Below are 55,886 nucleotides of genomic sequence, written 5' to 3'. Positions count from 1 at the left end.
AAGGTGGCGCAGGCGATCATCGCCAATGCCCGGCATGTCATCCTCGTTTCCGACCAGACCAAGTTCGAGCGGACGGCGCCGGTTCGCATCGGCCACCTGTCGCAGGTCAACACTTTCATCACCGACCGTTGCGACATCCCGTCGGTGCGCAAGATCTGCCAGGAAGCAGAGGTTCAACTGATCGAAACCTCGCTCTCCTAGATGGGACCGTTGATGGTGCCGTTGCGGCAACTCCCGCTGTCTATATTTCGTTTGACATTCGTTCCTATTTCGAAATAATCCCGACACGGTTTCGTAAAAACCTAAAAATGCTGCAATGCGAAATCCGGGAGGACTTTTTGTGAGCGCATCCCCGATCCATGACATCTTCGTCATCGGTGGCGGTATCAACGGCTGCGGCATTGCCCGCGATGCGGTTGGGCGCGGCTTCTCGGTGTTTCTTGCCGAGATGAACGATCTGGCCAGCGGCACGTCCTCGGGCTCGACCAAACTGATCCATGGCGGCTTGCGCTATCTGGAGTTCTATGAGTTCCGCCTGGTGCGCGAGGCGCTGATGGAGCGCGAGATCCTTTGGAAGAACGCGCCGCACATCATCTGGCCGATGCGCTTCGTGCTGCCCTATGCCAAGGGCCTGCGCCCGGCCTGGCTGATCAGGCTCGGCCTTTTCCTCTACGACCACATTGGCGGGCGCAAATTGCTGCCGGCGACCAAGACGCTGGACATGGCAAACGATCCAGCCGGCAAGCCGCTGAAGCCGTTGTTTCGCAGGGCCTTCGAATATTCCGACGGCTGGGTCAACGATGCGCGGCTGGTGGCGTTGAACGCCCGCGACGCCGCCGATCGCGGCGCAACGATACGAACCCGCACGAAAGTCGTCGACGCACGCCGTGAAGGCGAGTTCTGGACGGTCAGGCTGCAAAACACGCAGACCGGCGATACCGAGGAGGTCAAGGCGCGGCTTTTGGTCAACGCCGCCGGCCCATGGGTCGACCACGTGCTGTCGGCTACGGTCGGGTTGAACGACGTGCACAATGTCCGGCTGGTACAGGGCAGCCATATCGTCATCAGCAAGAAATTCGACGATCCGCGCGCCTATTTCTTTCAGAACAAGGATGGCCGCATCATCTTTGCCATCCCCTACGAGGAAGAGTTCACGCTGATCGGCACCACCGACCAGGACTTTTCCGGCGACCCGTGCGACGTGAAGATCAGCGATGCCGAGATCGATTATCTCTGTGCTGCGGCGAGCGAATATTTCGCGCAACCGGTCAAGCGTTCGGACATCGTCTGGACCTATTCCGCCGTGCGCCCGCTTTATGACGACGGCGCCTCGAAGGCGCAGGAAGCGACCCGCGATTATGTGCTGAAGACCGACGGCGGCGAAGGCACGGCGCCGATCGTCAACACCTTCGGCGGCAAGATCACCACCTATCGCCGGCTGTCGGAATCGATGCTCGAGAAAATCGAGGGTTTTCTCGGCAAGCGCGGCAAGCCGTGGACGGCAAACGCGCCGCTGCCGGGCGGCGATTTCCCGGCGAGCGCCTTCGACGCCGAAGTGGCGAAACTGAAAACGGCCTATCCGTTCCTCGATGCGCGTCTGGCGCGCCGCCTGACCCGGCTTTACGGGACTCGCGCAAGGATGCTGCTGGGCCTCGCCAGGTCGAATGCCGACCTTGGCCGCAACTTTGGCGCCGATCTCTACGAGGCCGAGGTACGCTACCTCGTTCAAAATGAATGGGCGATGACGGCCGAAGATGTATTGTGGCGCAGGACCAAGCGCGGCCTGCAACTGAGCCGCGAGCAGGCGGCAGCGCTCGACGAATTCATGCGCGGGATAAGCCGGCGCCATGTCGCGGCTGCCGAATAGTCATGCAGAAAGCCTGGGAGGAGGCATCATGCTGGAACTGAGAAACGTGTCGAAGACGGTCGGCGCGGCGGAGCACATACGCGACGTGTCGCTGACGCTTCAGCATGGCTCGCTCAACGTCCTGCTCGGGCCGACGCTTTCCGGCAAGACCAGCCTGATGCGGCTGATGGCCGGCCTTGACGTGCCGACATCCGGCTCGGTCTGGTTCGATGGCAAGGATGTCACCGGCATCCCGGTGCAGAAGCGCAACGTCGCCATGGTCTACCAGCAGTTCATCAACTATCCGGCGATGACCGTTTACGAGAATATCGCCTCGCCGCTGAGGGTGGCCGGTGCCGAGCGGGCAAAGATCGACAAGGAGGTGCGCAATGCCGCAGCCCTTCTCAAGCTGACGCCCTTTCTCGACCGCACGCCGCTCAGCCTCTCCGGCGGCCAGCAGCAGCGCACCGCGCTGGCGCGCGCCATCGTCAAGAACGCCAGCCTCGTGCTGCTCGACGAGCCGCTCGCCAACCTCGACTACAAGCTGCGCGAGGAGTTGCGCGCGGAATTGCCGAAGATTTTTGCGGCAACCGGCACCATCTTCGTCTACGCCACGACCGAGCCGCACGAAGCCTTGCTGCTCGGCGGCAACACGGCGACGCTTTCCGAAGGCCGCATCACCCAGTTCGGCCTGACGATCGACGTCTTCCGCAGGCCGAACGACCTCGTCACGGCCAGGACGTTCGCCGATCCGCCGCTCAACACGATCGTGCTGAAGAAGAGCGGTTCGAGCTTCCTTCTTGAAGGTGGGGTGAGCCTCCCGGTGCCGGCTGAACTCGTCGGTATTGCCGATACGAGTTACACGATCGGCTTCCAGCCCCACCATCTCTCTCTTGCCCGGCCGAGCCCGTCGGCGGTGGCGGTGAGAGCCAAGGTGTCGGTCACCGAAATCACTGGTTCTGAAAGTTTTGTGCATCTCGATTTCGCCGATGTCCGCTGGGTCATGCTTGAGCACGGCATTCTGGTGTTCGAGCCGGACCAGATCATCGAGGTGTTCATCGACCCGCGGCACATCATGGTTTTCGACGCGAACGGCCGCTCGGCCGCGCCGCCACAGATGCTGGCGGCTTGAGGGAGGAGGGCACATGGCGCGCATCGACTGCAATCACATCCGCCACGCCTACGGGCCGCATCCGAAGTCGGATAAGGACTATGCGCTGAAGGAGGTGCATCACGCCTTCGAGGACGGCGGCGCCTATGCGCTGCTGGGGCCGTCGGGCTGCGGCAAGACCACGCTGCTCAACATCATTTCCGGCTTGTTGTATCCGTCGCACGGCGAGCTTCTGTTCGACGGCAAGGACGTCACCAATCTGTCGACGCAGGAGCGCAACATAGCTCAGGTGTTCCAGTTCCCGGTCATCTACGACACCATGACCGTCTACGACAATCTGGCCTTCCCGTTGCGCAACCGCGGCGTTCCGGAGCCCGACGTCGATCGGAAGGTGCGCGAGACCCTGGAAATGACTGGGTTGGCCGATATGGCCAAGAGAAAGGCGAGGGGGCTGACCGCCGACCAGAAGCAGAAGATCTCGCTCGGACGTGGGCTGGTGCGCTCCGATGTCAACGCGATCCTGTTCGACGAGCCGCTGACCGTCATCGACCCGCATATGAAATGGGTGCTGCGTTCGCAGTTGAAGCAGTTGCACAGGCGCTTCGGCTTCACCATGGTCTACGTCACGCACGACCAGACCGAGGCGCTCACCTTCGCCGAAAACGTCGTCGTCATGTATGAGGGCGAGATCGTTCAGATCGGCTCGCCAGCCGAACTGTTCGAGCGCCCCAAGCATACATTCGTCGGCTATTTCATCGGCTCGCCGGGCATGAACGTCATGCCGGTCGCGGTCGAAGGCAGGAGCGCGCGGCTCGGCAGCCAGACGATCGAATTGCCGGGCGCGCCCAAGGCCGGGATCACCGGTGCGATCGAGCTCGGCATCCGCCCCGAATATGTCAGGCTTGGCGCCAGCGGCATGCCGGTTTCAATCCGCAAGGTCGAGGATATCGGCCGCCACAAGGTGGTGCGCGCCAGTTTCGAAGGCCGCGACATCGCGGCGATCATCGGCGAGGACGAGGACATTCCCGCCGATCCGAAGATCGCTTTCGACCCGGCCGGCATCAACATCTATGCCGATTCCTGGCGCGTCGAGATGGGAGGCTGAGCATGGAAAGGACCTGGAACAACAAGGCCTGGTTCATGGTGCTGCCGGTGCTGTTGCTGGTGGCCTTCTCGGCGATCATCCCGCTGATGACGGTCGTGAATTATTCGGTGCAGGACACTTTCGGCAACAACGTCTTCTTCTGGGCGGGTTCGGAATGGTTTGAGGAAATCCTGCATTCCGACCGGTTTTGGGAAGCGATGGGCCGCAACCTGGTCTTCTCGGCCATCATCCTGGTCATCGAGATTCCGCTCGGCATCTTCATTGCGCTCAACATGCCGAAGAAGGGCTGGGGCGTTCCGGTCTGCCTGGTGCTGATGGCGCTGCCGCTGCTCATCCCGTGGAACGTAGTCGGCACGATCTGGCAGGTGTTCGGCCGCGTCGATATCGGCCTGCTCGGATATACGCTGCGCGCGCTCGGCTTCGACTACAACTATGTCAACGACCCGTTCGACGCCTGGATCACCGTCATTGTCATGGACGTCTGGCACTGGACGAGCCTCGTCGTCCTGCTCTGCTACGCAGGATTGGTCTCGATCCCCGACGCCTATTACCAGGCGGCCAAGATCGACGGGGCGTCGCGCTGGGCGATCTTCCGCTACATCCAGCTGCCGAAGATGAACCGCGTGCTGCTGATCGCGGTTCTGCTGCGCTTCATGGACAGTTTCATGATCTATACCGAACCGTTCGTCGTGACCGGCGGCGGGCCTGGCAACACCACCACTTTCCTGTCGATCGATCTGGTGAAGCTGGCCATCGGCGAGTTCAACCTCGGTGAGGCGGCGGCCATGTCGATCATCTATTTCCTGATTGTCATGCTCCTGTCCTGGGTGTTCTACACCGTCATGACAGCCTACGATGCGGAGCGGTGAGATGGCGCGCCTCGACGAAACCACGGCCAACGAACGAACGCTGATGCGGCAGACCCCCGCTACAGCGGAAGCGCAGACGGCGAACGCCGCGCTGGCCCGCAAGATGCGGCGACGCGGCGAGGAGTCACGGTTCTGGTGGCTGGTGCCGACGATCTACATCATCTTCCTGATGCTGCCGATCTATTGGCTGGTCAATATGAGCTTCAAGACCAACCAGGAGATCCTCGGCGCCTTCTCGCTTTGGCCGAGAAACCCGACGCTTGCCAATTACGCGGTCATTTTCAATGATCCGTCGTGGTACAGGGGCTACATCAACTCGATCATCTATGTGGTTATGAACACGGTGATTTCCGTCGCCGTGGCGCTTCCGGCAGCCTATGCCTTCTCGCGCTACCGCTTCCTCGGTGACAAGCACCTGTTTTTCTGGCTGCTGACCAACCGCATGGCGCCGCCGGCGGTGTTCGCGCTGCCGTTCTTCCAGCTCTATTCGGCTTTCGGCCTGATCGACACCCATATCGCCGTGGCGCTGGCGCACTGCCTGTTCAACGTGCCGCTGGCGGTCTGGATCCTTGAAGGCTTCATGTCGGGCGTGCCGAAGGAAATCGACGAGACCGCCTATATCGACGGCTATTCCTTCCCGCGCTTCTTCCTGAAGATATTCATGCCGCTGATCGCGAGCGGCGTTGGCGTCGCGGCCTTCTTCTGCTTCATGTTCTCGTGGGTGGAGCTGCTGATCGCGCGGACGCTGACCACGACCGCGGCAAAACCGATAGCCGCGATCATGACGCGGACGGTTTCGGCCTCGGGCCTCGACTGGGGCGTGCTGGCCGCAGCCGGCGTGCTCACCATCATACCGGGTGCGCTCGTCATCTGGTTCGTGCGAAATTATATCGCGAAGGGCTTTGCCCTGGGGAGGGTGTGATCATGAGCTTCTCCTGGATGGCCTGGACCTGGCCGACCGCCGCCTTCTTCGGCACCATCTTCCTGCTGCTCTGCGGCATGGCGGTCTGGGAATACGCCTCGCCTGGCGGCAATCCGCGCATCGGCGTCTTGCGCTTCGAGACGACGCGCGGCGACCGTCTCTTCCTATCGCTGCTTGGCAGCGCCTTTATCCATCTCGCTTGGCTGGGTCTTGTCGGACCCAACCTGTGGTGGGCTCTCGCTCTCTCCGTGGTCTACGCCATCGGCGTGTTCCGCTACGTATAGAGGGGGAAACTGTTGGAGCGTGCCCGGGGCTGCTCCAGATAGCACTTAGAACTGAACAGTGGAGGAAACACATGCGAAGGCAATTTCTGACGTCAACGACTGCTCTGGTCCTGCTCCTCGGAGCCGGCCAGGCCTATGCTGGAATGGACGAAGCCAAGGCGTTTCTCGACGCCGAGATCAAGGACATGTCGACGCTCGACCGCGCCGCCCAGGAAGCCGAGATGCAGTGGTTCATCGATGCTGCAAAACCCTTTGCGGGCATGGACATCAAGGTCGTCTCGGAAACCATCACGACGCACTCTTATGAATCGACGACGCTGGCCAAGGCGTTCGCCGACATCACCGGCATCAAAGTCACCCATGATCTGATCGGCGAAGGCGATGTTGTCGAAAAGCTGCAGACGCAAATGCAGTCGGGCGAAAACATCTACGACGCCTATGTCAACGACTCCGACCTGATCGGCACCCATTGGCGCTACCAGCAGGCACGCAGCCTGACCGACTGGATGGCGAACGAGGGCAAGGACGTCACCAACCCGAACCTCGACCTCGCCGACTTCATCGGCACCAAGTTCACGACGGCTCCGGACGGCGACCTTTACCAACTGCCCGACCAGCAGTTCGCCAACCTCTACTGGTTCCGCTACGACTGGTTCAACGACGAGAAGAACAAGGCGGACTTCAAGGCGAAGTACGGCTACGACCTCGGCGTTCCCGTCAACTGGTCGGCCTATGAGGACATCGCCGCCTTCTTCACCGGCCGCGAGATCGACGGCAAGAAGGTCTACGGCCATATGGACTACGGCAAGAAGGACCCGTCGCTCGGCTGGCGCTTCACCGATGCCTGGCTTTCGATGGCCGGCAATGGTGACAAGGGGCTGCCGAATGGTCTTCCGGTTGACGAATGGGGCATTAAGGTCGACGAGAAGTCGCGGCCCGTCGGCTCCTGCGTGGCTCGCGGCGGCGACACCAACGGTCCGGCGTCGGTCTATGCCATCCAGAAATATCTCGACTGGATGAAGGCTTACGCTCCGGCCGCGGCCCAGGGCATGACCTTCTCGGAATCCGGACCGGTTCCGGCGCAGGGCGAAATTGCCCAGCAGATGTTCATGTACACGGCCTTCACCGCCAACATGGTGGAGGACGGCCTTCCCGTCGTGAACGAGGACGGTACGCCGAAATGGCGCTTCGCTCCGTCGCCGCATGGCGTGTACTGGAAGGACGGCATGAAGCTCGGCTACCAGGACGTGGGTTCCTGGACGCTGCTCAAGTCGACGCCTGACGACCGCGCCAAGGCAGCCTGGCTTTACGCGCAGTTCGTCACCTCGAAGACAGTCGACGTTAAGAAAGCCCATGTCGGCCTGACGCTGATCCGCGAGAGCACGATCCAGCACAAGAGCTTCACGGACCGCGCCCCGAAGCTCGGCGGCCTGATCGAGTTCTACCGCTCGCCGGCCCGCGTCCAGTGGTCGCCGACGGGTACGAACGTCCCTGACTATCCGAAGCTGGCACAGCTTTGGTGGCAGGCGATCGGCGACGCCTCGTCGGGTGCCAAAACTCCGCAGGAGGCGATGGACTCGCTCTGTGCCGAGCAGGAAGAGGTGCTTGAGCGCCTCGAGCGCGCCGGCGTGCAGGGCGACATCGGACCGAAACTCGCCGAGGAAAAGACCCTGGAGGAGTGGAACGCCGATGCCGTCGCCAAGGGCAATCTCGCGCCGCAGCTGAAGATCGAGCCGGAGAAGGACAAGCCGCAGACCATCAACTACGACGAGCTGGTCAAGAGCTGGAGCAACTGAGCATCGGTCCGGGCGTTCGCGCCCGCATCGCACCAATCGGGGGAGGCGGCATCTTGCCGTCTCCCCTGTTTGCGCCGAGGGAGTGAGAATGACTGGCTTTATCCTAGCAATCGACCAGGGGACGACGTCGAGCCGGGCGATCCTGTTCGACGGTGAGATGAAGGTCGTAGGCAGCGGCCAGAAGGAATTTATCCAGCATTATCCGGCCTCCGGCTGGGTAGAGCATGATCCGGAGGAAATCTGGTCGAGTGTCGTGGCGACGGCGAAGGCTGCGCTGAAGAGCGCCGGCCGCGATGCGTCGGATGTCGCGGCCATCGGAATCACCAACCAGCGCGAGACCGTCGTCATCTGGGACAGGGCGACCGGCAGGCCGATCCATAACGCGATTGTCTGGCAGGACCGCCGCACCGCGCCGCTGTGCCAGAAATTGAAGAAGCAGGGGTTGGAGAAGAAGTTCACCAGGAAGACCGGCCTGCTGCTCGATCCCTATTTCTCCGGCACCAAGATCGCCTGGATGCTGGACAAGGTGAAGGGCGCCAGAAAACGTGCCGAGAACGGCGAATTGCTGGCCGGCACCATCGACAGCTTTCTGATCTGGCGGCTGACCGGCGGCAAGGTTCACGCTACCGACGCCACCAACGCCTCGCGCACGCTGGTCTACAACATCGAAAAGAATGGATGGGACGACGAGCTCCTGGCCATTCTCGGTATACCGGCAAGAATGCTGCCGCAGGTGAAGGATTGCGCCGACGACTATGGAATCACAGAGAAAAGCCTGTTCGGCGCAGAGATAAAGATCCTCGGTGTAGCCGGCGACCAGCACGCGGCGACCATCGGCCAGGCCTGTTTCGAGCAGGGCATGATGAAATCGACCTATGGCACCGGCTGCTTCGCGCTGCTCAACACCGGCAGCGATCTGGTGCGCTCGAAGAACCGTCTGCTGACGACCATTGCCTACAGGCTGAACGGCAAGACCACCTATGCGCTGGAAGGGTCGATCTTCATCGCCGGTGCTGCCGTGCAATGGCTGCGCGACGGCATCAAGGTGATCGGCAAGGCCGAGCAGAGCGGCGTGCTGGCGGCGAGCGCCGACCCGACCCAGGAAGTCTATCTGGTGCCGGCTTTCGTCGGGCTTGGCGCGCCGCACTGGGACGCTGAGGCGCGCGGCGCCATCTTCGGGCTGACCCGCAATTCGGGCCCGGCGGAATTTGCCCGTGCCGCACTCGAATCCGTCGCGTTCCAGACGCGCGACCTGCTCGATGCGATGCGCAGGGACTGGAAGAGCGCGTCAGCGAAGACCGTTCTCAGGGTCGATGGCGGCATGGTGGCGTCGGACTGGACGATGCAGCGGCTTGCCGACATCCTCGATGCGCCGGTCGACCGCCCGACCATCCTGGAGACGACGGCGCTCGGCGCGGCATGGCTGGCCGGCTCGAAGGCCGGCGTCTGGCCGAAGACAAGGGAATTCGCCAGGAGCTGGGCGCTGGAGCGACGGTTTCGACCGGACATGGATGCATCGGTCCGTTCCGCAAAGCTGGCGGGTTGGCGCCATGCTGTGCGACGGACACTGAGCACGCTGTAGATTCGCGCTCCGAAAAGAAAAGCCTGCGCCGTTGCCGGCGCAGGCTTTTCAGCAAGCTTATTCAACTCTGCCCCTCGCTTATCAATAGGGCGAGATGCACTGCCGGCGGGGGCCGTAGTAAGGCTTAAACGTGTTGTCGTAGGCCCGGTAAGATCTGTAGCGGCTGTAGCACCACTCCATGTGGGCATCGCCGCGATAGATGCGGCGGCTCTGGTTGTTGATGATCGCGCCGGTGATCAGCGCGCCGGTAGCGAAGGCCGCCAGCGGGAACCAGTAGTCGTTGTAGCGACGATAGCCAGGACGATAATAGCGATAGCCGCGATAGCCGCGATAGTACCTGAAATCGTCGTTACCGGCGAAACGACGAAAATCGCGGCGGGAAAAATCGCGGCGGGAGAAATCGCGACGGAACTCGCGGCGAGAAAAATCGCGACGGAAATCACGGCGAGAGAAATCGCGACGCGAGAAATCCCGGTTCCTCCACCTCCACCGTTCATCCTGAACTGTCTGGACATCCGACGAGACGTTCTGACCCAGCGGCACGTAGATGGGCTGGGCGTTGACGGGCACGATCTGCGCTACAGCGAATGATGCTGACAGCACGGTCGCCAGCAAGCCCGACATGATCCTGTTCATGGCCTTCTCCTTGATAGCGTCGTCCCTTGTAGCGATAAAAACGGGCAGGTTGCGCAATTGTTCCGCGAAGAATAGCAAGCTGCTGATTCGTAATGCGTCTCGGCTTTTGTGCGAGACAGCCACTCCGGTCTTGTCGAGACGGTTTGCGAGGCGTCAGCAGACCGCGAAAAGTCCGGCTCGCGAGGCCTCTTTTTCCGGTTGACCGTTCGAGACACTCTCCCTATGTTCCGCGCAATTTCGAGGGCGGCATCCTGAGCCCGCGGGAGCGCGTAGCTCAGCCGGTAGAGCAACTGACTTTTAATCAGTAGGTCCAGGGTTCGAATCCCTGCGCGCTCACCATTTTTTCCCTGAAAATCAACAGGTTAGCGTTCCTGTTCCCGGTCTAAAGCGAGATGCTTCATGACGCCTTGGGTTTTCCAGCGGTCGAGCCAGGTTCTCTCAAGAATCGTCTCGATCACACCAGCGAGACATTGCCGCCGGCGTGGCGCTCCAGCCGGCCGGCTAAGTCGAGTTCCAGCAGCACCATGAAAACCTGGGCGGGATGCAGGCCGGTGTGGCGGATGATTTCGTCGATCGCCACCGGCGTTGGGCAGAGCGCTTCGATGACGCGGGCGCGGTCGTCTTCGCCGGGTGGCGGTGTTGCCGAAAAGTCGGGCGGCTCTTCGAGCAGCGGCGTTCTTGGCGCCAGTTTGCCGACCAGCGGCGCGATCGCACCGGTAATGTCCGCTGCTTCGGTGACCAGGGTGGCGCCGTCCTTGAGCAAGGCGTTGGCGCCGGCGGCGCGCGGATCGAGCGGCGAGCCGGGGACGGCGAAGACCAGCCGGCCCGTCTCGCCGGCAAGCCTGGCGCTGATCAGCGAGCCGGAGCGCAGCGCCGCCTCGACCACGACCAGCCCCAATGCCGCACCGGCGACAAGGCGGTTGCGGCGTGGAAAATCCTGGGCGCGCGGCTGCCAGCCGAACGGCATCTCTGAAATGATGGCACCGCCGCGCTCGGCAATCTCGTTGCACAATGCGGCATTCTCGGGCGGGTAGGGCAGGTCGAGGCCGCCGGCCAGCACACCGATCGTGCCTGACGCAAGGCTGCCCTGATGGGCTGCCGTGTCGATGCCGCGCGCCAGGCCGGAGACGATGCCGAAGCCGTCGCGGCCGAGTTCGGCGGCGAGCGTCCGCGCCATCTTGATGCCGGCCAGCGAGGCGTTTCGGGCGCCGACTATGGCGACCGCCGGCAGCCGGAACACCGCGCCTTCGCCCTTGACCGCGAGCAGCGGCGGCGGATGGTCCATGCTTTTCATCAGCGGCGGATAGTCGGCCTCGCCAATGCCGACGAAGCGGGCGCCGGCACGCCGTGCGGTCTCCAGTTCCGCCTCGGCCTCGGCCACCGTCGGGATGCGGACGGCCTTTCTGGCGCCGCCCGAAACCATCAGCTCGGGCAGCATCTCGAGCGCCGTCTCGGCCGAGCCGAAGCGGTTGATCAGGTCGCGAAAGGTGGCCGCACCGACATTCGGCGTGCGGATCAAACGAAGCCAGCTCAACCGCTGCCGGTCGCTGAGCCGCGTCCCGGCGGCGCGCTGGCTCACTCCCTGGCTCCGATCTTGTTCTCGGTGCCGGCCAGCAGCCGGGTAATGTTGGCCCGGTGTTTTATGATGACGATCAGGCTCATCAGCGCGAACAGCCCGGCAATCTCGGGCGTGCTGAGGACATAGAGCGCGATCGGCACGACGATTGCTGCCGTCAGCGCCGCCAGCGAGGAATAGCGGAACAGGAAAGCCATGGCCAGCCAGACGACGGCAAAGATCAGCGCCACCTGCCAGCCAAGAGCGATCAGCACGCCGAGATAGGTGGCGACCCCCTTGCCGCCCTTGAAACCGAGCCAGACCGGGAAGAGATGGCCGAAGAAGGCGCCTAAGCCGGCCCAGAGCCCGAGCTCCGGGGCAAAGTAACCGGCGATCAGCACCGCCGCCGTGCCTTTCAGCGCGTCGAGCAGCAGCGTGGCGGCAGCCAGGCCCTTGTTGCCGGTGCGCAGCACATTGGTGGCGCCGATATTGCCGGAGCCGATGTTGCGGACGTCGCCAAGGCCGGCGGCACGGGTGATCAGGAGGCCGAACGGGATCGAGCCGAGCAGATAGCCGAACACCAGCGCCAAGACGATGCCGTAAGCCATTGTTCCCCCGGATATGCCCTAAAGCGCGTCGCGTTTGACCGGCCTGATGCGACGCGCTTTAGGTTGCTGTTTTATGCATGTCGTTATCGCAAAACCGCTGCGCACCCTCGGGTCAGGCCCGAGGGCATGCTTTTGCGCGACATGCATTAGGCCGAAAACACTGTGCGGCCCGCCACCATCGTTTGCAAGACTTTGCCCTGCAGCCGCGCGCCTTCGAAACAGGTGTTTTTCGAGCGCGAACGGATGCCGCTTTCGCTGACGATCCATGGCTCGTCGAGATCGACCAGCGCAAGGTCGGCGACCGCACCCGGCTTCAGCGTGCCGCCGGGCAGGCCGAACAGTCTTGCCGGCGCAGTGGACAACGTCTCAACCAACCTGAGCAGCGTCATATCGCCATTGTGGTAGAGCCGCAGCGCCGCGCCGAGCAGCGTTTCCAGTCCGATGGCACCGGCCGCGGCGTCGGCGAAAGGCAGCCGCTTGGTGTCGACGTCCTGCGGGTCGTGCGAGGATACGATGATGTCGATCGTGCCGTCCTTGACCGCCTCGATCATCGCCAGCCGGTCCTCCTCGGCGCGCAGCGGCGGCGTCAGCCGGAAGAAGGTGCGGTATTCGCCGACATCGTTCTCGTTGAGCGACAGATTGTGGATCGAGACGCCTGCTGTGACTTTGGCGCCGTCGGCCTTGGCCCTCGTTACCGCGTTTGCCGCCATCGCAGTCGAAATCTTGGCCGCGTGATAGGCGCCGCCAGTCAGCCGCGCCAGCGCAAGATCGCGCTCCAGCGGAATGGACTCGGCCTCGCGCGGAATGCCGGCAAGGCCGAGCCAGCTGGCATAGAGGCCTTCGTTCATGACGCCTGACGAAGCGAGGTCGGCGTCCTGGGTTTCATGCGCGATCACGCCGCCGAAATCGCGCGCATAGGTCAGCGCACGGCGCATCACCAGTGCGCTTGATATGGTGTGCCGGCCGTCAGTGAAGGCGATCGCGCCGGCCTCGCGCAGCAGGCCGAATTCGGTCATCTCGCGGCCTTCGAGCCCCTTGGTGATCGCCGCCGCCGGAAAGATATTGACGACGGCAGTGTCCTTGGCGGTGCGCAGCACGAATTCGACCAGCGCGACATTGTCGATCACCGGGTCGGTGTCGGGCATCATGACGATGGAAGTCACGCCGCCGGCCGCCGCCGCCAGGCTGGCCGAAGCGATGGTCTCGCGGTGCTCGCCGCCCGGTTCGCCGATGAAGACGCGCGCATCGATCAGGCCGGGAATGATTGCCTTGCCGTCGCAGTCGATGACATTAGCATCTTGCGGAGCGCCCTGGTTCAAGGCCGCCTTGCCGGCGGCGACGATCTTGCGGCCCTCGACAATGACGGTGCCGACCTCATCGATGCCGCGCGACGGATCGACGATGCGGACCCGGCTGAACACCGTTGTGCTCATGCGCCGCGGCCTTCATAATTGCGGCGGGGATCGAGCAGCGCTTCCATCACCGCCATGCGAACGGCAACACCCATCTCCACCTGTTCCTGGATGACGCTCTGCGGACCGTCGGCGATTTCCGAGGCGATCTCGACGCCGCGGTTCATCGGGCCGGGGTGCATGACCAGAGCGCCGTCCTTGGCCGCCTTCAGCTTCTCGGCGTCGAGGCCGAAATAGTGGAAATACTCACGCACCGAAGGCACGAAGGCCCCTTCCATGCGCTCGCGCTGCAGCCGCAGCATCATCACCACATCCGCGTCCTTGAGCCCTTCGGCCATCGAACGGGTGACGATCACGCCCATTTTCTCGATGCCGGCGGGCAAAAGCGTCGATGGCGCCACGACGCGCACCTGCGCGCCGAGCGCATTGAGCAGCATGATGTTGGAACGCGCCACGCGCGAATGCAGGATGTCGCCGCAGATCGCCACGATCAGCTTCGACAGCGGGCCCCTGGCGCGGCGGATGGTCAGCGCGTCGAGAAGCGCCTGCGTCGGGTGCTCATGGGCGCCGTCGCCGGCATTGATCACCGAGCAGCCGACCTTTTGCGCCAGCAGCGCGGCGGCACCCGCCGACTGGTGGCGGATGATCAGGATGTCGGGGTGCATGGCGTTCAGCGTCATCGCCGTGTCGATCAGCGTCTCGCCCTTCTTCACCGAGGAACTGGCCACCGACATGTTCATGACGTCGGCGCCGAGCCGTTTTCCGGCCAGTTCGAACGACGATTGCGTCCGTGTCGAAGCTTCGTAGAACAGATTGATCTGGGTGCGGCCACGCAGCGTCGAGGCCTTCTTCTCCGACTGCCGCGAGATCGCGACCGACCGGTCCGCCCTGTCCAGCAAAAGCTCGATGTCGGCGGGGGAAAGATCGCGGATGCCCAGAAGATGGCGATGAGGGTAGAGTGGCAGGGACGAAGCGTCGGTCATCTCAAGGCGCTGCTATAGGGTGGAGCACCTTTGGCTGCAAGCACCAGCTTTGGATTGCGGCCTTTCTCCCCGGTATTTTCGTCGCGCTCGTTGCGCGGCTTGGGCTATATCTAGCTGATGGCTTCGGATTCGTGGCCTTGTGATGATAAGGACAGTGTGTGACCGACGACGTGACGAACCAGCCGCCGCCGTTGGCAGGTGGCAACGCCTGGCGAGGCGATCCGTTGCTGATCCAGCTTGCCGAGCGTTTTTCCGATCCGGTGCGCAAGGATATCGATGGGCTTGGCCGTTTCGTGCTGACGCAGGAGGCGCAGGAACTGGCTCGCCTTGCCAATGTCGAGACGCCGAAGCTCAGGACCCATGACCGCCAGGGCCGGCGCATCGATCTGGTCGAGTTCCATCCAGCCTATCATGCGCTGATGCGCCGGTCGGTCGCGAACGGGCTGCATTCGTCGGTCTGGGAAAATGGCGATGCCGAGATCGGCCGCCGCCATCAGGTGCGCGCCGCCCGTTTCTACCTGACGGCGCAGCTCGAAACCGGGCATCTCTGTCCCATCACCATGACCAGCGCCTCGCTGGCAGCGCTGATGGCAAGCCCAAAACTGTTTCGCGAATGGGCGCCGCGGGTGACGACACGCAAATACGACCAGAGCCAGAAGCCGCCGGTCGAAAAAGCCGGGCTGACGCTCGGCATGGGCATGACCGAGAAGCAGGGCGGCACCGACGTCCGCGCCAACGTCACCAGGGCCGAGCGCGCCGGCAGCAGTTTCTATCGGCTGACCGGCCACAAATGGTTCATGTCGGCGCCGATGTCGGATGCGTTCCTGGTGCTTGGACAGGCGCCGGAAGGACTTTCGTGCTTTCTCGTTCCGCGCATTCTCGGCGATGGCTCGGGCAACGGCTTCCGCTTCCAGCGGCTGAAGGACAAGCTTGGCAACCGCTCCAACGCCTCGTCCGAAGTCGAGTTCGTCAATGCTATCGGCGAGATGGTCGGCGAGCCCGGGGCAGGCGTCAAGACGATCATGGATATGGTGACGCTGACCCGGCTCGACTGCGCGATCGCCTCGTCGGCGATCATGCGAGCCGGGCTGGCCGAAGCCGTCCACCACACCCGTCACCGCCAGGTGTTTGGAACCAATCTGATCGAGCAGCCGCTGATGCAGCGCGTGCTGGCCGACATGGCGCTCGACGTCGCCGCCGCCACCGCGCTGTCATTCCGACTGGCGCGCTCTTTCGACGAGGCGGCCGGCGACCGCGGCGAGGCGGCTTTTGCGCGCGCCATGACGCCGGTCGTCAAATACTGGGTCTGCAAGATCGCACCGCCGCTGCTCTATGAGGCGATGGAGTGCCTCGGCGGCAATGGCTATGTCGAAGAGGCGCCGCTCGCCCGCTACTATCGCGAAGCTCCGGTCAACGCGATCTGGGAGGGATCCGGCAACGTCATGGCGCTCGACGTGCTGCGCGTGCTGGGGCGTGCACCCGGCCTGTTCGAGGAGGTGCTGGCCGGCATCGATCGCGATCTCGGCGCCGGCGGGCGCGGCACCGTCGGTGTGCTCAAGGCAGCAATGCAGGTCGCGGCAACCGATGAGGGCTCGGCGCGTCTGCTCACCGAGCAACTGGCGCTGTCGGCGGCGGCGGCGGAGCTTCGCAGGCTGGGGGCAGGGCGGATCGCCGACGCCTTCGTCGAGACGCGCCTCGCCGGCCAGTGGCGCAACACCTATGGCATGCTCGATTCACGCCATGACGCGCGTATGATCATCGACACGCTGTACCCACCGGTCACCTGAAGCGACTTCGGCAAGGTTTCTCGTCGTTTGTCGCGCCGCTAGATGATTGCGAGAGCACAGGGGCGCCGTTGATCGATGGTACGACTTCGAGCAAAAAGCCACGGAAGAAGCGTTGAAGACCTGGTGCGCGGATAACGACATCAAGGTCAGCAGCTGAAGTTGAGGTATCAAGCGTCTGGTGGTGTCAGATCGTTCCGATGACTGGCCCAGGGCCTATTGGGGAGCGGGCGAAATCCACGTCCAAGCCACGGTATCAGGCGAGATAACGCTCACCGCCGCTGTGGATGACCGTTAACCTTAACAAATGGTTTCCATTGCAGCGGCAGGCCGCAAAGCCCACTGTCCTGTCTACGGAAGCAGGAACGCTATGCGGCATATATTGAGCTCCTCGATGGCGAAGGCGGCGGCGCACAACTCGGCGCTCTCGCGCATTTCAGGCAGCCTGGACGCGACCTTGTGGCCGGACACGAACTTGAGGGACCGCTGATGCGCACCTTGTTCGCGCTATGGGCGACGCCGCTCGCCCTGTTCTGGGGCTGGTTCTTCCTGTCGCTCAACGACATCAATTTCGGCTACGTCATGCTGAGCCGCCAATTGCATGACCTCGTCTTCCAGCTCTATGGCGAGATGCTTGGCATCGATCCGGCGCTCATTCCGGGCATGGTGGCAAAGGCCTGCATCCTCGACAGCCTGCTGCTCATGGCGTTTTGGGCGTTTCGCCGACGCCGGGTGATCGGTGGCTGGATCAGGATAATGCGCGACCGCTATTTCGACCAGGCGTCGACGCCGAGCGTCTGAAGCCGGTCGAGCGCGCCCTGCAGAATGAAGGCCGCCGCGGCCGAATCGATCTTGCCGGCGCGTTTGCGGCGCGAAAAATCCATCTCGATCAGCGTCCGCTCGGCCGCCACCGTCGACAGCCGCTCGTCCCACAAGACGAAGGGCAGGTCGGTCACACCAGCCATGTTACGGGCGAAGGCGCGGGATTTCTGGGCGCGCGGGCCCTCCGACCCGTCCATGTTGACCGGCAGGCCGAGCACCACGGCCCCGACATTCTCTTTCTGCAGCAAGGCGAGCAGCACTGCGGCATCCAGCGAGAATTTCCTGCGCATGATGACGGGACGCGGGTGGGCGAAGGCAAAGCCCCGGTCGGAAACCGCCACGCCAATCGTCTTGTCGCCAAGGTCGAGCCCGGCCAGCGTCTTGCCGCCGCCGAGCCGCGCCGGCAACTCCTCGATGGTGATGATGCTCAACGGCTTTCCTCGAACCATACGCCGCAATGGACGCTGTGGGACTTTAATTTCACTGCCGGCGTTCTATCCTTTGGCGAAGCAAAAATCGAGGAAGGCATTCATGAAACTGACCTGGTACGGACATTCCGCATTTCGCGTCGAAACCGCCGAGGCGAAAATCCTCATCGATCCCTACCTGATCGGCAATCCGTCATGGACGGGCGGCTGGGAAGAGCCGGCGGAAGGGGTCACGCATGTGCTGTTGACCCACGGCCACAGCGACCACATCAGCGGTGCGCTCGAAGTGCTCGGGAAAAGCGGCGCCATGCTGGTCGCCAATTTCGAGGTCTGCATGTACCTGGTCGGCAAGGGTGTCAGCGACAAGAAGATCAATCCGGGTAATATCGGCGGCACGATCGATTGCGGCGGCTTCACCACCACCTTCGTCCAGGCGCTGCATTCCTCGTCGTCCCCGGGCGACAAGGGCCAGAACACCTATCTCGGCAATCCCGGCGGGCTGGTGCTGCATTTCCAGGAAGACAAGACGCTCTACCATATGGGCGACACCGACATCTTTTCCGACATGGCGCTGATCAATGAACTGCATGAGCCGAAGATCGGCATCGTGCCGATCGGCGACCGCTTCACCATGGGCGGCGCGGTGGCAGCCCTTGCCTGCCGGCGCTTCTTTCAGTTCGAGACGGTCATTCCCAGTCACTTCGGCACGTTTCCGATCATCGACCAGACCGCCGACAAGTTTGTCGCGGGGCTGGAGGGTTCCGGCGTGAAGGTGGCGTTGCCGGAGATCGGCGGGACGATTAGCTTGTAGAAGACGCTAGGTATAAGGCGCCAAAATGGAGTGAAAACATGGTTTTGAGGGGCTTTCTTTTCATTTCTGTTCTTTCTGTGGCCTCCCCGGCTCCCGCCGCGGAGGACTTCATCAAAGGCGTCTATCTCCAGTCCGAGGAGCTTTGTACGCAGGCCAAGAAGTACACACTGGAGGCGCTGATCGACGCCGGCAACATCGTGCTCTCGGCGCGTGGCCTGCAAAGCGTCGAATACGATTGCGAGTTCCTTCAGATCAGCAAGGCGACGCTATCGCCGAGTTGGGCGGTGACAGCCATATGTCAGGAGCCGGGACATGTCTTTCCGGACGTTCTCTCCGTAACGCAATTGAGCCCGAAGCAGATCGATCTGGTTTCGGTCCGACCTGCGGAAGACGAAAGCGAGGCGAGCGGCAACAGCGGCAGCTTTTTCCTCTGCGACGGTGTGGCCCTGCCATAGACCTTCTGGCTGAGTTCTCGGCACGATGCATGTTGCGCGGCACGCGCCGCGCCGCTATAGCGCGGACTGGTTTTCCCGAGGCACAAGCAAATATGCCCGTTGATCTGCAGACAGTGAAGCGCGTCGCGCGTCTCGCCCGCATTGCGGTGAGCGAGGCGGATGCCGAGCGCATGACCGGCGAGTTGAACGCCATTCTCGGCTTTGTCGAGCAGTTGAACGAGGTCGACGTCGCCGGCGTCGAGCCGATGACGTCGGTCATTCCGATGGAGATGAAGAAGCGCCCGGACGTCGTCACCGACGGCAGCAAGGCGGCCGACATCGTCGCCAACGCACCGGCGACCGAAGAGAATTTCTTCCTCGTTCCGAAGGTCGTGGAGTAGCGGGCCGATGGCAATCGAGATCGCCATCGAAACGCCGCTGCAGGACGACGTGCGCGGGCTGGTCAAGGAGCTCAACGACACGCTGCTGGAACTGACGCCGCCGGAGCACTGCTCCCACATGACCGTCGAGCAGATGGCCGACAACGACACGACTGTCTTCATCGCTCGTGACAACGGCCTCGCCATCGGCTGCGGCGCGCTGAAACGCCATGACGGCGCCGTCGGCGAGGTCAAGCGCATGTACACGCGGCCTTCGCATCGCGGGCAGAAGATCGGCGCCGGGATCGTCGAGCGAATCGAGGCGCTGGCGCGCAATGAAGGACTGAAGCGTCTGGTGCTGGAAACCGGCGACCGCCATCCGGCTGCGTGGACCGTCTATGAACGCGCCGGATTTTCGCGCTGCGGCCCGGTGCTGGACTATCCCGATTCCGGGTGGTCGGTGTTTTACGAAAAGAGCCTTGCCTGATGAGCGACCTGACCCACCTGACGATTTCGCAGGCCCGCGCCAAGCTGCGCGCCCGGGAAATCACCGCAACCGAGATCACCGAAGCCTATCTCCAGGCAATCGAGCGGGCCAATCCGGCGCTCAATGCCTATGTCGTCGTAACCGATGACAAGGCGCGCGACATGGCCAGGGCCTCGGACGCAAAGCTTGCGAAGGGCGAGGGCGGGTCGCTCGAAGGCATTCCGCTCGGCGTCAAGGACCTGTTCGGCACCGAAGGCATCCACACCCAAGCCTGCAGCCATGTGCTGGACGGCTTCAAGCCGCACTACGAATCGACCGTCACTGCCAATCTGTGGGCCGACGGCGCCGTCATGCTCGGCAAGCTCAACATGGACGAGTTCGCCATGGGCTCGTCCAATGAGAGCTCCTACTACGGCCCGGTCGTCAATCCATGGCGGCGTTCGCGCGTCGACACGATGGTGATGCCGACCACGCATCAGGGCGATGGCGGTTTTGTCTCGGCCGGCGGCACCAGGACCGCGCGTACGCTGGATAACGCCCAGCTCGTGCCGGGCGGCTCGTCGGGTGGCTCGGCCTCCGCCGTTTCGGCGTTCCTGTGTGCCGGCGCCGCCGCCACCGACACCGGCGGCTCGATCCGCCAGCCCGCCGCCTTCACCGGCACGGTCGGCATCAAGCCGACCTACGGCCGCTGCTCGCGCTGGGGCATCGTCGCCTTCGCTTCGTCGCTCGACCAGGCCGGTCCGATCGCCCGCGACGTGCGTGACGCCGCGATTCTCTTGAAATCCATGGCCTCGGTCGATCCGAAGGACACCACCTCGGTCGACCGCCCGGTGCCGGATTACGAGGCGGCGATCGGCAAGCCGATCAAGGGCATGAAGGTCGGCATCCCGAGGGAATACCGCGTCGACGGCATGCCCGACGAGATCGAGGCGCTGTGGCAGAAGGGCATTGCCTGGCTGAAAGATGCCGGCGCCGAGATCGTCGACATTTCGCTTCCGCATACCAAATATGCGCTGCCGGCCTATTATATCGTCGCGCCCGCCGAAGCCTCGTCGAACCTAGCCCGCTATGACGGCGTCCGCTACGGGTTGCGCGTGCCGGGCAAGGACATCGTCGACATGTACGAGAAGACCCGCGCCGCCGGCTTCGGCCGCGAGGTCAAGCGCCGCATCATGATCGGCACCTATGTGCTCTCCGCCGGCTACTACGACGCCTACTATCTGCAGGCGCAGAAGGTGCGCAACCTCATCAAGCGGGATTTCGAAAATGCATTCACTGCCGGCGTCGACGTCATCCTGACGCCGGCGACGCCGTCGGCGGCCTTCGGCATCGCCGACGAGGACATGGCCGCCGACCCGGTCAAGATGTACCTCAACGACATCTTCACGGTGACCGTGAACATGGCCGGACTGCCGGGCATCGCCGTGCCCGCAGGGCTCGACGCCAAGGGCCTGCCGCTCGGCCTGCAGCTCATCGGCCGGCCGTTTGACGAGGAAACCTTGTGCCAGACCGCCCATGTCATCGAACAGGCTGCGGGTACGTTCCAGCCGGAAAAGTGGTGGTAGTGTCGTCTCCCACCTGAAGGGGTGAGGGATGTTCTAACATCTTTCCAAGGTCTTCTGGCTCCTCGTCCAGCCGTTGAATCTGGCGATCCGCACCTCCGGCAAGGAAGGCATCGGCCTGTCTCGCGACGATCCCTTCGTTTCGCTGCAGCTACCAGCACGGCGGTCCGCGAATGGACCGGGCTCGTCGCCTACCGGCTGTCGGGCCGCATCGATCGGCTTTTTCCCGGACCGGGTGTCGGCTCGGGCGGCTGACCAATCACGGCTTGCCGCGCCGCCGAGAAGAACTGGCGACGCACCAGAACCGCCAGCAACAGCAGCGTCGACAGCACGAATACTTTTGGGTCGACGAACCAGCCGAGATAGCCGATCGAGAAGAACACGCCGCGCATGCCGGAATTGAAATGTTTTCCGGCCAGCATGTTCATGCGCGCCGCCCGCCATACCGCCGTCTCGCTGACCGGGTTGCGTGAAGCCTCGCCGTGCGGGATCGGCACCGCACCGATCAGAATCGAGCAATAGTTGAACAGCCGGTAGGCCCAGCCGAACTTGAAAAAGGAATAGGCAAGGATCAGCACCAATCCGAACACCTTCATCTGAAAGGCGGAGCGGGACGACGTCGCGCCGAGCGGCAGGTCGCTCAGCACCGAAACAACCTGATCGGAGGCGCCGAGCAGGGCAAAACAGCCGCCGATCGCAATCAGCGAACTGGAGGCGAAGAAGGCGGTTCCCTGTTGAAGGCCGGCCATGATGGCGGTGTCGACAATGCGGACCTCGCGTTCGGCCATGTTCCGCATCCAGGCTTGACGCTGGACGTTCATCGCCGTCGTCAGCGACATGCGCCTGACCAGCTTTCCGTCGGAGGCGAGCGTATGCAGCACCCACACGAAAACGAAGAAGGCAAGCGCAACGAGGTCTGCCGTCGACAAATGGAAGGAATCGCCCATGCAACCCTCTTACCACAAGCGGTGGCGGCGCTTCGATGGCGGAACGCAACGATGTCGCTGCCGGAGCAAACAAGGTCGGCAGGTGCAGCGCCGCAATCTTCGAAAGAGCGGAAACATCACAGGAATTCCTATATATAGATTCCAACAGGAGAGAGCGGCGCGTGTTCCTTTCGGTTTTCGACCTGTTCAAGATCGGCATTGGACCATCGAGTTCGCACACGATGGGACCGATGACGGCTGCGCGGCGTTTTCTCGACGAGGTCGCGGGAGATGACTGGCCACGCCCGGTCGGCGCCAAGGTCGACCGCATCGCCGCCAGCCTGCACGGCTCGCTTGCCTATACCGGCATCGGCCATGGTTCAGATCGCGCCGTCGTGCTCGGGCTTGCCGGCCAGACGCCGCAGACGGTAGACCCCGATCAGGCGGACGGCATCGTCGACCGCATCGCCGCCGAGAAGCGGATTTCGCCGCCCGGCCATCCGTCCTATCGCTTCGACCCGGCGACGGATCTGGTGCTGGATCGCAAGACGCCGCTTTCCGGCCACGCCAACGGCATGGCTTTCTCTGCCTATGATGCCGACGACCGCCTGCTGCTCAAGCGCATCTACTATTCGATCGGCGGCGGCTTCGTGGTTTCCGAAGAAGAGCTGCAGCGGATGAAGGCGAAGGGCTCGGTGACGACGGAAGGCAAAAACGTTCCATACCCCTTCAAGAACGCTGTCGAGATGCTGTCGATGGCCGCGAAAAGCGGTCTTTCCATCGCCGACATGAAGCGCGTCAACGAAGAGACGCAGATGTCGCGCGAAGAGCTCGACGCCGGCCTCGACGGCATCTGGAGCGCGATGAAGAGCTGCATCGAGCGCGGCCTGTCGCAGGACGGCATCATGCCGGGCGGCCTGAAGGTGCGCCGACGCGCGCGACAATTGCATGACAAGCTGCAGGAGCAGTGGCGGCAGAACCGGCCCAATCCGCTGCTCGCCAACGACTGGCTGTCGATCTATGCCATGGCGGTGAACGAGGAGAATGCCGCCGGCGGGCGCGTCGTCACCGCGCCGACCAATGGTGCTGCAGGCACGCTGCCGGCGGTGCTGCGCTACTGGCTGCATTTCCATCCCGAGGCCGACCAGCCGAGCATCCGCGATTTCCTGCTGACCGCAGCAGCGGTCGGCGGCATCATCAAGACCAACGCTTCGATCTCGGGCGCCGAGGTCGGCTGCCAGGGCGAGGTCGGTTCGGCCTCGGCGATGGCGGCAGCGGGGCTGTGCGCCGTGATGGGCGGCACGCCTGAGCAGGTCGAGAACGCCGCCGAGATCGCGCTTGAGCATCATCTCGGCATGACCTGCGATCCGGTCGGCGGGCTGGTGCAGGTGCCTTGCATCGAGCGCAACGCGCTCGGCGCCGTCAAGGCGGTGACTGCCGCGTCGCTGGCCATCAAGGGCGACGGCGTTCATTTCGTGCCGCTCGATGCCGCGATCGAGACCATGCGCCAGACCGGCCTCGACATGAACGAGAAATACAAGGAAACCAGCCTCGGCGGACTGGCCGTCAATATCGTGGAATGCTGAGCCAAACCTTGCACTGTGGATTGGCGCCGTGGAGAACAGCGGCACTGTGGAGAAAGTCGGCACTGTGGAGAAAGTCGATTGGGCCAGTTGACGCCTTCGCGCGCCGGACTAAACCTTGATCCATGTCCCTCAATCTCATAAAGCTCTGCGTTGGCTGCGACAGCGTCGAAGATCTCGAAGAGTGGATCGCGTTCCGCCTCGACGAACGGCGGCGCGCCGGTGAACCGGTCGAGCACTACCACACCACCCGCATGACGCCGACGCGCAGCGCCGAGGTCACCGATGGCGGTTCCCTCTACTGGGTAATCAAGGGCAACGTGCAGTGCCGCCAGTTGATCACCGAAATCCGTCCTTTCACCGATGACGAGGGTATCGGCCGCTGTCACCTGATCCTCGATCCCGCGGTCGTGCCGACTGAATGGCAGCCGCGCCGCGCCTTTCAAGGCTGGCGCTATTTGAAACCGTCGGACGCACCGGCCGATCTCTCCAAGGGCAAAGCGGGATTGGTCGAAATGCCGCCGAAACTCAGGCGCGAGCTTGCCGATCTCGGCCTTCTCTAGGAAGGCCCCAAAATTCAAAGCTGCGGTGATCGCCGGCCCTCCAGATAGCCTCATGCTGGGCTTGCAAGCTGTGCGACAACGCCACATCTTGAATGTCATGAGCGACAAGAAGCAGCCCGTGCCCGCAAAGGCCAATCCTGCGCCGGTCGAATCCCAATCGAGCACCGGCGAGATCGACGCGTTTATCCGTCAGGCAAGGACGCTGGCTGCGTCCGCGACCGGTACTGGCAGGCTGATCCTTTCCCTCGACGCGACCATGAGCCGCCAGCCGACCTGGGATCTCGCCTGTGCGCTGCAGGGCGAGATGTTCGACGCCGTCGGCAAGGCCGGGGCGCTCAAGGTCCAACTGGTCTATTTTCGCGGTTTTGGCGAGTGCCGCTCATCCGCATTCGTCACCGATACGAACGCGCTGAAGCAGCTGATGACGCGGATCGAATGCCGCAGCGGCCACACCCAGATCGGCAAGGTGCTCGCCCATGCGCTGAAACAGACGGCGGCGGCCAAGGTCAACGCCCTGGTCTATATCGGCGACGCGATGGAGGAAAATATCGACGATCTGGCGGAAAAGGCCGGCAGCCTCGGCCTGCACGGCGTTCCTGTCTTCGTCTTTCAGGAGGGCCATGATGCTGGCGCGGAAAAGGCGTTCAAGGATATTGCGCGGCTGTCCAAAGGCGCCTGGTTCCGATTTGATCGGCGGGCCGCCGCAACCTTGGCCAGCCTGCTATCGGCGGTTGCGGTGTTTGCGACGGGCGGGCTGAAGGCTCTGGAGGCCAGGGGCAGGCCGGAAGACCGGCTGCTGATCGAGCATCTGCGGAGCGGCAGGAAATGATGGGCGCGACTATCGCATTCGTGGCGTTGCTTTTGGTGCTGCTCGGCGTGGCCATGGTGTTTCTGCGCTCCGACCCCGCGAAACTCGCAAGCTGGATGAGGACGCTTGGGCCTGTCCTGCTGGCGCTGATCGGCGTCGCCGCGCTTCTGGTTGGACGCGCAGGCATCGGCGGCTTGATCCTGTCGACGGCGCTCGCCTGGTATGGCTCGATGCGGATGAAGCGGCCGACGGCGAAACTGGAGCCGGGCAAGTATTCGACGGTGCGCACCGCGGCCCTCGAAATGGAGCTTGATCACGATACCGGCAATCTGGAGGGGCTCGTGCTCGCCGGCCGCCATGAAGGCAAGATGCTAGGCACGATGAGCCTTGCGGAATTGCAGCAGCTTTATCGCGAACTCCCCGGCGACCCGGAGAGCCGCCAGCTGCTAGAGACGTATCTTGACGGCAGATTTCCCATCTGGCGCAAAGACGCGGAGGCGAATGGTGGCGACGGGCTGGGTGTTTCGCCAGGTTCGGGCGCCATGACTAAGGAGGAGGCCTACAAGATCCTTGGTCTTGAAGCGGGGGCCGCCGCGGCGGATGTCCGCAAGGCGCACCGCCGCCTGATGCAGCGCCTGCACCCCGATCTCGGCGGCACTTCGTTTCTGGCGGCGCGGATCAACGAAGCCAAGGACGTCTTGCTCTCCAATCACAACTAGTCTCCTTCGACGCAGAATTCTTCCGGGAGATGTTTCGACGCCGCCTACTGGTGGACGGCGTAGCACTCGATTTTCTTTTTCTTCAGGGCGTTGCAGGCTTTCGAGGCGGCAGTCTTCGAGCCAAAGCCGAACCGGGCGCGATAGTAGGTGACGCCGCCCTTCTCGAAGGCGACGGTGAAGCCCACAGCATCGGCCAGGACCGAAGGCGCCTGTTTGCTCGTCTCGTCCAGGAGAGCCTGGGCTTCGGACTGTTTTGGCGAAGAGGCGACCTGGACTGCCCAGCCGGACGGCACCGATGCCGTGTTGACGGGATCGACCGTTGCCGGTTCGCCATAGGCTGCTGCGACCCGTGCGGTCGCCACATCGTCCGCCGTAGCGGCGGCCACTGTTTCGACCTTCCTGGTCTGGGAGACGGGCCTGGTCTCAACGACGGGGGTGGCTTCTTCAACGACGGGCTCGGTTTCCTCCACCAGGGAGGCAATGGCATCGCCGTCCGGGGCCTCGTTGTACGCCGCATCGTCGTCCGGCCTGCTGTCCGGCGTCGGCGCGTCGCGCTTGGGCAGGAATACTTTCGCCAGCGCGGTGATCGGGTTGCCACCACTGGCCTTGGCGATCAGCATGCCGCTGCCGCGCGACGACGCCTTCGGCAGGTAGGTTTTGATCAATGCGGCCATCTGGTTGTCGCGGCTGCCGCCGGATTTCCCGCCTATGACCACCGCGACGATGCGGCGATCGCCGTCGTCGACCGAGGAAACGAGATTGTAGCCGGAGGCGCGGGTGTAACCAGTCTTGATGCCATCGACGCCCTTGATGCGTCCAAGCAGGCGGTTGTGGCCGTTGATGCGCCTGCGGCCGTAGAGAAAGGAACGCTGCGAGAAATAGCTGTAATACTGGGGAAAATGCTCCCGCAGCGCGATGCCGAGCACCGCCATGTCGCGCGCGGTGGTGAACTGACCGGGATTTGGCAAGCCGTGGGCGTTGCGGAAAACAGTCCCCTTCATGCCCAGGGCCCGCGCCTTGGCCGTCATCATGTGGGCGAAATTGGCTTCATTGCCGCCGAGAAGTTCGCCGATTGCGGTTGCCGAGTCGTTTGCCGACTTGGTCACCATCGACAGGATCGCGGTCTCGACCGTGATCGCGCCGCCCCGTTTGACGCCGAGTTTGGTCGGCGGTTCGGCAGCGGCATTGGCCGAGAAGACGACCCGGGAGTTCTTGCCGATCTTGCCGTTCGCCATGGCCTCGAAGGCCAGGTAAAGCGTCATCATTTTGGTGAGCGAGGCGGGATAGCGTCGGCCATCGGCATTCGAAGAGTAAAGCACCTTGCCGGTCTTGGCGTCGATGACGATGGCCGCCGACCTCGCCGCCATGGACGAAGCAGCTCCGGCAACGACGAATGTCATCGCCAAAGCGAGGATCATGATCGTTTTCAAGGAGGACGCGGATTTGGAGAGAATGCCCGACAACGCCTGACGCACCGATGGTTCCTTTGAATTTTTGTTGCGGTGGAGGCGGCAAAGGGGTCCTGCCTCACTTCAAGCCAAGCTATCGCGGCCGGCGTTACCAATCCGTTTATGGTAACCGCGGCGTTCACCATTTTCTTCGAGCTTGAGCTTTTCTTTATTCGAATCTTAGCCATTTCCCGACGGTTGCGCCGATCTGCTGGCCGGATGGCACTTGGTGAAACCCAGAGTCGGTGAAACCTTGACTTTTGTGCAGTGCACAATATATTACTTGCATTGCACAACGCGGCCCCGAGAAAAGGCCGCGTCCACCGCTCAAGGACAACTGGCAAGGGATTGCGTGAATGACCCAGACCTATGAAGATTTCAGCAAATACGGGAAGGAGTTTGCGGATAGCGGCTTGAAGAGCTTCGCATCCCTTTCCAAGGGCGCGCAGGCCCTCGCCACCGAGGCGGGCGAGTACACCAAGAAAAGCTTCGAGGCCGGCAGCGCAGCAGCCGAGAAACTTTTGTCGGCCAAGTCGCTGGAGAAGGCGATCGAGATCCAGTCCGATTTTGCCAGGCAGTCGTACGAAGCCTTCGTCACCGAAGCCACCAAGATCGGTGACCTCTATGCCGAACTCGCCAAGGAAGCCTACAAGCCGTTCGAATCGATCGTCGCAAAGGCGAAATAATCTCGCTACAAGATGTGAACACGGCCCTTGGGCCAGCAAGACGGACCCGGTCGCGAACGTGCGGCCGGGTTTTTTCATGGCAATTAAGTTTCCAGCCGATCGACGCTGATCTAAACAGCTATGAGCCAGCGTGTCGGAGGGCGAATGATGCATGGGTCGATAAATGATGCCGGCGCTCCGCTAACGCTGGAACACATCAGCCGATGCTTCGGCGACACCCAGGCGCTGGATGACGTTTCGCTGTCGATTGCGCCTGGAGAGATCGTCTGCCTGGTCGGCCAGTCCGGTTGCGGCAAATCCTCGCTTTTGCGGATCATTGCAGGCGTCGATACTGCGGACAGCGGAAGAATTCTGCTCAATGGCATTGAGATCGCGGGCGCGAACAGCTTTGTCGAGCCCGAAGACCGCAACATCGGATTCATGTTCCAGGATTATGCCCTGTTCCCGCACCTGACCGTCGAGGAGAACGTGGCCTTCGGCCTCAAGCGGCTGTCGCGGCGCGAGGCGAGCGCCCGTGCGGCCGAGGTGATCGCCCGAATCGGCATCCAGGCGCTTTCCGGCCGTTACCCACACACGCTTTCAGGTGGCGAGCAGCAGCGAGTCGCACTGGCGCGGGCGCTTGCCCCAAAACCCGTCATCCTGCTGATGGACGAGCCTTTCTCGAACCTTGATCGTGGCCTGCGGGAGCGGGTGCGCGAGGAGACCACTTCAACGTTGAGAGCCTTGGGGACGACGGCGATCCTCGTCACGCACGACCCGGAGGAGGCCCTTTCCGTCGGTGACCGGGTTGTGCTGATGCAGGAGGGGCGGGTTGTGCAGGTCGGGACGGGCTACGATATCTATGATCATCCCAACTCACTCTACGCCGCCGAATTCTTGTGCCCGTGCAACAGGGTAGAGGGCATCTACCGCGATGGCCGGGTCGAAACGGTGCTGGGCACCTTTCCAGCCCGGCTCGATCTTCCGGAAGGCGGCAAGGCGTTTGCCTGCATCCGCCCGCAGGCTGTCTGCCTTTCAGGTTCCGACGAAGGTCTGCCGGCGCTTGTCGTCAACCGCTCTTTTCTGGGTGAGATCGAACAATTGCTGGTCAGGATCGAGGGCGTTGCTGACCTCTTGCGCTTGCGCACCACCAGCCGGATCGATGTAAAGCCGGGTGAGCCGATCCATCTGACCATAGATCCAGGCGGCGTCCTGATATTCGCTGCGGCATAAGTCGCAAGCGCTTTGGTCGCAAAGTAACTTGACTAAATTACTCACATATGATCGAGCAATTCCCGGGCTGTCAACCAATGCCGGCCGCACCAATCAATTAATGGAGGACCGCTTCATGAAGAGCCTTTCCACATTGCGACTCGCCCTGGTGGGCGGCGTCTTCGCCCTCGCTGGCGGGGCCAGCGCCATGGCGGCCGAACTGAACATCTACACCACGCGTGAGCCTGGGCTGATCCAGCCGCTGCTTGACGCCTTCACCGCCTCGAGCGGCGTCAAGGTCAATACAGTCTTCATGAAAGATGGTCTGGCGGAGCGTGTGGCCTCGGAAGGGGAAAGCTCACCTGCCGATATTCTCATGACGGTCGATGTCGGCAACCTAGCTGACCTGGCCGAAAAAGGCCTGACGCAGCCGGTCGAGTCCGATGTTCTGAAAGCCGCGGTCCCGGAGAACCTGCGTGACCCGGCCAACAACTGGTTTGCTCTGTCGATGCGGGCCCGCGTACTCTACGCGGCCAAGGATCTCGATCTTGCCGCGTTCAACTACGAGGACCTGTCCGATCCAAAATGGAAGGGCAAGGTCTGCATCCGGTCCGGCCAGCATCCCTACAACACCGCTCTTTTTGCCGATTACATCGCACATAACGGCGCCGAGGCGACGGAAGCATGGCTTGCCGCCGTCAAGGGGAATCTCGCCCGCAAGGCGGGCGGCGGCGACCGCGATGTGGCCAAGGACATCCTCGGCGGCATTTGCCAGATAGGCATCGCCAATTCCTACTACGTCGGACTGATGCGCTCCGGCAAGGGCGGTGAGGAGCAGGTCGCCTGGGGCGACGCGATCAAGGTCGTCCTGACAACGTTCAAGGATGGCGGCACGCAGGTCAACGTCAGCGGCGCGGCCGTCGCAAAGCATGCGCCGAACAAGGGTGAGGCGGTCAAGCTGCTGGAATATCTGGTTTCCGACGACGCCCAGACACTCTATGCCAAGGCAAATTTCGAATACCCGGTCAAGGCCGGCGCTCCGATCGACCCGATCATCGCCTCGTTCGGCGCGTTGAAAGTCGATCCAGTGCCGATGACGGAAATCGTCAAGCATCGCAAGCAGGCAAGCGAACTGGCCGAGAAGGTCGGCTTCGACAACTGATGGGCGATCCGGGCGCGGGCAGTGCTGCGCCCGGTGATCTCCCGATGTCGGATGTCGACCTGCGAAGAGCCTCCACTGTGAAGGTCGCCCGGTACTGGTCCGGGCGACTGTGGTTCATGGCGACCGTGCTTGTCGCTGTGCTGGTGGCGACTCCGGTTCTCGCCCTTATCTGGCAGGCGCTGCGGGGATCGAGCGGGCTCTGGCCGCATCTCCTCGCCTATGTGCTGCCACAGGCCTTCCAGCAGACCACGGCGCTACTCATCGGCGTCGGTGTCCTCGTCACGCTTCTTGGCACCTCGACGGCCTGGCTTGTCACCGCCTATGACTTTCCCGGCCGCAGGTTTCTCGAATGGGCGCTGCTCCTCCCGCTCGCGGTGCCGACCTACATAATCGCCTACGTCTATCTCGATCTTCTCCATCCGATCGGCTTGGTCCAGGGTGCGCTCAGAGTGGCACTTGGCTTCACCAGCCCACACGAATTCCGCCTTCCCGACATCCGGTCGATGGCCGGCTGCATCGTGCTGCTCGGCTTCGTGCTCTATCCCTATGTGTACCTGACGACGCGGGCGATGTTTGTCACCCAGGCGGCCAATCTAGTCGAGGTGTCGCGCACGCTTGGAAGTGGCAAAGGCGGCGTCTTCTGGCGCGTTGCGCTGCCGCTGGCACGTCCGGCGATCGCCGTCGGCGTCAGCCTCGCGCTGATGGAGGCGCTGAACGACATCGGTGCCTCGGAGTTCCTGGGCGTGAAGACACTGACGGTCTCGGTCTACACGACATGGGTGACGCGGTCCGACCTGCCGGGCGCGGCGCAGATTGCGCTCGCCATGCTGTCATTGGTGGTCGCGCTCGTCACCATCGAGCGTTGGGCGCGCCGTCGTCAGCGTTATTGGTCGAGCGCACAAAAGGCGCGGAGTTTCACACCGCATCGTCTCGGCACCGTTTCGGGTCTGGTGGTTTTTGCGCTCGGCCTTCTGCCGGTGTTCATCGGGTTCATCGCCCCGGCGAGCTATCTTGTCGTCGAGGCGTGGAAGCGCGTCCGTTTCGCAGGGCTGTCGCCCCGGCTCTTGTCGGAAACGCTCAACACCGTCACCCTGTCGGCCATGGCCACGCTCGCAATCCTGCTCTTCGGCGTGATCATCGCCTATACGGCGCGCTCGCTTCCCGGCCGCGTCACGGCGGCTTTGCAGAGGGTTTCCACGGTCGGCTATGCGATGCCTGGCACCGTGGTGGCCATCGGAATATTGTTGCCCGTCGCGGCCCTCGATCAGATGATCGACCGAACCGCGCTAGCATGGCTGGGCGCGCCAACCGGCCTGCTGCTGATCGGGTCAGGAGCAGCGCTCGGCTACGCCTATGTCGCACGCTTCCTGGCGATTGCGGTCGGTTCGGTCGAGGCGGGCTTCAGCCGCATTCCGCGCTCGTTCGATCACGCCGCGCGCAGCCTCGGCCAGAATGTGACTGGCACATTCCGGCATATTCTTCTGCCGCTTTCGAAACCGTCGCTCGTCGCTGCGGGCTTGCTCGTGTTTGTCGATTGCATGAAGGAGTTGCCGGCGACGCTTCTGTTGAGGCCGCTTAATTTCGAGACCCTGGCGACGCATCTCTACGGCGAGGCGGCGCGCGGGACCTACGAGGAAGCCTCGATCGCGGCACTTGCCATAGTCCTCGTCGGCACCTTGCCTGTCGCTGTTCTCGCTCGTGTTGGAAGATGGAAATCCTAAGTGTGTCCGGCCTAAACAGACTCGCTGGCACCTAAAGCGCGTCTGAAGGGATCATGCGACTCCAGGTTCGTTATTCAGATGCATGTTGTTTCGTTAGCTGACGCATCTACGATAAATCGTAAGTGCTCCACGCCTATCGGATCGTGCCGCCAAAGCGACGGGTCGGAAAACCGCTCAACCTATCGACCGAAGCAGTGGGCAGCATGACAGAGTTCAGGCTTCGTTTTCCCTTGCCGTTGACTAGCGTACTTTCGATGCGATGCCCTCAATTTGAAATCAGGGGCTCTGCTGCCTTCACGATTTCGAAAAATCGGTCAAGTTTGGCCACCTAGCCATATTGTCAGCTAAACAGAAGGGCTTAAAATCGTTCATCGAAGACCTACATGTCGAACTCATATGGGGATTCGAAAAGGCAGGGTTACGTGACGACAGGTTTGACTGCCACAACAGATGTGGTGCGGATGCAAAACGGCAGCGACGGCAACGAGACCGGTCGCGGCACGGCCGTCATCACGCGCACTAAAACCAAGACCAAGAAGCCTAGCCTTTATCGGGTCCTCATTCTCAACGACGACTACACACCCATGGAATTCGTGGTTCACGTGCTGGAGCGCTTTTTCCAGAAGGACCGTGAAGCCGCCACACGCATCATGCTTCATGTTCACAATCATGGAGTGGGCGAGTGCGGGGTCTATACATTCGAGGTGGCCGAGACCAAAGTGTCTCAGGTCATGGATTTCGCCCGACAGAATCAGCATCCGCTGCAATGCGTGATGGAGAAGAAGTGAGGTAACATGCCGGCTTTCTCCCAAGGCCTGGAAAAGGCGCTTCACCAGGCGCTGACGCTCGCCAATGAGCGGCACCACGAATACGCAACCCTTGAACACTTGCTGCTCGCGCTCATCGACGACACCGAGGCGGCCGCGGTCATGCGCGCCTGCAACGTCGATCTTGACGAGTTGAAGCATACGGTTCTCACCTACATCGACACCGAGCTCGACAATCTCGTTACCGGCTATGACGAGGATTCCAAACCGACGGCCGGTTTCCAGCGCGTCATCCAGCGTGCGGTGATCCATGTGCAGTCGTCCGGCCGCGAGGAAGTCTCCGGCGCCAACGTGCTCGTTGCCATCTTCGCCGAGCGCGAGAGCCATGCCGCCTATTTCCTGCAAGAGCAGCAGATGACCCGCTACGACGCGGTCAACTACATCTCGCATGGCATCGCCAAGCGGCCCGGCGCATCCGAGACGCGGTCGCCGCGCGGCGCCGATGACGAGCAGGGCCAGAGCGGCGCCGAGCCGCAAGAGGACGGCGGCAAGAAAAAGCAGCAGCAGGACGCGCTGACCGCCTATTGCGTCAATCTGAACAACAAGGCCAAGGCCGGCAAGATCGATCCGCTGATCGGCCGCGAGTCCGAGATCAACCGCACCATCCAGGTGCTGTGCCGCCGCTCCAAGAACAATCCGCTCTATGTCGGCGACCCCGGCGTCGGCAAGACGGCGATCGCCGAGGGCCTCGCCAAGCGCATCGTCGAGGGCGACGTGCCGGAAGTGCTGCACAACGCCACCATCTTCGCGCTCGACATGGGAACATTGCTGGCCGGCACCCGCTATCGCGGTGATTTCGAGGAGCGGCTGAAGCAGGTCGTCAAGGAGCTCGAGGATTATCCGGGCGCGGTTCTGTTCATCGACGAGATCCACACCGTGATCGGGGCAGGAGCGACGTCTGGCGGCGCCATGGATGCGTCGAACCTGTTGAAGCCGGCGCTGTCGTCCGGAACGATCCGCTGCATCGGCTCAACCACCTACAAGGAGTTCCGCCAGTTCTTCGAGAAGGACCGCGCCTTGGTGCGGCGCTTCCAGAAGATCGACGTCAACGAACCGACCATCGAGGACGCCATCGAGATCATGAAGGGTCTCAAGCCGTATTTCGAGGAGTTCCACAAGGTTCGCTACACGGCTGAGGCGATCAAGGCTTCGGTCGAACTGTCGGCGCGCTACATCAACGACCGCAAGCTGCCGGACAAGGCGATCGACGTGATCGACGAGACCGGCGCCTCGCAAATGCTGGTGCCGGAGGCCAAGCGCAAGAAGACCATCGGCATCAAGGAGATCGAAGCGACGATCGCCACCATCGCCCGCATTCCGCCGAAGACGGTTTCCGCCGACGACGAGAAGGTGCTGGCCGGTCTAGACATCGAGCTGAAGCGCGTCGTCTACGGTCAGGACACCGCGATCACGGCTTTGACCTCGGCGATCAAGCTGGCGCGGGCCGGCCTGCGCGAACCGGAGAAGCCGATTGGCTCCTACCTGTTCTCGGGACCGACCGGCGTTGGCAAGACCGAAGTGGCAAAGCAGCTCGCGGCCTCGCTCGGTGTCGAGCTGATCCGCTTCGACATGTCCGAATATATGGAACGCCACACAGTCTCACGGCTGATCGGCGCGCCTCCCGGGTATGTCGGCTTCGACCAGGGCGGCCTGTTGACCGACGGCGTCGACCAGCATCCGCATTGCGTGCTGTTGCTGGACGAGGTCGAGAAGGCGCATCCGGATCTGTTCAACATCCTGTTGCAGGTCATGGACCATGGCAAGCTGACCGACCACAACGGCAAGCAGATCGACTTCCGCAATGTCATCCTGATCATGACCACCAATGCGGGCGCCTCGGATGCGCAGCGCGCGGCGATCGGTTTCGGCTCGACCAAGCGCGAAGGCGACGATGTCGAAGCGATCAACCGGCTGTTCACGCCGGAGTTCCGCAACCGTCTCGATGCGATCATCCCGTTCGGCTCGCTGCCGGTGCCGGTCATCCACCAGGTGGTGCAGAAGTTCGTCATGCAGCTCGAGGCCCAGCTCTCCGAGCGTGGCGTCACCTTCGACCTGTCGCAGGAGGCGATCGCCTGGCTGGCCGAGAAGGGCTATGACGAGCGCATGGGAGCACGGCCGCTCGGCCGCGTCATCCAGGAGCACATCAAGAAGCCGCTGGCCGACGAGGTGCTGTTCGGCAAGCTCAAGAAGGGCGGCACCGTGCGTGTCACCGTCGACAAGAAAGAGACCGGCGAAACCGGGCTGAAGCTCGAGTCGCTCGCCGACGAGGCGCCGGTCAAGCCGAAGAAGGAAGAACCGGACGACACGCCGAAGCCCAGGAAAGCTGCCGGCAAGAAGCCGACCGCGAAAAAGGCGGTCGCGCAGAAGGCGGAGCCCAAGGGCAAGGATGGCAGCAAGCGCAGCCTGGTGCCGCAACTGCCCCGCAAGGGATGATGGCCTGAAAACTAAAAAAGCCCCGGAAACGGGGCTTTTTTTGCTGGATGAAGAGCTGGCGGGTGGCCGAACACGGGCGCCCGGCGTCAGTTTGCCAGCGCCATCCGTATCTTGCCAGCGTTCTCAGCCAACACTTCCGGCTTCTCCATCTGCCCACTATGCGGCTTCAAAGGGATGCCCTCGAAGCGTGGAATGACGTGGACATGGAGGTGGTAGACGGTCTGGCCCGAAGCGGGCTCGTTGAACTGCAGGATGGTGACGCCATCGGCGCCGAAGGCCTTCTTCACCGCCACCGCCACCTTTTGCACGACGGCGAAGAGTGGGCCGAATGTTGCCGGATCCGCGTCAAGCAGGTTGCGCGACGGCGCCGTCGGCACAACCAGCGTATGACCCGGACCTTGCGGCATCACATCCATGAAGGCGACAACCGCGTCATCTTCATAGACGCGATGCGACGGGATTTCACCGCGCAGGATTTTCGCGAAGATATTGTTGCTGTCGTAGGTGGTTTTTTCGGCCATGGCGTGGGCTCCGGATTGTGCCTTGCTCCTACCGCATCGACCCGACAATCGGAATCGATTTTCGGAAAGTACGATGCTTTCGAGCGTGCTTTGTGCGTCCAATTGGACGCATGTCGCTCTAATCGTCCGCCAGATCCTTGCGGAACGGGGTGTGCTCTTCGAGATAGCCGGCCATCCGCTCCACTTCGCGGCGCTCGCGCCTTAGATAGTCGGCGACCGCGTTACGCAAGCCGGGATGCGCGATGTAATGCGCCGAATGCGTGGTCACCGGCCTGTAGCCGCGCGCCAGCTTGTGCTCGCCTTGCGCGCCGGCTTCGACCACTTTCAGCTTACGGTCGATGGCGAAGTCGATCGCCTGGTGATAGCAGACCTCGAAATGCAGGAAGGGGTGGTCCTCGATGCAGCCCCAGTTGCGCCCGTAGAGCGCATCGGAACCGATGAAATTGATGGCACCGGCAATGTAGCGTCCATTGCGCTTGGCCATCACCAGCAGGATGTCGTCGGCCATGCGCTCGCCGATCATCGAGAAAAACGCGCGGCTGAGATAGGGCCGCCCCCATTTCCTGCTCCCGGTATCCATGTAGAAGGCAAAGAAGTCGTCCCAGACCCTTTCGGTCAGGTCCTTGCCGGTCAGCCAGTCGATCGAGATGCCGTGACCGAGCGCCTCGCGCCGCTCCTTCTTCATTGCCTTGCGCTTGCGCGATGCCAGAGTGGCGAGAAAATCGTCGTAGGTCGAATAACCTTCATTGAAGAAGTGGAACTGCTGGTCGGTGCGGTGCAAAAAACTCGCCGCTTCCAGCGCTTCGACATCCCCCAACTGCGCGAAAGTCACGTGCGCGGAGGAAACGCCGAGTTTTTCCGTCACCGCCTTCAGGCCGGCTGCCAGGCCGGCCTTCACGGCGCGACTGTCCTCGCCCTTGTTGACCAGCAGGCGAGGGCCGGTGACCGGCGTGAACGGCACGGCGCATTGCAGTTTTGGATAGTAACGCCCGCCAGCGCGCTCGAACGCGTCCGACCAGCCGTGATCGAATACATATTCGCCCTGGCTGTGCGATTTCAGGTAGCAGGGAATGGCACCGAGCAGCTTTCCCTGCGCTGTCTCGAGCCTGAGATGATGGCCCTGCCAGCCGGTGCGCCGCACGGCGCAGCCGGAATCCTCAAGCGAGCTCAGAAAAGCGGATGAAACGAGTGGGTTGTATCCGTTTTCTGTATCGCCGCGTGAGGTCCCGCCGAGGCCATCCCATTCGGCGCAGGTGAAGGCTCCGATGCCGGAGGCAACCCGGATCGCATACTCTCCATTGGCCGTTTGCCCGTCGCCTTCATCGCCTTGATCCATGAGGCCTATTTAAGCTCCGTGCCGGTCCATGCAAGCTCAGTTCAAGCGACCTGCACAAGATCCGGCTCAAATCCTTCGAACGTCATCTGGTCGGCATATCTGAAGGTCAGGTCGACCGCCGGTTGGTCGAGCACGGTCCAGGTGATGACCGGCATTTTGAGCCTTTCGCGCACGAAACTGACAAACTGGTTCGGCAGGTCGCCGGCGGCGTAGGAGGCGAAGGCGATATCGTGCGCCAGCATGGCGAAATGCGCCTCGATCAGCTTGACTTCGTTGCCATAAGCGGTCAGCCCGCCCGGAATGCCGGGCGCGTGTTTTGGGAAGTCGCGGATCAGCCAGTGGTCGAACGACATGATCGCCGCCTTGCCCCTATAGTTCTTGAGCATCTTGCCGACGCTTTCCACCAAGCCTTCGTCACGGCCGGGAACCCCTTTCAACTCGACGACCACCGGCACGCGACCATCGACCAGGTCGAGGGCCTGCTGCAGCGTCGGCAGACGATCTGATGTGCCGCCGATCTTGAGGGCCGTCATTTCTGCTGCCGTGCGCTGCCAGACGAAACCGTCCTGGCCGGTCAGCCGCTTCAGATCGCCATCGTGGATGATCACCGGGATGCGGTCTGACGACAGATGCACATCGCATTCGATCGCATAGCCGCGTTCAGCCGCAGCGGCAAAGGCGGAAAGCGTGTTCTCCCAGCGCGTCTTGTTCATGTCGTGGAGGCCGCGATGGGCAATGGGACGGGCGGTCAGCCAGGAAAGGTCGGTCATGCCGGGCTCATTCGACTTCGAAAATGGCTTCGATTTCCACTGCGGCATTAAGCGGCAGGGAGGCGGCACCGACGGCGGCGCGAGCATGCTTGCCGGGATCGCCGAGCACTGCAACCAGTAGATCCGAGGCGCCGTTGGCAACCAGGTGCTGCTCGAAAAAATCCGGCGTCGAGGCGACGAAGACGGTGATCTTCACCACGCGGCGGATTTTCTCGAGATCGCCAAGTGCTGCCTTGGCCTGCGCCAATATGTTGATCGCGCAGTATTTTGCCGCTTCCTGGCCGATTGCAATGTCGACATCACGTCCAAGCAGGCCACTCGCCTGCAGTTTGCCCTCGCTGAGTGGCAGCTGTCCGGCGATGAACAGCAGATTGCCTGATCCGCAATAGGGCACGTAATTGGCGGCGGGCGCGGCAGCGACCGGAAGCGTCACGCCGAGATCGCTTAGCCGCTTTTCGATTGTTTCACTCATGGTATTTCCCTATTGCTTGATGACGCTGCGCAGGCCGGGCCGAAATTGCAATTTTTGCCTCGCTTCCGCCACGACTTTTTTTAAGCTGGACCCTCTTTCCCTGCGGCCTGCCATCAGGCGCGATGATCGGAGCCCCTCATGCGCGCAACACGCCTCGCATTCCACGCTGTCCTGCTGCCAGCGGTGTTCTCGATGGCGCCGGCTTTTGCCGTACCGGCGCTGCAGGCGCATCGCGCGGTTTACGATCTGACCCTGGACAAGGCCTCTGACCGCTCCGGCATCACCGGCATTTCCGGCCGCATGGTCTATGAGTTCAACGGCTCGCCTTGCGAAGGCTATACGGTGAAGTTCCGTTTCGTCACCCAGATCGTCACCAACGAGAATACAAGGCTGACCGACCAGCAGACGACCACTTTCGAGGACGCCGAAGGCAAGACCTTCTCGTTCGTGACAAAATCCTTTGTCGACCAGACTCTCGACAAGGAGGTCAAGGGCACCGCGACGAAGGAGACAAACGGCCTCAAGGTCGACATCGACAAGCCGGAGAAGAGCAGCGTCGAACTGCCGGCCACACAGTTTCCGACGCAGCATCTGGCCGAACTGATCGACAAGGCCGAAAAGGGCGAAAATTTCTACGAAACCAACCTGTTCGACGGTTCGGAAGATGCCAACAAGGTGATGACCACCACCGTCGTCGTCGGCAAGAAAGCCGATGCCGACAAGACCGATCCGGAAGTGCCGGCACTGGCAAAACTCGCCACCGACAAATACTGGCCAGTCGACATCGCCTATTTCGACAGCACCGACAAGTCAGGCGAGGAGGTGCCGGAATACCGGATCAGCTTCAAGCTGCATGAGAACGGCATCACGCGCGACCTGCTCATGGACTACAACGACTTCTCGATGACCGGCAAGCTGGTCAATCTTTCGCTGTTCGATCAGACGAAACCCTGTCCGCCGAAATAGAGCCTTGGGTTAGCCACGCCCGCAAGGCGGCGGCGAATGACTTGAACACGCCGCAATTGCATTTCAACCTCTACGCCGAGGGATCGATCGGGGGGTGGGTTGAGCAAAATCGATGTGTTCGTGGCGCCGACGCCCAATCCGGCGCTGATCAGGATCATGACTGTCGTCAACCGGGTCGTCATGCTGCGTGGCATTCCCGGGTTTCGCGACCTGTTGCCGTTCAACCGCGTGGCCGGATTGCGCGGTGTCGCCAATGTCCGCCATATCGACTTTCCCGACGACGACCGGCAGCGGCTGAAGGCCTGTTGCGGCGCAGGCAAGGCAACGTTCATCACGCCCAACCATCCGGAATTCTTCACCGACTGGATGATCGACAAGGAGATCGTCTCGAGGGTCAGTCCGCTCGCGGCATCTTGGGCCACGCATGGCGTCGTCAACGGCCTCGGCCGGATCATGCAGAAATTCTGGCTGGCCAACAATCTGATCGCCCAGATACCCGGCAACAGCGGCGCTGCCAAGGAACACTCGATCGCCTGGGCGCTGAAAGGGCATGGCGTTCTCTTGCATCCCGAAGGCGGCGTCGGCTGGCATGGCAATGTCGTCGCTCCACTTCTTCCGGGGGCGGTCGAGATGGGGTTCGAAGCGCTCAAGCGCGGTCGCGTCACGGATCAGGATTTCAAAGTCTGGATCGCGCCGGTCGTCTGGAAGCTCGCCTTCACCAAAAATGTCGAGCCGGCGCTGGCGCAGGAATGCGCCTATGTCGAGAAGAGCCTGAAGATTGAGCGTCGTGCCGCCGATACGCTGCCGGAGCGCGTCCACCATATCTATGCGACGCTGCTGTCGCGCGATGAGATTGCCTGCGGCATGGCGCCCGACGAACGGGCTACGTATGCTACGCGGCACAAGCAATTGCTGCTCGAATTGAGCCGGCGCCTGGGGGAGGGTATTTCGGTCGATCCCGGCGCCAGCGAGATCGCCGAGCTTTTGCGCCGGGCGCGCCGCTGGCTGCGGGAAGGCACCGGCGACGCCGTGCGACAAAAACAGATCCGCTCGCTGGCGGACACGATCCAGCGTCTCCAACGCGTCGGACCGTGGGCCTCAGCCAATCCGCGCATTGCGCAAGAGGAGATCGCAGAGCATCTGAAGCGTATCCGCAACGATTATTGCAAGGGCACGCTGCGCGACACGGTCAATTGCTTCGTACCGCAACCGGCCGGGCCGCGCTGCGCGCATATCCGGGTGCCGGAGCCGCTGGGATTGCACGCCCATCCTGGCTCGATCGACGATGCTCTCGCCGAACTGCACCGGCGCATGCAGGAGACCATCACCACGACCGTGGCCGAACTCGAAGCCGCCGGCAGCTTCATTTTCTATCCGAATCCCTTCTATCATCGCTAGGATTGGCATCTCTAGCATTGGCATCGCTGACGTTGGATCTCGGCTGCGGGTGAGCTGCGGCTCCGCTGGTCGGCGCAAGATGAAGGAGTGCGGCAAGCCTCATGGCGGTCTATGTCGACGCGGCGATCTGGAAATGGGTCGGCCACCGCTGGTGTCACCTGCTGGCCGACGACACCGACGAGCTGCATCGTTTTGCAGCACAGCTCGGCGTCAAGCGCTCGTCCTATCAGGGGCCGCCGAAGACATCGGCGCCGCATTATGACATAACCGGCTTCGAGCGCGACCGCGCGGTGCGGCTAGGCGCCGTCGAATGCAGCCGCGAGGAGATCGTTGCTGTTTTCCGGCGGGTCCGGGTGCCGAAGGGGAAGATACGACCATGACGTTGACGGCATTTCTGGCTTACTGCGCTGCGATCACATTTGCCGCCGCCACGCCTGGCCCGGCGGTATTCACGGTCATTGCCAACGGCGTCTCGCGCGGGTTCGTTCGCGCGTTCCTGGCTGGCCTCGGTATCGCCGCCGGCGACGCGGTGCTGGTGACTTTGGCGCTGCTCGGCCTCGTGGCACTGGCACAGACCTTCGAATGGGTTTTTCTCATCCTGAAATATGCGGGTGCAGCCTATCTGATGTTTCTTGGCGTCAGGATGTGGAGATCGGCTTCCGCGCGATCGAATGGACTGGAGGTTACGCAGGCAAGACTGTCTCGATCGTTTTACCTCGGCATCTCCATCGCATTGGGCAATCCCAAGGCGATCCTGTTCCACGCCTCCATCATGCCGTTGATCCTCGATCTCAATGCAATGAACTTCGCTGAGGGGCTGCTTGTGGTTACGGTCGCGATCGGCGTCAACATTATCACTATGGGCGTCTATGCGGTGCTTGCCGGGCAGGCTTCGGGCTGGTTCAAGACGCCAAGGCGGATGCGCTTGATGAACAGGTTTGCCGGCGGCGCCATGATCGGCACCGGTGCGCTGATCGCCGCACGCTGAGCCGCAAGACACCGCAGCGCTTGCGTTTGCCGCGCATCCCCTCTATATGCGCGCTCATTCCACACACGGACTTTGGTGTCTGCCCGGGAGAAATCCGGCTGAAACCTCCGGTGGCGTTCGAGGACAAAGTCCAGAAATGCCTGTGTCCGTGGAGGCTAACCGGAAAAGGACATAACAATGGCTCTGCCTGATTTCAGCATGCGCCAGCTTTTGGAAGCTGGCATTCACTTCGGCCACCAGACCCACCGCTGGAACCCGAAGATGGCGCCCTATATCTATGGCGCCCGCAACAACATCCACATCATCGACCTCTCCCAGACGGTGCCGCTGCTGCACCAGGCGCTGAAGCAGGTTTCCGACACCGTCGCCAAGGGTGGCCGCGTGCTGTTCGTCGGCACCAAGCGCCAGGCGTCCGACATCGTCGCCGACGCCGCACAGCGCTCGGCCCAGTACTATGTCAACTCCCGCTGGCTCGGCGGCATGATGACCAACTGGAAGACGATCTCGAACTCAATCCAGCGCCTGCGCAAGCTTGACGAGATGCTGGCTGGCGAGGCCCAGGGGCTCACCAAAAAGGAGCGCCTCAACCTCGACCGCGAGCGCGAGAAGCTCGACAAGGCGCTGGGCGGCATTAAGGACATGGGCTCGACGCCAGACCTAATGTTCGTGATCGACACCAACAAGGAAGCGATCGCCATCCTCGAGGCCAAGCGTCTCGGCATCCCGGTCGTCGCCATCATCGATTCCAACTGCGACCCGGACAAGATCGATTTCCCGATTCCGGGCAATGACGACGCGGCCCGCGCCATCCAGCTCTATTGTGATCTGATCGCCAAGGCTGCAATTGACGGCATTGCTCGCCAGCAGGGCGCGCTTGGTGTCGACGTCGGCGCTTTGGCCGAGGCTCCGATCGAGCCGGCACTCGAGCCGACGCCGGCCGCCGAGACACCGGCCGCCCAGACACCGGAAGCGTAACAGCGAAGGCCGGTTTCGGCCTTCATCTTTCTCATATTTTGGCGCGCTGAGCGCTGGCGCCAGGCGCATCATCGAGGACCGGTGGTGCGTCGGTGCATTTTAAACGAAGAGGCGACAATGAGCATTTCGGCTGCACAGGTCAAAGAACTCCGCGACTTGACCGGCGCGGGCATGATGGACTGCAAGATGGCGTTGAACGAGACCAACGGCAACATGGAAGAGGCCGTCGACTGGCTGCGCAAGAAGGGCATCTCCAAGGCCGACAAGAAGGCCGGCCGTACCGCGGCCGAAGGGCTCATCGGCGTCGATTCCGGCGTGCGTGAGGCGGCGGTCGTCGAGGTCAATTCCGAGACCGATTTCGTTGCCCGCAACGCTGCCTTCCAGGAGATCGTCGCCAATGTCGCCAAGGTGGCGCTCGCCTATGGCGGCAAGACCGAGGCCGTCGCGGCTGCCCCGTATCCCGGTTCCGACAAGTCGGTTGCCGACACCATCAAGGACGCTGTCGGCACCATTGGCGAGAATCTTGGCTTCCGCCGTTCGGCGAAGCTCACCGTCGAGCAGGGCGCCGTCGCAACCTACGTCCACAATGCGGTTGCCGACGGCCTTGGCAAGCTCGGCGTGCTGGTCGCCATCGAGACGTCAGGCAACGCGCAGGCCGCCAATGCCTTTGCGCGTCAGGTCGCCATGCATGTCGCCGCCACCAACCCGATGGCGCTGACCGCGGAAGAACTCGACCCGGCGGCGGTCGAGCGCGAGAAGGCGATCTTCGCCGACCAGGCGCGCCAGTCCGGCAAGCCGGAAGCGATTATCGAGAAGATGGTCGAGGGCCGCCTGCGCAAGTTCTACGAAGAGGTCGTGCTGCTCAAGCAGGCTTTCGTGCTCAATCCCGACATCACCGTCGAGAAGGCGCTGCAGGATGCCGAGAAGGAAATCGGCGCACCGGCCAAGATCACTGCCTATCTGCGCTTCGCGCTCGGCGAGGGCATCGAGAAGGACGAGACCGATTTTGCGGCGGAAGTCGCGGCGGCGGTCAAGAAGTAAAACGCACTCTATCTTTCTGAAAGACTTTACGGCCGGGTGTCCGCGAGGATGCCCGGCCGATTTCTTGCGCGGTATCGGTGAAGGCCAGGCGTAGGCGACAGGCCGGTTGGCTATCTGCTCATGCCCGGATCTGCTCATGCAAGGATCTGCACGCACAAGTTGCATTTGCCGGTGTAAGCCAATGGCTGGAAGAGCGTTTGCCGGTTTCGGCGCCGCGTGACATCGCAGCGCCCTTCGTGTATCGGAACGCCAAATGTTTCGGGGCAGCGCCTGCGCGGGAAGCCGCCCCGGCGCGTCACACGCATAATGATGAGGACCAGATGACGGTGAAGCCCCTCTACCGACGTGTCTTGCTGAAAGCGTCGGGCGAAGCGCTGATGGGTGAGCAGCATTTCGGCATCGACGTGTCGGTGGTCGATCGCATCGCCGCCGACATCGCCGAGGCCCGCACCCTTGGCATCGAGGTTGGGGTTGTCATTGGCGGCGGCAACATCTTTCGTGGCGTCGCCGTTGCCTCCAAGGGCGGAGATCGCGTCACCGGCGACCACATGGGCATGCTCGCCACCGTCATCAACTCGCTGGCGCTGCGCACCTCGCTGAACAAGATCGGGGTCGACGCGGTGGTGCTGTCTGCAATCGCCATGCCTGAGCTTTGCGAGAGCTTTTCGCAGCGCCAGGCGACCGCCTACATGAACCAGGGCAAGGTCGTCATCTTTGCCGGCGGCACCGGCAATCCGTTCTTCACCACCGATTCGGCCGCGGCGCTGCGCGCGGCGGAAATCGGCGCCGACGCGCTGTTCAAGGGCACCCAGGTCGATGGCGTCTATTCCGCCGATCCCAAGAAGGACCCGCATGCGACCCGCTTCGAGCGCATCAGCCATGGCGAAGTCATAAAACGCGGTCTTTCGATCATGGATACGGCCGCGATTGCACTTGCGCGCGAAAACAACATCCCGATAATCGTCTATTCGATCCACGAGAAGGGTGGTTTCGGTGATATTCTGAGGGGCGGCGGACGTTGCACGGTCGTCACGGACGACTGATCGGGAGCCCGATGCCGAACCGAAGGTTTTCCGTAGGCGAAAAACGGGAACCGGTTTTCGGATCGAGGCTTGAATACGGGTTACCCTGAAGTGAATCCGGCTAACGGGTCGAGGAGACGATAATGAGTGGCGAATACGATGATCTCAAACGGCGCATGGACGGGGCGATCGCTGCGTTCAAGCACGATCTGGCTTCGCTGCGGACCGGCCGCGCTTCGAGCAACCTGCTCGACGCGATCCAGGTGCAGGCCTACGGCACCACCATGCCGATCAACCAGGTGGCAAACGTGTCGGTGCCGGAGCCGCGCATGATTTCGGTTTCGGTCTGGGACAAGTCGATGGTCGGTGCGGTCGATCGCGCCATCCGTGAATCCAATCTCGGCTTCAATCCGATCGTCGACGGCACCAATCTCAGGATTCCGCTGCCCGAGCTCAACGAACAGCGCCGCAAGGAGTTGGTCAAGATCTCGCATGGTTATGCCGAGAATGCGCGCATCGCCGTGCGCCACGTGCGCCGGGACGGCATGGAATTCCTCAAAAAGGCGGAAAAGGACGGCGATATCAGCGAGGACGATCATCGCAAGCGGTCCGACCAGGTCCAGAAGCTCACCGACGAGATGATCGGCACCATCGACCATCTGCTTTCCGATAAGGAAGCTGAAATCATGCAGGTTTAGGGTCTGGCCACTGCTGGCTCGAAAGCGAGAACATGACAAGCCCCGCGCATGTCGCAATCATCATGGACGGAAACGGACGCTGGGCCAAGGCGCGTGGCTTGCCACGGCTTGCTGGGCATCGTGCCGGCGTCGAGGCGCTGCGCAACACGGTGCGCGCCGCTCCTGGCCTTGGCATCTCGTTCCTCACCGTCTACGCCTTCTCGTCGGAAAACTGGTCGCGGCCGAAGTCCGAAGTCAGCGACCTGATGAGCCTGTTGAAAATCTTCATCCGCCGCGACCTCGCCGAACTGCACCAAAATGGCGTGCGGGTCAGGATCATCGGCGACAGGGCAGGGCTACAACCTGACATCAGGAGCCTGCTTGAAGAGGCCGAAACGCTGACCGTCCGCAACGAAGCGCTGACCCTGGTCATCGCTTTCAACTATGGCGGACGCGACGAGATCGTGCGCACCGCGCGCAAGCTTGCCTCTGCGGTGGCGCGCGGCGAGCTCGACAGCGAGGCGATTACGGCCGAATCCTTTGCCGGCTCTCTCGACACCCAGGGTATTCCGGATCCGGAACTGGTCATCCGCACCAGCGGTGAGCTCAGGCTGTCGAATTTCCTTCTGTGGCAAGCGGCTTACAGCGAACTTGTCTTCCTGCCTTGCTACTGGCCCGATTTCAGCCGCGAGCATTTGGCTGACGCATTGCGCGACTTTGCCGGTCGCGAGCGCCGTTTCGGCGGGCTTAGCGCTGAAGGCGTCGCCGTGACAGCCAAGGGATGAGCAACCTCCAGCTTCGCGTTATTTCTGCCGTCGTGCTTGCGATCGTCACGCTCGGCCTGACCTGGCTAGGCGGACTGCCCTTCCGAATGCTTTGCGCCGCCATGACGATCCTGATCTTCTACGAATGGACGCGAATGTGCCGCCCGGTCGCCGCCACGGGTCTTGGTCTTCTGCCGGAAGCACTGCTTCTGGTTTTCGTCGGCGCCTTGGTCGCCGGCCTGCCGGCGTCTTGGCTGCTGCTTCTTGTGGCGGTGATGGTCGTTGTCACCGTGGTCGTGGCTTCGATGCACCAGACTTCGATGCATCAAACTGGACAGTGGGACGCGTCCGGCCTTGCCTATGCCGCCATTTCCGGACTGTCACTTGCTCTTTTGCGCGACGGCGACCATTCGGGCCTCGTCGCCATTCTCTTTCTGTTCGCGGTGGTTTGGGCGACCGACATAGCAGCTTATTTCGTCGGCCGCGCTGTCGGCGGGCCGAAGCTGGCGCCGTCGATCTCACCCGGCAAGACGCAGAGCGGTGCGCTCGGCGGCGCCGTCGGCGGCGTGGTTGCCGGGCTGCTTCTGGCCGCTGCGGCCGGAGCCGGCAATCTCGCAGTGCTCGGCGTCGTCGCGCTGGTGCTTTCGCTCGTCTCCCAGGCCGGCGACCTTTTCGAATCATGGGTGAAGCGACGCCACAACCGCAAGGATTCGGGCACGCTGATACCGGGCCATGGCGGCGTCATGGACCGAGTCGACGGGCTTGTCGCGGCGGCTTTCGCCCTGTACGTCATCGGCTGGATTTCGGCGACCGCCGACCATCCGGCACAGGGGCTGTTTCCAGCTTGATCGGCATCGATTCCGGGCCTGGTTTCTTGACCTGCGCAGGATGCGCCATGGATTCGCCTGGATTGATGCCACAGTCGCGGTACCACCGTGCTGCGGACGAATTTTGAGGACATGAATTGAACGAGATTCTTCACGCGGTTTTCAGCACGGAGGGCTTTGTCCTCGGCACGCTGGTGCCTTTCCTGTTCGTGCTGACCGTCGTCGTGTTCGTTCACGAGATGGGCCATTATCTCGTCGGCCGCTGGTGCGGCATCGGCGTGAAGGTCTTTTCGATCGGCTTCGGCCCGGAACTCTTCGGCTTTAATGACAGCCATGGCACGCGCTGGAAACTCTGCGCCATTCCACTCGGCGGCTACGTCAAATTCGTCGGCGACATGAATGCCACCTCGAGCCAGCCCAGTTCGGAGGAGATCGAAACGCTGACGGCTGCCGAACGCAAGATCGCTTTTCACACGCAGCCGGTCTGGAAGCGCGCGGCAACTGTGGTGGCTGGCCCGCTGTTCAATTTTCTGCTGACGATCGCCGTCTTCGCGGTGCTGTTTTCCGCCTATGGCCGGCCCGTGCTGGAGCCAATGGTGGCTGAAGTCACCGCGGGCAGCCCAGCGGCCAGGGCCGGCATCCTGCCCGGAGACCGCTTCGTCAGCGTCGACGGCAGCAAGGTCCAGACCTTCGCCGACGTCCAGCGCCGGGTCTCGGGCCGCGGTGGCGACCCCATCACCTTCGTCATGCTGCGCGACGGCAAGGAGATCACCGTTACGGCGACGCCGGAATTGATGGAGCAGCAAGACGGGCTGGGCAACAAGGTCAAGGTGGCGGTGATCGGCGTCGTCAACAACCAGGAATTCGGCCAGCCCAGGCTGATCACTTACAGCCCGGTCGGAGCGGTAGGGGCGGCGGTCGAGGAGACCGGATACATCATTCAGCGCACCGGTCAGTTCCTGCAGCGTTTCGTTGTCGGTCGCGAAGACAAATGCCAGCTGGGCGGCCCAATCAAGATCGCAAAGATGTCGGGGCAGGCGGCAAAACTCGGCTTCGACTGGCTTGTGCAACTTGTCGCCCTGCTGTCGGTCGGGATCGGTATTCTGAACCTTTTGCCGATTCCTCCGCTCGACGGCGGCCATCTCCTGTTCTATGGCGTGGAGGCCATCATTCGGCGACCGGTGTCGGAACGGATGATGGAGTTGGGCTACAGGGCTGGCCTGCTTCTCGTCTTGGGCTTCATGGGGTTCGTTTTCTGGAACGACCTGTTTGGATGCTGAAATCATGAAGAAATTTGGCTTCAGCACAGCCAATGTTGAGACGCCGTTTACCATGCGTGGGGATATGCGTGACGCGAAAGCCACGCGATTGGGTTAAGTAAATACAAATTAACCAGGAGCCTTGCGTGTAGGGAAAATCCGGTTAATACGGTAGGGGAAATTACCGCACGTCCGGTTTTCTCGCCGTGGGGACTTCGAGAAAAGGTACAAAAGCCCGATGAAGGCAGCATCCAAGTTTCTGAGCGCCGCGTCCGCGGTGGCCCTGTCCGCCGCCCTGGTCGTACCAGGTGCGCTCGCAGTGCAGTTCGTTGCCACATCGGCGGCCGAGGCCGCTGTTGTTTCAAGAGTTGAAGTCAGCGGCAATCAGCGTGTCGACGCCGAGACGATCCGCAACTACGTCACGATCAAGCCCGGCAGGCCGTTTTCCAGCGCCGATATAGACGAGGCGGTCAAGGCGCTGTTCGGCACCGGGCTGTTCTCGGACGTCCAGATCAACCAGGTCGGTTCGACGCTGGTCATCAAGGTTTCCGAATATCAGGTCGTGAACCAGGTGCTGTTCCAGGGCAACAAGAAGCTCAAGGACAACGCGCTGACGGCCGCGGTCCAGTTGAAGCCGCGTGGAACGTTCTCGCAGCAGGCGCTCGATGCCGATGTCGAGGCGGTCAAGGCCGCCTACAGGCGTATCGGCCGCGACGACGCCGCCGTGACCACCCAGATCATGGATCTCGGCGACAACCGCGTGAACGTGGTGTTCAACATCAACGAAGGCGGCCGCACACAGATCGCCGCGATCAATTTTGTCGGCAACAGCGCCTACTCGAGCCGTCGCCTGTCCGATGTCATTTCGACCAAGCGCTCGACCATCCTTTCGTTCGTGCTGCGCGACGACGTCTATGACGAAGACAAGCTCAACGCCGACCAGGAATTGCTGCGCCGTTTTTATTACAATCACGGCTATGCCGATTTCCAGGTGATTTCCGCGGTCGGCGAGCTCGACGAAACCACCAATAAATACACGGTGACCATCACCGTGCAGGAGGGCGAGCGCTACACCTTCGGCGACATCAGCGTCGAGAGCACGATTCCCGAAGTCGACGGCGCATCGCTGCAGTCGGTGGTCGAAACCCACAAGGGCGATGTCTACAACGCCGAGAACGTCGAAGACACCATCATTGCGTTGACCGAGAGGGTCGCCGGTTCCGGCTATCCCTTCGCCCAGGTGACGCCGCGCGGCGACCGCAATTTCGAGAACCACACCATTTCAGTGGTCTATACGATCGACCAGGGCACCAAGGCCTATGTCGAGCGCATCGAGATCCGCGGCAACGACCGGACACGCGACTATGTCATTCGCCGAGAATTCGACGTGAGTGAGGGCGATGCATTCAACCAGGTTCTCATCCAGCGCGCGAAGAAACGGCTGGAAGCGCTCGATTTTTTTGAGAAAGTCGAGGTTTCGACCGTGCCCGGCTCTGAGCCTGACCAGGTGGTGCTGGTGGTCGACGTGGTCGAGAAGTCGACCGGCGAGTTCTCCGTCGGCGCCGGCTATTCGAGCGGTGGCGACACCGAAGGCCCGACCATCGAAGGATCGATCAGCGAACGCAACTTCCTCGGACGCGGCCAGTTCATCAGGCTTTCGGCGGGCGGCGGCAAGAATTCGCGCGACTACAGCTTCTCCTTCACCGAGCCCTATTTCCTCGGGCGGCGCATTGCCGCCGGTTTCGATGTCTTCAACCGGACCAGGGAATACGACGACTACAAGAGCGAGACGCTAGGCGCGACAGTGCGTTTCGGCCTGCCGATCACCGACGACATCTCGACGCAGCTGGCGTATAATATCTCGCAGGAGAAGTACAAGCTCGACGATGATTGCGATCTCCCTGGCTGCACCGTCTCTACGGCTATCCTAAATGGCATTGCGGAAAGCCCGTGGCTCAAGTCGTCGGTCAGTCTCGGCCTGGTCTACAACACCATCGACGACATGAAGAACCCGCATGAAGGCATCTTCGCCAATGTCACCACGGAATTCGCCGGCCTCGGCGGCGACGCCAAATTCGTCAAGGTGACAACGCGCGGCAGCGTCTATCAGACGTTGTCGGAGCAGCTTGATCTGGTTGGTTTGATTTCGGGCGGGGCTGGCCATATCCAGGGCTTCGGCAACGACGACCTGCGCATCTTCGATCATTTCCAGAGCAGCGACCGCATGATCCGCGGCTTCGCCTATGGCGGCATCGGTCCTGTCGACAACCAGGGCTTTGACGACCATCTCGGCGGCACCACCTATTTCAACGCCTCGGCGGAAGCTCAGTTTCCGATGCCGATCATTCCGGAGAGCTTCGGCCTGCGCGGCGCGGTCTTTGCCGATGCGGCGACACTTTATGGCAACGATGTGGCGGGTGTTGATCCATCGACAACCAGCATGGAATGGCGTGCCTCGGCCGGCGTCGGCTTGATGTGGGCGTCGCCTTTTGGCCCGATCCGCATCGACTATGCGATCCCGGTCCTCAAGGAGGACACCGACGACGTGCAGGAATTCAACTTCGGCATATCGTCCCGGTTCTGATCGGCGGGCAACGATACGTCCGGGCCGTAGCGGTCCGGAAGAAAGTAATTCGACACTACGGCGCCGCGTGTCCTCCTGGACGCGCAAAGGACGCTGCAGGACTTTGATTTTGCGCATTATCCTTTCCGAAAATCGATACCGATTTTCGGGGTCGTGCGCTAGCTGGATATAGCTTCTGGAATGACCGATCCGGTGTTCTTCGCGCCATCACGCCGGTATACGGCTGGCGAAGTCGCGAATCTGACCGGCTCGGTGCTTGTCGATTCCGACCTCTCCGACAGATCGATCGAAGCCTTGGCGCCGGCAAGCGAAGGCGGCGAGCACGCGCTTGTCTTTGTCGATGGCAGACGCAACTTCGCGCTGATGCAATCGCTGCGAGCAGCGGCGGTTCTATGCCCCGCCGAATTTGCCGGCAAAGCGCCGGCGGGTATCGCGGTTCTGATCCATCCGCGCCCGCAACAGGCTTTCGCGATGGTCGGCCGCCTGCTTTTCCCGGCGGCTGCGACACCGGCGCCGATGACCGGCGAAACCGGTATCTCGCCGCATGCCCATATCGATCCATCGGCGCGCGTCGAGGCAGGCGCGATCGTCGAGGCCGGCGCGATCATCGGCCCTCGCGCTTCTATCGGCAGCGGAACCGTCATTGCTCCTCATGCCGTTATCGGTCCCTCCTGCCAGTTCGGCCGCGACGGCTATGTCGGCCCAGGCGCCAGCATCCAGTACGCGCTGATCGGCAACCGCGTCATCATTCATGGCGGCGCCCGCATCGGCCAGGACGGTTTTGGCTTCGTGGCCGGCGCCAAGGGTCCGGAGCGCGTGCCGCAAATCGGCCGGGTCGTCATCCAGGACGACGTCGAGATCGGCTCCAATACCACGGTCGATCGCGGCGCCATGTCCGACACGATTATCGGTCAAGGCACCAAGATCGACAATCTGGTCCAGATCGCTCATAACGTCCGCATCGGCCGCAATTGCATAATCGCCGGCCTTTCGGGTATTTCCGGTTCCGTAACGGTGGGCGACAACGTCACCATGGGTGGCGGTGTCGGTCTTGCGGATCACTTGACGGTAGGGACAGGGGCCAAGCTTGCTGCAAGAAGTGGGTTCATGAGCAACGTCCCCGCAGGCGAGATTTGGGGAGGGTACCCGGCGCAGCCGATGGCGGAAGCCATGCGGGAGATCGCAGCTCTGCGAAGACTGGCCAGGGCGCGCAAATCGGGCGACGGAGGGAAGAGCTGAGATGGTTGCGGCGACAACGCTCGAGGCGGTCGACATATTGGGGCTGATGAAGCTCCTGCCGCATCGCTATCCGTTCCTGATGATCGACCGCATCATCGATATCGATGGCGACGAGTCCGCCACCGGCATCAAGAACGTGACCATAAACGAGCCGCATTTCCAAGGTCATTTCCCGGATCAGCCGGTCATGCCCGGCGTGCTGATCGTCGAGGCGATGGCGCAGACGGCCGGCGCCATCTGCATTCGCAGCCTAGGCACCGAAAAACCGTCGCTGGTCTATTTCCTGACCATCGACAACGCCAAATTCCGTAAACCGGTCGTTCCCGGCGACCAGTTGAAGATCCATGTGAAGAAAATCAAGAAGCGCGGCAACCTTCTCAAATTCGCCTGCGAGGCTCTCGTCGACGGCGTCAAGGCCGCGGAAGCCGAGATCTCGGCGATGATGGTCGCGAGCGACTGACGATCGAATGCTTATGAAAATCCAGACAGTCATCCATCCATCGTCGGTCATCGAGGCCGGCGCAAAAATCGGCGAAGGGGTCCGCATCGGGCCGTTCTGCCACATCAGCGCCGACGCGGTGCTCGGCGACCGCGTCGAACTGGTCAGCCACATCTCGGTGATGGGCGCGACCACCATCGGTGCGTCGACCAAGGTGTATCCGATGGCGACACTGGGCGCGCCGCCGCAGAATACCAAGCACAAGGGCGGCCGCACCACGCTGGTCGTCGGCGAGAACTGCACGATCCGCGAAGGCGTGACCATGCACCTCGGCACCGATTCCAGCCGCGGCGAGACGACGATCGGTGACAACGGCAACTTCCTTGCCTACGCCCACATCGCCCATGACTGCATCGTCGGCAAGAACGCCACCTTCGCCAATCAGGCGACGTTGGGCGGCCATTGCGAGATCGGCGACAACGTCTATATCGGTGGTCTCAGCGCCGTTCATCAGTTTGTCCGCGTCGGCGACAACGCCTTTCTCGGCGGTTGCTCGGCATTCGTCGGCGATGTCATTCCCTACGCCATCGCCGTCGGCAATCGCGCCAGCCTTCGCGGCCTCAACATCATCGGCCTGAAGCGCGCCGGCCTGCCGCGCTCCGAGATCCACACGCTGCGCAAGGCCTACAAGACGATCTTCGATCGCTCCCGAACCGTCGGCGAAAACATCGAGTTCGCCAAGGCGGAATTCGCCTCGTCACCGACCGCCATGAAGATCATCGATTTCATCGCCAGTCGCGGTAAGCGGCACTATGCCGTCCCGTCGCTCAAGGCTGGCGGCGGCGACGATGCAGATGACGAAGATTGAGGGCACCCGGACGGGCCTTGATCTCGCGCCAGACGTCAAAGTCGGCATCATTGCCGGCGGCGGCAGTTTACCGGTCGAAGTCGCCAGGGCGCTAGCTGTGCAAGGCAAGTCTCCCTTCGTGGTAATAGTGGCGGGCGAGGTCGACCGGATAGCCGACTTCGACGCCTATGAGCAGGCGACGTTGAGGCTGGAGGATGTCGGCTCACTGCTGCCGACGCTCAAAAATAGTCATGTTACCCATTTGGTGACAGCTGGCCATATCACACGCCGCCCCAGGCTGAGCGCCATGCGCCTCAATTTCGGCCTGCTCGCCTGGGTGCCCAGCCTTCTTGTCGGCGTAACCCAAGGCGACGACACCGTGTTGAAACTGTTCGTGCGAAGGGTCGAGCGCAGCGGCATCAAGGTGGTCGGCGCACATGAGATCGTGCCGGAACTGGTCGCCGCCGAAGGCGCGCTGACCAAGGCAGCGCCGCGGAAATCCGACTGGCGCGACATCAAAGCGGCCCACGCAGCGGCAATGGCCATCGGCGCGCTGGATATCGGCCAGGCGGCTGTTGCGATCGGCGGCCGCGCCATCGCGCTGGAAGGCATCGAGGGTACCGACGGATTGCTCGATCGAACACGGCAGTTGCGCGGCCATGGCAGGCTGGCCGGCAGAACGCGCGGCGTCCTGGTCAAATGCGCCAAGCCTGGCCAGGAGTTGCGCGCCGATCTGCCCTCCATCGGCCCGCAGACGATCGAGGCGGCGCATGCCGCCGGACTTGCCGGCATTGCCGTCGAAGCCGGCCGCTCGCTGGTTCTCGAAGGCCCGACAGTCGTCGCTCGCGCCAACGCGCTCGGCCTGTTCGTGATCGGCCTGCCTGCTGCGGAGCCGGTGCATGGCGACTGAGCGACCGCTGAAGATCGCCATCGTCGCCGGCGAGGAATCCGGCGACCTGCTTGGCGCCGACATCGTAGAGGCGCTCAAGCGCGTGACCGGCCGCGAGGTCCGGCTCGTCGGCATCGGCGGCCGGCATTTGCAGGCGCTCGGCCTCACGCCGCTGTTCGACGGCGGCGAGATCGCGCTGATGGGATTGAGCGCCATCCTGCGCGATCTGCCGCGCCTGATACGACGGATCAGCCAGACGGCCGGTGCGGTCGCCAATGAAAAGCCGGACTGCCTCATCACCATAGACAGCCCGGATTTTTCGCTGCGCGTGGCGAAAAAGGTGCGTGCCGCCGATCCGGCAATCCCGATCGTCCACTATGTCTGCCCGAGCGTCTGGGCATGGCGGCCGGGCAGGGCGGTGGCGATGAAACCGTATGTCGACCACATCCTCTGCATCCTGCCTTTCGAAGTGAGGGAACTCGCCCGCCTCGGCGGTCCGACCGGCACCTATGTCGGCCATCGCCTTACCCACGATCCGGGCGTGCTCGGCGCCGCCAAGGCGCAAAGCCTGCCGCGCGACCTGTCCGACGATCGTGTGAAGACACTGCTTGTGCTGCCCGGCTCGCGTCGCGGCGAGGTGCGACGGCTGGCCGGCCCGTTCGGCAAGACGATCTCGATCCTGCGTGCTCGCGGACACCGCTTGCGCCTGCTGTTGCCGACGGTGCCGCATGTCGCCGACCTGGTCAGGGCTTCGGTGGCAAGCTGGGACGAGAAGCCGGAGATCATCCTTGATCCCGAGCGCAAATGGCAGGCCTTCGGTAAGGCCGACGCAGCGCTGATCGCATCGGGAACGGTGTCGCTGGAACTGGCGCTGTCGGGTGTGCCGATGATCTCCTGCTACCGGCTCGATCCGGTCATGCGGATGGCCCAACGCCTGGTCACCGTATGGAGCGCCTCCTTGCCCAATCTCATCGCCGACCGCCCGATCGTGCCGGAAAGCTACAACGAATATGTGCGACCGCACTATCTGGCGCGGCAGTTGGAGGCGCTGTTTTCCGACACCGCCTATCGCGCATGGCAGAAGGACGGTTTTGCCGAGGTGGCCAGACGCATGGCCGTCGACAGACCGTCTGGCGACATCGCTGCAGGGGTCGTGATGAGGTGTATCAAGCGGTGAATGGTGAAGTGGTGAATAGTGAATGGTCAAAATCGTGCTTGACCATAGGCCACAAAGAGACCCTGCTTCACTATTCACTATTCACTATTCACTATTCACTATTCACTATTCACTATTCAATATTCAATATTCAATATTCACTATTCACTATTCACTATTCACTATTCACTATTCACTATTCACTATTCACTATTCACTATTCACTATTCAC

Annotated in this window: 56 protein-coding genes and 1 tRNA gene (1 of these 57 running past the window's edge); 45 read left to right on the top strand and 12 right to left on the bottom strand. The window is 62.3% G+C overall.

The features are described from left to right. The 9 genes from AC0L2K_RS07345 to glpK form a co-directional block, all read left to right on the top strand. Positions 1-201 carry the 3' portion of a DeoR/GlpR family DNA-binding transcription regulator gene (locus tag AC0L2K_RS07345; RefSeq protein WP_473531001.1) on the top strand. It extends 567 nt beyond the left edge of the window, so 201 of the gene's 768 nt are visible here — the last part of the coding sequence; the start codon falls outside the window, past its left edge; the stop codon is at positions 199-201. 139 nt (positions 202-340) lie between these two features. After that, entirely contained in the window at positions 341-1,867 is a 1,527-nt protein-coding gene (gene glpD / locus AC0L2K_RS07340; RefSeq protein WP_473531000.1) for a glycerol-3-phosphate dehydrogenase, read from the top strand. A 28-nt stretch (positions 1,868-1,895) separates the two neighbouring features. Beyond that, positions 1,896-2,978 (top strand): ABC transporter ATP-binding protein, encoded by a 1,083-nt coding sequence (locus tag AC0L2K_RS07335; protein ID WP_473530999.1) that lies wholly within the window; start codon positions 1,896-1,898, stop codon positions 2,976-2,978. Between the two features lie 13 nt (positions 2,979-2,991). Then, on the top strand, positions 2,992-4,062 hold the full coding sequence (locus tag AC0L2K_RS07330) for an ABC transporter ATP-binding protein (protein WP_128172389.1): 1,071 nt from the start codon (positions 2,992-2,994) through the stop codon (positions 4,060-4,062). Between the two features lie 2 nt (positions 4,063-4,064). Next, on the top strand, positions 4,065-4,931 hold the full coding sequence (locus AC0L2K_RS07325; protein ID WP_128168128.1) for a carbohydrate ABC transporter permease: 867 nt from the start codon (positions 4,065-4,067) through the stop codon (positions 4,929-4,931). Positions 4,932-4,974: 43 nt separating this feature from the next. After that, positions 4,975-5,853, top strand: a complete 879-nt coding sequence (locus tag AC0L2K_RS07320; RefSeq protein ID WP_084833813.1) for a carbohydrate ABC transporter permease — start codon at positions 4,975-4,977, stop codon at positions 5,851-5,853. 2 nt (positions 5,854-5,855) lie between these two features. Continuing rightward, the gene (locus tag AC0L2K_RS07315) at positions 5,856-6,137 is read left to right on the top strand and encodes a DUF2160 domain-containing protein (RefSeq protein ID WP_023801186.1); all 282 of its coding nucleotides are present in this window, start codon (positions 5,856-5,858) and stop codon (positions 6,135-6,137) included. Between the two features lie 71 nt (positions 6,138-6,208). After that, positions 6,209-7,933, top strand: coding sequence for an ABC transporter substrate-binding protein (locus AC0L2K_RS07310; RefSeq protein WP_128172390.1), 1,725 nt, complete (start codon positions 6,209-6,211; stop codon positions 7,931-7,933). Between the two features lie 88 nt (positions 7,934-8,021). After that, positions 8,022-9,515, top strand: a complete 1,494-nt coding sequence (gene glpK, locus AC0L2K_RS07305) for a glycerol kinase GlpK (protein ID WP_473530998.1) — start codon at positions 8,022-8,024, stop codon at positions 9,513-9,515. A gap of 81 nt (positions 9,516-9,596) precedes the next feature. On the opposite strand, the gene AC0L2K_RS07300 is transcribed toward glpK, so the two are convergent. Then, the gene (locus tag AC0L2K_RS07300; protein ID WP_473530997.1) at positions 9,597-10,151 is read right to left on the bottom strand and encodes a BA14K family protein; all 555 of its coding nucleotides are present in this window, start codon (positions 10,149-10,151) and stop codon (positions 9,597-9,599) included. A 263-nt stretch (positions 10,152-10,414) separates the two neighbouring features. Between AC0L2K_RS07300 and AC0L2K_RS07295 the strand changes: the two genes are divergently transcribed. Beyond that, positions 10,415-10,490, top strand: a tRNA-Lys gene (locus tag AC0L2K_RS07295). A gap of 115 nt (positions 10,491-10,605) precedes the next feature. Here the strand turns inward: AC0L2K_RS07295 and dprA are convergent. The 4 genes from dprA to AC0L2K_RS07275 all read right to left on the bottom strand — a co-directional run bounded on the left by dprA (position 10,606) and on the right by AC0L2K_RS07275 (position 14,709). Then, entirely contained in the window at positions 10,606-11,730 is a 1,125-nt protein-coding gene (gene dprA / locus AC0L2K_RS07290; RefSeq protein ID WP_473530996.1) for a DNA-processing protein DprA, read from the bottom strand. Beyond that, on the bottom strand, positions 11,727-12,314 hold the full coding sequence (plsY, locus tag AC0L2K_RS07285; RefSeq protein WP_128172394.1) for a glycerol-3-phosphate 1-O-acyltransferase PlsY: 588 nt from the start codon (positions 12,312-12,314) through the stop codon (positions 11,727-11,729). The genes dprA and plsY overlap by 4 nt, the downstream gene beginning before the upstream one ends. 146 nt (positions 12,315-12,460) lie before the next feature. Next, entirely contained in the window at positions 12,461-13,747 is a 1,287-nt protein-coding gene (locus AC0L2K_RS07280) for a dihydroorotase (RefSeq protein WP_473530995.1), read from the bottom strand. After that, complete coding sequence (locus AC0L2K_RS07275; protein ID WP_128168134.1) at positions 13,744-14,709, bottom strand: aspartate carbamoyltransferase catalytic subunit; 966 nt, start codon at positions 14,707-14,709, stop codon at positions 13,744-13,746. The genes AC0L2K_RS07280 and AC0L2K_RS07275 overlap by 4 nt, the downstream gene beginning before the upstream one ends. A gap of 158 nt (positions 14,710-14,867) precedes the next feature. On the opposite strand from AC0L2K_RS07275, the gene AC0L2K_RS07270 reads away from it, so the two are divergent. Then, positions 14,868-16,496 carry a DNA alkylation response protein gene (locus tag AC0L2K_RS07270; RefSeq protein WP_023801194.1) on the top strand — a complete coding sequence of 543 codons (1,629 nt, stop codon included), beginning with the start codon at positions 14,868-14,870 and terminating at the stop codon, positions 16,494-16,496. Between the two features lie 456 nt (positions 16,497-16,952). Then, on the top strand, positions 16,953-17,294 hold the full coding sequence (locus AC0L2K_RS07265) for a DUF6105 family protein (RefSeq protein WP_473530994.1): 342 nt from the start codon (positions 16,953-16,955) through the stop codon (positions 17,292-17,294). On the opposite strand, the gene ruvX is transcribed toward AC0L2K_RS07265, so the two are convergent. Beyond that, positions 17,261-17,746 carry a Holliday junction resolvase RuvX gene (gene ruvX / locus AC0L2K_RS07260; RefSeq protein ID WP_473530993.1) on the bottom strand — a complete coding sequence of 162 codons (486 nt, stop codon included), beginning with the start codon at positions 17,744-17,746 and terminating at the stop codon, positions 17,261-17,263. The genes AC0L2K_RS07265 and ruvX overlap by 34 nt on opposite strands. A gap of 100 nt (positions 17,747-17,846) precedes the next feature. On the opposite strand from ruvX, the gene AC0L2K_RS07255 reads away from it, so the two are divergent. The 5 genes from AC0L2K_RS07255 (at position 17,847) to AC0L2K_RS07235 (ending at position 21,420) form a co-directional block, all read left to right on the top strand. Then, positions 17,847-18,554 (top strand): metal-dependent hydrolase, encoded by a 708-nt coding sequence (locus AC0L2K_RS07255; protein WP_473530992.1) that lies wholly within the window; start codon positions 17,847-17,849, stop codon positions 18,552-18,554. Positions 18,555-18,592: 38 nt separating this feature from the next. Further along, a complete protein-coding gene (locus AC0L2K_RS07250; RefSeq protein WP_128172397.1) occupies positions 18,593-19,009 on the top strand; it encodes a hypothetical protein in 417 nt (138 codons plus the stop codon). 92 nt (positions 19,010-19,101) lie between these two features. Then, the gene (gatC, locus tag AC0L2K_RS07245; RefSeq protein ID WP_473530991.1) at positions 19,102-19,389 is read left to right on the top strand and encodes an Asp-tRNA(Asn)/Glu-tRNA(Gln) amidotransferase subunit GatC; all 288 of its coding nucleotides are present in this window, start codon (positions 19,102-19,104) and stop codon (positions 19,387-19,389) included. A gap of 7 nt (positions 19,390-19,396) precedes the next feature. Then, positions 19,397-19,855 carry a GNAT family N-acetyltransferase gene (locus AC0L2K_RS07240; protein ID WP_023801201.1) on the top strand — a complete coding sequence of 153 codons (459 nt, stop codon included), beginning with the start codon at positions 19,397-19,399 and terminating at the stop codon, positions 19,853-19,855. Continuing rightward, positions 19,855-21,420, top strand: coding sequence for an amidase (locus AC0L2K_RS07235; protein WP_473530990.1), 1,566 nt, complete (start codon positions 19,855-19,857; stop codon positions 21,418-21,420). Before AC0L2K_RS07240 ends, AC0L2K_RS07235 begins: the two co-directional genes overlap by 1 nt. Positions 21,421-21,608: 188 nt before the next feature. Here AC0L2K_RS07235 and AC0L2K_RS07230 read toward each other — a convergent pair whose 3' ends face one another. Next, a complete protein-coding gene (locus AC0L2K_RS07230) occupies positions 21,609-22,364 on the bottom strand; it encodes a DUF599 domain-containing protein (protein ID WP_023801203.1) in 756 nt (251 codons plus the stop codon). A gap of 161 nt (positions 22,365-22,525) precedes the next feature. Here AC0L2K_RS07230 and AC0L2K_RS07225 point away from each other — a divergent pair, with 161 nt between their 5' ends. The 4 genes from AC0L2K_RS07225 to AC0L2K_RS07210 all read left to right on the top strand — a co-directional run bounded on the left by AC0L2K_RS07225 (position 22,526) and on the right by AC0L2K_RS07210 (position 26,016). After that, complete coding sequence (locus AC0L2K_RS07225) at positions 22,526-23,929, top strand: L-serine ammonia-lyase (RefSeq protein ID WP_128168142.1); 1,404 nt, start codon at positions 22,526-22,528, stop codon at positions 23,927-23,929. 122 nt (positions 23,930-24,051) lie between these two features. Next, entirely contained in the window at positions 24,052-24,489 is a 438-nt protein-coding gene (locus AC0L2K_RS07220) for a DUF1489 family protein (RefSeq protein ID WP_023801205.1), read from the top strand. Positions 24,490-24,586: 97 nt separating this feature from the next. Then, positions 24,587-25,318 (top strand): VWA domain-containing protein, encoded by a 732-nt coding sequence (locus AC0L2K_RS07215; RefSeq protein WP_287174278.1) that lies wholly within the window; start codon positions 24,587-24,589, stop codon positions 25,316-25,318. After that, positions 25,315-26,016, top strand: a complete 702-nt coding sequence (locus AC0L2K_RS07210; RefSeq protein WP_198032858.1) for a DnaJ domain-containing protein — start codon at positions 25,315-25,317, stop codon at positions 26,014-26,016. The genes AC0L2K_RS07215 and AC0L2K_RS07210 overlap by 4 nt, the downstream gene beginning before the upstream one ends. A 44-nt stretch (positions 26,017-26,060) precedes the next feature. Here the strand turns inward: AC0L2K_RS07210 and AC0L2K_RS07205 are convergent, their stop codons facing one another. After that, positions 26,061-27,383 carry a D-alanyl-D-alanine carboxypeptidase gene (locus AC0L2K_RS07205; protein WP_287174276.1) on the bottom strand — a complete coding sequence of 441 codons (1,323 nt, stop codon included), beginning with the start codon at positions 27,381-27,383 and terminating at the stop codon, positions 26,061-26,063. On the opposite strand from AC0L2K_RS07205, the gene AC0L2K_RS07200 reads away from it, so the two are divergent. From AC0L2K_RS07200 to clpA, 7 genes are all read left to right on the top strand, one after another. After that, positions 27,361-27,486, top strand: coding sequence for a hypothetical protein (locus tag AC0L2K_RS07200; RefSeq protein WP_280809885.1), 126 nt, complete (start codon positions 27,361-27,363; stop codon positions 27,484-27,486). The genes AC0L2K_RS07205 and AC0L2K_RS07200 overlap by 23 nt on opposite strands. A gap of 334 nt (positions 27,487-27,820) precedes the next feature. Continuing rightward, positions 27,821-28,150 carry a phasin family protein gene (locus tag AC0L2K_RS07195; protein ID WP_287228651.1) on the top strand — a complete coding sequence of 110 codons (330 nt, stop codon included), beginning with the start codon at positions 27,821-27,823 and terminating at the stop codon, positions 28,148-28,150. Positions 28,151-28,294: 144 nt separating this feature from the next. Beyond that, positions 28,295-29,362 carry an ABC transporter ATP-binding protein gene (locus AC0L2K_RS07190; protein ID WP_287174274.1) on the top strand — a complete coding sequence of 356 codons (1,068 nt, stop codon included), beginning with the start codon at positions 28,295-28,297 and terminating at the stop codon, positions 29,360-29,362. 115 nt (positions 29,363-29,477) lie between these two features. Continuing rightward, positions 29,478-30,503 carry an extracellular solute-binding protein gene (locus tag AC0L2K_RS07185; RefSeq protein ID WP_128168145.1) on the top strand — a complete coding sequence of 342 codons (1,026 nt, stop codon included), beginning with the start codon at positions 29,478-29,480 and terminating at the stop codon, positions 30,501-30,503. Between the two features lie 44 nt (positions 30,504-30,547). Next, positions 30,548-32,224 carry an ABC transporter permease gene (locus AC0L2K_RS07180; protein WP_473530989.1) on the top strand — a complete coding sequence of 559 codons (1,677 nt, stop codon included), beginning with the start codon at positions 30,548-30,550 and terminating at the stop codon, positions 32,222-32,224. 461 nt (positions 32,225-32,685) lie between these two features. After that, positions 32,686-33,012, top strand: coding sequence for an ATP-dependent Clp protease adapter ClpS (gene clpS / locus AC0L2K_RS07175; RefSeq protein ID WP_023801212.1), 327 nt, complete (start codon positions 32,686-32,688; stop codon positions 33,010-33,012). Between the two features lie 6 nt (positions 33,013-33,018). Beyond that, on the top strand, positions 33,019-35,484 hold the full coding sequence (gene clpA / locus AC0L2K_RS07170) for an ATP-dependent Clp protease ATP-binding subunit ClpA (protein ID WP_287228656.1): 2,466 nt from the start codon (positions 33,019-33,021) through the stop codon (positions 35,482-35,484). 86 nt (positions 35,485-35,570) lie between these two features. Here clpA and AC0L2K_RS07165 read toward each other — a convergent pair whose 3' ends face one another. The 4 genes from AC0L2K_RS07165 to AC0L2K_RS07150 form a co-directional block, all read right to left on the bottom strand. Then, a complete protein-coding gene (locus AC0L2K_RS07165; RefSeq protein WP_287174268.1) occupies positions 35,571-36,005 on the bottom strand; it encodes an HIT family protein in 435 nt (144 codons plus the stop codon). 118 nt (positions 36,006-36,123) lie between these two features. After that, positions 36,124-37,341, bottom strand: a complete 1,218-nt coding sequence (locus tag AC0L2K_RS07160; protein ID WP_473530988.1) for a GNAT family N-acetyltransferase — start codon at positions 37,339-37,341, stop codon at positions 36,124-36,126. Between the two features lie 41 nt (positions 37,342-37,382). After that, positions 37,383-38,111 (bottom strand): glycerophosphodiester phosphodiesterase, encoded by a 729-nt coding sequence (locus AC0L2K_RS07155; RefSeq protein ID WP_023801216.1) that lies wholly within the window; start codon positions 38,109-38,111, stop codon positions 37,383-37,385. A gap of 7 nt (positions 38,112-38,118) precedes the next feature. Further along, entirely contained in the window at positions 38,119-38,583 is a 465-nt protein-coding gene (locus AC0L2K_RS07150; RefSeq protein ID WP_473530987.1) for a RidA family protein, read from the bottom strand. 138 nt (positions 38,584-38,721) lie between these two features. Between AC0L2K_RS07150 and AC0L2K_RS07145 the strand changes: the two genes are divergently transcribed. The 17 genes from AC0L2K_RS07145 to lpxB all read left to right on the top strand — a co-directional run bounded on the left by AC0L2K_RS07145 (position 38,722) and on the right by lpxB (position 55,675). Further along, positions 38,722-39,549 carry a cell envelope integrity EipB family protein gene (locus AC0L2K_RS07145; RefSeq protein ID WP_023801218.1) on the top strand — a complete coding sequence of 276 codons (828 nt, stop codon included), beginning with the start codon at positions 38,722-38,724 and terminating at the stop codon, positions 39,547-39,549. A gap of 99 nt (positions 39,550-39,648) precedes the next feature. Then, complete coding sequence (locus AC0L2K_RS07140) at positions 39,649-40,947, top strand: hypothetical protein (protein ID WP_473530986.1); 1,299 nt, start codon at positions 39,649-39,651, stop codon at positions 40,945-40,947. Positions 40,948-41,048: 101 nt separating this feature from the next. Further along, positions 41,049-41,327, top strand: coding sequence for a DUF4031 domain-containing protein (locus tag AC0L2K_RS07135; protein WP_027151900.1), 279 nt, complete (start codon positions 41,049-41,051; stop codon positions 41,325-41,327). Further along, complete coding sequence (locus tag AC0L2K_RS07130; protein WP_473530985.1) at positions 41,324-41,935, top strand: LysE family translocator; 612 nt, start codon at positions 41,324-41,326, stop codon at positions 41,933-41,935. The genes AC0L2K_RS07135 and AC0L2K_RS07130 overlap by 4 nt, the downstream gene beginning before the upstream one ends. Before the next feature lie 177 nt (positions 41,936-42,112). Continuing rightward, positions 42,113-42,910 (top strand): 30S ribosomal protein S2, encoded by a 798-nt coding sequence (gene rpsB / locus AC0L2K_RS07125; RefSeq protein WP_027151898.1) that lies wholly within the window; start codon positions 42,113-42,115, stop codon positions 42,908-42,910. Between the two features lie 117 nt (positions 42,911-43,027). Beyond that, complete coding sequence (tsf, locus tag AC0L2K_RS07120) at positions 43,028-43,951, top strand: translation elongation factor Ts (protein WP_023801220.1); 924 nt, start codon at positions 43,028-43,030, stop codon at positions 43,949-43,951. A gap of 320 nt (positions 43,952-44,271) precedes the next feature. Further along, positions 44,272-44,994 (top strand): UMP kinase, encoded by a 723-nt coding sequence (gene pyrH / locus AC0L2K_RS07115; RefSeq protein WP_023801221.1) that lies wholly within the window; start codon positions 44,272-44,274, stop codon positions 44,992-44,994. Positions 44,995-45,116: 122 nt separating this feature from the next. Continuing rightward, complete coding sequence (frr, locus tag AC0L2K_RS07110) at positions 45,117-45,671, top strand: ribosome recycling factor (RefSeq protein WP_077384157.1); 555 nt, start codon at positions 45,117-45,119, stop codon at positions 45,669-45,671. Positions 45,672-45,703: 32 nt separating this feature from the next. Continuing rightward, positions 45,704-46,435, top strand: a complete 732-nt coding sequence (locus AC0L2K_RS07105) for an isoprenyl transferase (RefSeq protein WP_473530984.1) — start codon at positions 45,704-45,706, stop codon at positions 46,433-46,435. Beyond that, positions 46,432-47,262, top strand: coding sequence for a phosphatidate cytidylyltransferase (locus AC0L2K_RS07100; RefSeq protein ID WP_128244896.1), 831 nt, complete (start codon positions 46,432-46,434; stop codon positions 47,260-47,262). The genes AC0L2K_RS07105 and AC0L2K_RS07100 overlap by 4 nt, the downstream gene beginning before the upstream one ends. A gap of 116 nt (positions 47,263-47,378) precedes the next feature. Further along, positions 47,379-48,521: an RIP metalloprotease RseP gene (gene rseP / locus AC0L2K_RS07095; RefSeq protein WP_287062507.1), complete on the top strand. Its 1,143-nt coding sequence runs from the start codon at positions 47,379-47,381 to the stop codon at positions 48,519-48,521. Between the two features lie 217 nt (positions 48,522-48,738). Next, the gene (bamA, locus tag AC0L2K_RS07090; protein WP_128244897.1) at positions 48,739-51,084 is read left to right on the top strand and encodes an outer membrane protein assembly factor BamA; all 2,346 of its coding nucleotides are present in this window, start codon (positions 48,739-48,741) and stop codon (positions 51,082-51,084) included. A gap of 180 nt (positions 51,085-51,264) precedes the next feature. Further along, entirely contained in the window at positions 51,265-52,323 is a 1,059-nt protein-coding gene (gene lpxD, locus AC0L2K_RS07085; protein WP_023801227.1) for a UDP-3-O-(3-hydroxymyristoyl)glucosamine N-acyltransferase, read from the top strand. A gap of 1 nt (position 52,324) precedes the next feature. Next, the gene (fabZ, locus tag AC0L2K_RS07080) at positions 52,325-52,783 is read left to right on the top strand and encodes a 3-hydroxyacyl-ACP dehydratase FabZ (RefSeq protein WP_023801228.1); all 459 of its coding nucleotides are present in this window, start codon (positions 52,325-52,327) and stop codon (positions 52,781-52,783) included. Positions 52,784-52,796: 13 nt separating this feature from the next. Beyond that, on the top strand, positions 52,797-53,630 hold the full coding sequence (gene lpxA, locus AC0L2K_RS07075) for an acyl-ACP--UDP-N-acetylglucosamine O-acyltransferase (RefSeq protein WP_023801229.1): 834 nt from the start codon (positions 52,797-52,799) through the stop codon (positions 53,628-53,630). Continuing rightward, the gene (locus tag AC0L2K_RS07070) at positions 53,617-54,519 is read left to right on the top strand and encodes an LpxI family protein (protein ID WP_128168156.1); all 903 of its coding nucleotides are present in this window, start codon (positions 53,617-53,619) and stop codon (positions 54,517-54,519) included. The genes lpxA and AC0L2K_RS07070 overlap by 14 nt, the downstream gene beginning before the upstream one ends. Next, a complete protein-coding gene (gene lpxB / locus AC0L2K_RS07065) occupies positions 54,509-55,675 on the top strand; it encodes a lipid-A-disaccharide synthase (RefSeq protein WP_128168157.1) in 1,167 nt (388 codons plus the stop codon). The genes AC0L2K_RS07070 and lpxB overlap by 11 nt, the downstream gene beginning before the upstream one ends. Positions 55,676-55,886: the final 211 nt, after the last annotated feature.

The organism is Mesorhizobium sp. WSM4817 (genome assembly GCF_055811135.1).
Note: the sequence above shows the minus strand (reverse complement) of the source record. Positions and strands in the feature narration are given on the sequence as shown.

What these genes read in the sequence shown, in the direction of transcription:
- AC0L2K_RS07335 (WP_473530999.1), top strand. Translation starts at nt 1,896, where the DNA reads ATGCTGGAACTGAGAAACGTGTCGAAGACGGTCGGCGCGGCGGAGCAC.
- AC0L2K_RS07330 (WP_128172389.1), top strand. Translation starts at nt 2,992, where the DNA reads ATGGCGCGCATCGACTGCAATCACATCCGCCACGCCTACGGGCCGCAT.
- AC0L2K_RS07325 (WP_128168128.1), top strand. Translation starts at nt 4,065, where the DNA reads ATGGAAAGGACCTGGAACAACAAGGCCTGGTTCATGGTGCTGCCGGTG.
- AC0L2K_RS07320 (WP_084833813.1), top strand. Translation starts at nt 4,975, where the DNA reads ATGCGGCAGACCCCCGCTACAGCGGAAGCGCAGACGGCGAACGCCGCG.
- AC0L2K_RS07315 (WP_023801186.1), top strand. Translation starts at nt 5,856, where the DNA reads ATGAGCTTCTCCTGGATGGCCTGGACCTGGCCGACCGCCGCCTTCTTC.
- AC0L2K_RS07310 (WP_128172390.1), top strand. Translation starts at nt 6,209, where the DNA reads ATGCGAAGGCAATTTCTGACGTCAACGACTGCTCTGGTCCTGCTCCTC.
- glpK (WP_473530998.1), top strand. Translation starts at nt 8,022, where the DNA reads ATGACTGGCTTTATCCTAGCAATCGACCAGGGGACGACGTCGAGCCGG.
- AC0L2K_RS07300 (WP_473530997.1), bottom strand. Translation starts at nt 10,151, where the DNA reads ATGAACAGGATCATGTCGGGCTTGCTGGCGACCGTGCTGTCAGCATCA.
- plsY (WP_128172394.1), bottom strand. Translation starts at nt 12,314, where the DNA reads ATGGCTTACGGCATCGTCTTGGCGCTGGTGTTCGGCTATCTGCTCGGC.
- AC0L2K_RS07280 (WP_473530995.1), bottom strand. Translation starts at nt 13,747, where the DNA reads ATGAGCACAACGGTGTTCAGCCGGGTCCGCATCGTCGATCCGTCGCGC.
- AC0L2K_RS07275 (WP_128168134.1), bottom strand. Translation starts at nt 14,709, where the DNA reads ATGACCGACGCTTCGTCCCTGCCACTCTACCCTCATCGCCATCTTCTG.
- AC0L2K_RS07255 (WP_473530992.1), top strand. Translation starts at nt 17,847, where the DNA reads ATGAAACTGACCTGGTACGGACATTCCGCATTTCGCGTCGAAACCGCC.
- AC0L2K_RS07250 (WP_128172397.1), top strand. Translation starts at nt 18,593, where the DNA reads ATGGTTTTGAGGGGCTTTCTTTTCATTTCTGTTCTTTCTGTGGCCTCC.
- gatC (WP_473530991.1), top strand. Translation starts at nt 19,102, where the DNA reads ATGCCCGTTGATCTGCAGACAGTGAAGCGCGTCGCGCGTCTCGCCCGC.
- AC0L2K_RS07240 (WP_023801201.1), top strand. Translation starts at nt 19,397, where the DNA reads ATGGCAATCGAGATCGCCATCGAAACGCCGCTGCAGGACGACGTGCGC.
- AC0L2K_RS07235 (WP_473530990.1), top strand. Translation starts at nt 19,855, where the DNA reads ATGAGCGACCTGACCCACCTGACGATTTCGCAGGCCCGCGCCAAGCTG.
- AC0L2K_RS07230 (WP_023801203.1), bottom strand. Translation starts at nt 22,364, where the DNA reads ATGGGCGATTCCTTCCATTTGTCGACGGCAGACCTCGTTGCGCTTGCC.
- AC0L2K_RS07220 (WP_023801205.1), top strand. Translation starts at nt 24,052, where the DNA reads ATGTCCCTCAATCTCATAAAGCTCTGCGTTGGCTGCGACAGCGTCGAA.
- AC0L2K_RS07215 (WP_287174278.1), top strand. Translation starts at nt 24,587, where the DNA reads ATGAGCGACAAGAAGCAGCCCGTGCCCGCAAAGGCCAATCCTGCGCCG.
- AC0L2K_RS07210 (WP_198032858.1), top strand. Translation starts at nt 25,315, where the DNA reads ATGATGGGCGCGACTATCGCATTCGTGGCGTTGCTTTTGGTGCTGCTC.
- AC0L2K_RS07200 (WP_280809885.1), top strand. Translation starts at nt 27,361, where the DNA reads ATGGCCGCCGACCTCGCCGCCATGGACGAAGCAGCTCCGGCAACGACG.
- AC0L2K_RS07205 (WP_287174276.1), bottom strand. Translation starts at nt 27,383, where the DNA reads ATGGCGGCGAGGTCGGCGGCCATCGTCATCGACGCCAAGACCGGCAAG.
- AC0L2K_RS07195 (WP_287228651.1), top strand. Translation starts at nt 27,821, where the DNA reads ATGACCCAGACCTATGAAGATTTCAGCAAATACGGGAAGGAGTTTGCG.
- AC0L2K_RS07190 (WP_287174274.1), top strand. Translation starts at nt 28,295, where the DNA reads ATGATGCATGGGTCGATAAATGATGCCGGCGCTCCGCTAACGCTGGAA.
- AC0L2K_RS07185 (WP_128168145.1), top strand. Translation starts at nt 29,478, where the DNA reads ATGAAGAGCCTTTCCACATTGCGACTCGCCCTGGTGGGCGGCGTCTTC.
- AC0L2K_RS07180 (WP_473530989.1), top strand. Translation starts at nt 30,548, where the DNA reads ATGTCGGATGTCGACCTGCGAAGAGCCTCCACTGTGAAGGTCGCCCGG.
- clpS (WP_023801212.1), top strand. Translation starts at nt 32,686, where the DNA reads ATGCAAAACGGCAGCGACGGCAACGAGACCGGTCGCGGCACGGCCGTC.
- clpA (WP_287228656.1), top strand. Translation starts at nt 33,019, where the DNA reads ATGCCGGCTTTCTCCCAAGGCCTGGAAAAGGCGCTTCACCAGGCGCTG.
- AC0L2K_RS07165 (WP_287174268.1), bottom strand. Translation starts at nt 36,005, where the DNA reads ATGGCCGAAAAAACCACCTACGACAGCAACAATATCTTCGCGAAAATC.
- AC0L2K_RS07160 (WP_473530988.1), bottom strand. Translation starts at nt 37,341, where the DNA reads ATGGATCAAGGCGATGAAGGCGACGGGCAAACGGCCAATGGAGAGTAT.
- AC0L2K_RS07155 (WP_023801216.1), bottom strand. Translation starts at nt 38,111, where the DNA reads ATGACCGACCTTTCCTGGCTGACCGCCCGTCCCATTGCCCATCGCGGC.
- AC0L2K_RS07150 (WP_473530987.1), bottom strand. Translation starts at nt 38,583, where the DNA reads ATGAGTGAAACAATCGAAAAGCGGCTAAGCGATCTCGGCGTGACGCTT.
- AC0L2K_RS07145 (WP_023801218.1), top strand. Translation starts at nt 38,722, where the DNA reads ATGCGCGCAACACGCCTCGCATTCCACGCTGTCCTGCTGCCAGCGGTG.
- AC0L2K_RS07135 (WP_027151900.1), top strand. Translation starts at nt 41,049, where the DNA reads ATGGCGGTCTATGTCGACGCGGCGATCTGGAAATGGGTCGGCCACCGC.
- AC0L2K_RS07130 (WP_473530985.1), top strand. Translation starts at nt 41,324, where the DNA reads ATGACGTTGACGGCATTTCTGGCTTACTGCGCTGCGATCACATTTGCC.
- rpsB (WP_027151898.1), top strand. Translation starts at nt 42,113, where the DNA reads ATGGCTCTGCCTGATTTCAGCATGCGCCAGCTTTTGGAAGCTGGCATT.
- tsf (WP_023801220.1), top strand. Translation starts at nt 43,028, where the DNA reads ATGAGCATTTCGGCTGCACAGGTCAAAGAACTCCGCGACTTGACCGGC.
- pyrH (WP_023801221.1), top strand. Translation starts at nt 44,272, where the DNA reads ATGACGGTGAAGCCCCTCTACCGACGTGTCTTGCTGAAAGCGTCGGGC.
- frr (WP_077384157.1), top strand. Translation starts at nt 45,117, where the DNA reads ATGAGTGGCGAATACGATGATCTCAAACGGCGCATGGACGGGGCGATC.
- AC0L2K_RS07105 (WP_473530984.1), top strand. Translation starts at nt 45,704, where the DNA reads ATGACAAGCCCCGCGCATGTCGCAATCATCATGGACGGAAACGGACGC.
- AC0L2K_RS07100 (WP_128244896.1), top strand. Translation starts at nt 46,432, where the DNA reads ATGAGCAACCTCCAGCTTCGCGTTATTTCTGCCGTCGTGCTTGCGATC.
- bamA (WP_128244897.1), top strand. Translation starts at nt 48,739, where the DNA reads ATGAAGGCAGCATCCAAGTTTCTGAGCGCCGCGTCCGCGGTGGCCCTG.
- lpxD (WP_023801227.1), top strand. Translation starts at nt 51,265, where the DNA reads ATGACCGATCCGGTGTTCTTCGCGCCATCACGCCGGTATACGGCTGGC.
- fabZ (WP_023801228.1), top strand. Translation starts at nt 52,325, where the DNA reads ATGGTTGCGGCGACAACGCTCGAGGCGGTCGACATATTGGGGCTGATG.
- lpxA (WP_023801229.1), top strand. Translation starts at nt 52,797, where the DNA reads ATGAAAATCCAGACAGTCATCCATCCATCGTCGGTCATCGAGGCCGGC.
- AC0L2K_RS07070 (WP_128168156.1), top strand. Translation starts at nt 53,617, where the DNA reads ATGACGAAGATTGAGGGCACCCGGACGGGCCTTGATCTCGCGCCAGAC.
- lpxB (WP_128168157.1), top strand. Translation starts at nt 54,509, where the DNA reads ATGGCGACTGAGCGACCGCTGAAGATCGCCATCGTCGCCGGCGAGGAA.